This window comes from Curtobacterium sp. VKM Ac-2884 (assembly GCF_015350945.1).
In the GTDB taxonomy this organism is placed as follows: Bacteria; Actinomycetota; Actinomycetes; order Actinomycetales; family Microbacteriaceae; genus Curtobacterium.
This window is the reverse complement of record NZ_JADKSA010000004.1, coordinates 1-56,966: the sequence shown is the minus strand read 5'-3', so window position 1 is coordinate 56,966 and position 56,966 is coordinate 1. Positions and strand designations below refer to the sequence as shown.

54 protein-coding genes, 1 tRNA gene and 1 pseudogene (1 of these 56 running past the window's edge) are annotated in these 56,966 nt (G+C 68.2%); 28 read left to right on the top strand and 28 right to left on the bottom strand.

Translation table 11 applies throughout. The annotated features are described in order from the left end of the window. From ITJ60_RS11805 to ITJ60_RS11795, 3 genes are all read left to right on the top strand, one after another. Nucleotides 1-138 carry the 3' portion of an endonuclease/exonuclease/phosphatase family protein gene (locus tag ITJ60_RS11805; RefSeq protein WP_194648069.1) on the top strand. Its footprint begins 693 nt before the window's first position, so the window shows 138 of its 831 coding nt (coding positions 694-831); its start codon lies off the left edge, out of view; it ends in the stop codon at nt 136-138. Further along, entirely contained in the window at nt 135-716 is a 582-nt protein-coding gene (locus ITJ60_RS11800) for a hypothetical protein (protein ID WP_194648068.1), read from the top strand. Before ITJ60_RS11805 ends, ITJ60_RS11800 begins: the two co-directional genes overlap by 4 nt. Nucleotides 717-891: 175 nt before the next feature. Then, nucleotides 892-965 (top strand) — tRNA-Pro (locus ITJ60_RS11795). A 102-nt stretch (nt 966-1,067) separates the two neighbouring features. Here the strand turns inward: ITJ60_RS11795 and ITJ60_RS11790 are convergent. Genes ITJ60_RS11790 through ITJ60_RS11780 form a run of 3 tightly spaced genes read right to left on the bottom strand, consistent with a single transcriptional unit; the run spans nt 1,068 to nt 5,105 of the window. After that, nucleotides 1,068-3,140 (bottom strand): hypothetical protein, encoded by a 2,073-nt coding sequence (locus ITJ60_RS11790; protein ID WP_194648067.1) that lies wholly within the window; start codon nt 3,138-3,140, stop codon nt 1,068-1,070. Continuing rightward, nucleotides 3,137-4,204 carry a tyrosine-type recombinase/integrase gene (locus ITJ60_RS11785; RefSeq protein ID WP_194648066.1) on the bottom strand — a complete coding sequence of 356 codons (1,068 nt, stop codon included), beginning with the start codon at nt 4,202-4,204 and terminating at the stop codon, nt 3,137-3,139. Before ITJ60_RS11785 ends, ITJ60_RS11790 begins: the two co-directional genes overlap by 4 nt. A gap of 40 nt (nt 4,205-4,244) precedes the next feature. After that, nucleotides 4,245-5,105, bottom strand: a complete 861-nt coding sequence (locus ITJ60_RS11780; protein WP_194648065.1) for a hypothetical protein — start codon at nt 5,103-5,105, stop codon at nt 4,245-4,247. Nucleotides 5,106-6,057: 952 nt separating this feature from the next. Between ITJ60_RS11780 and ITJ60_RS11775 the strand changes: the two genes are divergently transcribed. After that, complete coding sequence (locus ITJ60_RS11775; protein ID WP_194648064.1) at nt 6,058-6,492, top strand: hypothetical protein; 435 nt, start codon at nt 6,058-6,060, stop codon at nt 6,490-6,492. Nucleotides 6,493-7,156: 664 nt separating this feature from the next. Here the strand turns inward: ITJ60_RS11775 and ITJ60_RS11770 are convergent. Beyond that, a protein-coding gene (locus tag ITJ60_RS11770; RefSeq protein WP_194648063.1) for an IS3 family transposase occupies nt 7,157-8,319 on the bottom strand; the annotation gives its coding sequence in 2 pieces (ribosomal slippage) (nt 7,157-8,040 and nt 8,040-8,319; 1,164 coding nt in all). Nucleotides 8,320-8,617: 298 nt separating this feature from the next. Here ITJ60_RS11770 and ITJ60_RS11765 point away from each other — a divergent pair. Beyond that, complete coding sequence (locus ITJ60_RS11765; protein WP_194648062.1) at nt 8,618-11,215, top strand: AAA family ATPase; 2,598 nt, start codon at nt 8,618-8,620, stop codon at nt 11,213-11,215. A gap of 56 nt (nt 11,216-11,271) precedes the next feature. Here ITJ60_RS11765 and ITJ60_RS11760 read toward each other — a convergent pair whose 3' ends face one another. Then, the gene (locus tag ITJ60_RS11760; protein WP_194648061.1) at nt 11,272-11,439 is read right to left on the bottom strand and encodes a hypothetical protein; all 168 of its coding nucleotides are present in this window, start codon (nt 11,437-11,439) and stop codon (nt 11,272-11,274) included. A 280-nt stretch (nt 11,440-11,719) separates the two neighbouring features. Next, nucleotides 11,720-12,289: a TetR/AcrR family transcriptional regulator gene (locus ITJ60_RS11755; RefSeq protein ID WP_194648060.1), complete on the bottom strand. Its 570-nt coding sequence runs from the start codon at nt 12,287-12,289 to the stop codon at nt 11,720-11,722. Between the two features lie 117 nt (nt 12,290-12,406). Between ITJ60_RS11755 and ITJ60_RS11750 the strand changes: the two genes are divergently transcribed. Beyond that, on the top strand, nt 12,407-13,072 hold the full coding sequence (locus ITJ60_RS11750; RefSeq protein WP_194648059.1) for an SDR family NAD(P)-dependent oxidoreductase: 666 nt from the start codon (nt 12,407-12,409) through the stop codon (nt 13,070-13,072). A 72-nt stretch (nt 13,073-13,144) separates the two neighbouring features. Here ITJ60_RS11750 and ITJ60_RS11745 read toward each other — a convergent pair whose 3' ends face one another. Continuing rightward, nucleotides 13,145-13,762, bottom strand: a complete 618-nt coding sequence (locus ITJ60_RS11745) for a TetR/AcrR family transcriptional regulator (protein WP_194648058.1) — start codon at nt 13,760-13,762, stop codon at nt 13,145-13,147. 78 nt (nt 13,763-13,840) lie between these two features. On the opposite strand from ITJ60_RS11745, the gene ITJ60_RS11740 reads away from it, so the two are divergent. Together ITJ60_RS11740 and ITJ60_RS11735 are read left to right on the top strand one after the other, a co-directional pair. Beyond that, nucleotides 13,841-15,031: an ABC transporter permease gene (locus ITJ60_RS11740; RefSeq protein WP_139195345.1), complete on the top strand. Its 1,191-nt coding sequence runs from the start codon at nt 13,841-13,843 to the stop codon at nt 15,029-15,031. A 128-nt stretch (nt 15,032-15,159) separates the two neighbouring features. Next, nucleotides 15,160-16,224: an amidohydrolase family protein gene (locus ITJ60_RS11735; protein ID WP_194648057.1), complete on the top strand. Its 1,065-nt coding sequence runs from the start codon at nt 15,160-15,162 to the stop codon at nt 16,222-16,224. A gap of 46 nt (nt 16,225-16,270) precedes the next feature. On the opposite strand, the gene ITJ60_RS11730 is transcribed toward ITJ60_RS11735, so the two are convergent. Next, nucleotides 16,271-16,693: an ester cyclase gene (locus tag ITJ60_RS11730; RefSeq protein ID WP_194648056.1), complete on the bottom strand. Its 423-nt coding sequence runs from the start codon at nt 16,691-16,693 to the stop codon at nt 16,271-16,273. Between the two features lie 155 nt (nt 16,694-16,848). On the opposite strand from ITJ60_RS11730, the gene ITJ60_RS11725 reads away from it, so the two are divergent. From ITJ60_RS11725 to ITJ60_RS11715, 3 genes are all read left to right on the top strand, one after another. Continuing rightward, nucleotides 16,849-17,232: a MarR family transcriptional regulator gene (locus tag ITJ60_RS11725; protein WP_323749165.1), complete on the top strand. Its 384-nt coding sequence runs from the start codon at nt 16,849-16,851 to the stop codon at nt 17,230-17,232. Then, nucleotides 17,229-18,212 (top strand): zinc-binding alcohol dehydrogenase family protein, encoded by a 984-nt coding sequence (locus ITJ60_RS11720; RefSeq protein WP_194648054.1) that lies wholly within the window; start codon nt 17,229-17,231, stop codon nt 18,210-18,212. The genes ITJ60_RS11725 and ITJ60_RS11720 overlap by 4 nt, the downstream gene beginning before the upstream one ends. Before the next feature lie 918 nt (nt 18,213-19,130). After that, nucleotides 19,131-19,937, top strand: a complete 807-nt coding sequence (locus ITJ60_RS11715) for an isocitrate lyase/PEP mutase family protein (RefSeq protein ID WP_194648053.1) — start codon at nt 19,131-19,133, stop codon at nt 19,935-19,937. 148 nt (nt 19,938-20,085) lie between these two features. On the opposite strand, the gene ITJ60_RS11710 is transcribed toward ITJ60_RS11715, so the two are convergent. From ITJ60_RS11710 to ITJ60_RS11700, 3 genes are all read right to left on the bottom strand, one after another. After that, a complete protein-coding gene (locus ITJ60_RS11710) occupies nt 20,086-20,280 on the bottom strand; it encodes a hypothetical protein (RefSeq protein WP_194648052.1) in 195 nt (64 codons plus the stop codon). A gap of 130 nt (nt 20,281-20,410) precedes the next feature. Next, on the bottom strand, nt 20,411-20,656 hold the full coding sequence (locus ITJ60_RS11705) for a hypothetical protein (RefSeq protein WP_194648051.1): 246 nt from the start codon (nt 20,654-20,656) through the stop codon (nt 20,411-20,413). Nucleotides 20,657-20,766: 110 nt separating this feature from the next. After that, nucleotides 20,767-21,717 carry an alpha/beta fold hydrolase gene (locus tag ITJ60_RS11700; protein ID WP_323749164.1) on the bottom strand — a complete coding sequence of 317 codons (951 nt, stop codon included), beginning with the start codon at nt 21,715-21,717 and terminating at the stop codon, nt 20,767-20,769. Nucleotides 21,718-22,018: 301 nt separating this feature from the next. Between ITJ60_RS11700 and ITJ60_RS11695 the strand changes: the two genes are divergently transcribed. Continuing rightward, a complete protein-coding gene (locus tag ITJ60_RS11695) occupies nt 22,019-22,525 on the top strand; it encodes a hypothetical protein (RefSeq protein ID WP_131881812.1) in 507 nt (168 codons plus the stop codon). 200 nt (nt 22,526-22,725) lie between these two features. Here the strand turns inward: ITJ60_RS11695 and ITJ60_RS11690 are convergent, their stop codons facing one another. The 6 genes from ITJ60_RS11690 to ITJ60_RS11665 form a co-directional block, all read right to left on the bottom strand. After that, a complete protein-coding gene (locus ITJ60_RS11690) occupies nt 22,726-23,268 on the bottom strand; it encodes a VanZ family protein (RefSeq protein WP_131881810.1) in 543 nt (180 codons plus the stop codon). A 381-nt stretch (nt 23,269-23,649) separates the two neighbouring features. Continuing rightward, nucleotides 23,650-24,312 (bottom strand): ABC transporter ATP-binding protein, encoded by a 663-nt coding sequence (locus ITJ60_RS11685; protein ID WP_132100923.1) that lies wholly within the window; start codon nt 24,310-24,312, stop codon nt 23,650-23,652. Further along, entirely contained in the window at nt 24,309-25,601 is a 1,293-nt protein-coding gene (locus tag ITJ60_RS11680) for a hypothetical protein (protein WP_194648049.1), read from the bottom strand. The genes ITJ60_RS11685 and ITJ60_RS11680 overlap by 4 nt, the downstream gene beginning before the upstream one ends. Continuing rightward, nucleotides 25,589-26,494 (bottom strand): hypothetical protein, encoded by a 906-nt coding sequence (locus ITJ60_RS11675; RefSeq protein WP_194648048.1) that lies wholly within the window; start codon nt 26,492-26,494, stop codon nt 25,589-25,591. Before ITJ60_RS11675 ends, ITJ60_RS11680 begins: the two co-directional genes overlap by 13 nt. 57 nt (nt 26,495-26,551) lie before the next feature. Beyond that, nucleotides 26,552-26,989, bottom strand: a complete 438-nt coding sequence (locus ITJ60_RS11670; protein ID WP_228510172.1) for a hypothetical protein — start codon at nt 26,987-26,989, stop codon at nt 26,552-26,554. A gap of 163 nt (nt 26,990-27,152) precedes the next feature. Beyond that, nucleotides 27,153-28,142 (bottom strand): carboxypeptidase-like regulatory domain-containing protein, encoded by a 990-nt coding sequence (locus tag ITJ60_RS11665; protein WP_194648047.1) that lies wholly within the window; start codon nt 28,140-28,142, stop codon nt 27,153-27,155. 203 nt (nt 28,143-28,345) lie between these two features. Here ITJ60_RS11665 and ITJ60_RS11660 point away from each other — a divergent pair, with 203 nt between their 5' ends. Then, nucleotides 28,346-29,383, top strand: a complete 1,038-nt coding sequence (locus ITJ60_RS11660; RefSeq protein ID WP_194648046.1) for an alpha/beta hydrolase — start codon at nt 28,346-28,348, stop codon at nt 29,381-29,383. Nucleotides 29,384-29,482: 99 nt separating this feature from the next. On the opposite strand, the gene ITJ60_RS11655 is transcribed toward ITJ60_RS11660, so the two are convergent. After that, nucleotides 29,483-29,989 (bottom strand): hypothetical protein, encoded by a 507-nt coding sequence (locus tag ITJ60_RS11655; protein WP_194648045.1) that lies wholly within the window; start codon nt 29,987-29,989, stop codon nt 29,483-29,485. 2 nt (nt 29,990-29,991) lie between these two features. Continuing rightward, nucleotides 29,992-31,944, bottom strand: coding sequence for an alpha/beta hydrolase (locus tag ITJ60_RS19325; RefSeq protein WP_194648044.1), 1,953 nt, complete (start codon nt 31,942-31,944; stop codon nt 29,992-29,994). 171 nt (nt 31,945-32,115) lie between these two features. On the opposite strand from ITJ60_RS19325, the gene ITJ60_RS18895 reads away from it, so the two are divergent. The 3 genes from ITJ60_RS18895 (at nt 32,116) to ITJ60_RS11640 (ending at nt 34,193) form a co-directional block, all read left to right on the top strand. Further along, nucleotides 32,116-32,559 (top strand): HAD-IIB family hydrolase, encoded by a 444-nt coding sequence (locus tag ITJ60_RS18895; protein WP_228510171.1) that lies wholly within the window; start codon nt 32,116-32,118, stop codon nt 32,557-32,559. 66 nt (nt 32,560-32,625) lie between these two features. Then, nucleotides 32,626-32,976 (top strand): HAD family hydrolase, encoded by a 351-nt coding sequence (locus ITJ60_RS18890; protein WP_323749163.1) that lies wholly within the window; start codon nt 32,626-32,628, stop codon nt 32,974-32,976. After that, nucleotides 32,973-34,193, top strand: a complete 1,221-nt coding sequence (locus ITJ60_RS11640) for a glycosyl transferase (protein WP_194648043.1) — start codon at nt 32,973-32,975, stop codon at nt 34,191-34,193. Before ITJ60_RS18890 ends, ITJ60_RS11640 begins: the two co-directional genes overlap by 4 nt. Nucleotides 34,194-34,402: 209 nt before the next feature. On the opposite strand, the gene ITJ60_RS11635 is transcribed toward ITJ60_RS11640, so the two are convergent. Further along, nucleotides 34,403-35,470: a CHAP domain-containing protein gene (locus tag ITJ60_RS11635; RefSeq protein ID WP_194648042.1), complete on the bottom strand. Its 1,068-nt coding sequence runs from the start codon at nt 35,468-35,470 to the stop codon at nt 34,403-34,405. Between the two features lie 574 nt (nt 35,471-36,044). Continuing rightward, on the bottom strand, nt 36,045-37,070 hold the full coding sequence (locus ITJ60_RS11630; protein ID WP_194648041.1) for an LLM class flavin-dependent oxidoreductase: 1,026 nt from the start codon (nt 37,068-37,070) through the stop codon (nt 36,045-36,047). A 57-nt stretch (nt 37,071-37,127) separates the two neighbouring features. Between ITJ60_RS11630 and ITJ60_RS11625 the strand changes: the two genes are divergently transcribed. From ITJ60_RS11625 to ITJ60_RS11615, 3 genes are all read left to right on the top strand, one after another. After that, nucleotides 37,128-37,991: an SMP-30/gluconolactonase/LRE family protein gene (locus tag ITJ60_RS11625; protein ID WP_194648040.1), complete on the top strand. Its 864-nt coding sequence runs from the start codon at nt 37,128-37,130 to the stop codon at nt 37,989-37,991. A gap of 135 nt (nt 37,992-38,126) precedes the next feature. Next, nucleotides 38,127-38,558: a bleomycin resistance protein gene (locus ITJ60_RS11620; RefSeq protein WP_228510169.1), complete on the top strand. Its 432-nt coding sequence runs from the start codon at nt 38,127-38,129 to the stop codon at nt 38,556-38,558. 16 nt (nt 38,559-38,574) lie between these two features. After that, a complete protein-coding gene (locus tag ITJ60_RS11615) occupies nt 38,575-39,027 on the top strand; it encodes a GNAT family N-acetyltransferase (protein WP_194648039.1) in 453 nt (150 codons plus the stop codon). Between the two features lie 8 nt (nt 39,028-39,035). Here ITJ60_RS11615 and ITJ60_RS11610 read toward each other — a convergent pair whose 3' ends face one another. Beyond that, nucleotides 39,036-40,850 carry a BCCT family transporter gene (locus ITJ60_RS11610; RefSeq protein ID WP_228510167.1) on the bottom strand — a complete coding sequence of 605 codons (1,815 nt, stop codon included), beginning with the start codon at nt 40,848-40,850 and terminating at the stop codon, nt 39,036-39,038. A 340-nt stretch (nt 40,851-41,190) separates the two neighbouring features. Between ITJ60_RS11610 and ITJ60_RS11605 the strand changes: the two genes are divergently transcribed. Genes ITJ60_RS11605 through ITJ60_RS11590 form a run of 4 tightly spaced genes read left to right on the top strand, consistent with a single transcriptional unit; the run spans nt 41,191 to nt 46,784 of the window. Further along, complete coding sequence (locus tag ITJ60_RS11605; RefSeq protein ID WP_228510165.1) at nt 41,191-42,498, top strand: ABC transporter substrate-binding protein; 1,308 nt, start codon at nt 41,191-41,193, stop codon at nt 42,496-42,498. Nucleotides 42,499-42,524: 26 nt separating this feature from the next. After that, nucleotides 42,525-43,496 (top strand): carbohydrate ABC transporter permease, encoded by a 972-nt coding sequence (locus tag ITJ60_RS11600; protein ID WP_194648038.1) that lies wholly within the window; start codon nt 42,525-42,527, stop codon nt 43,494-43,496. Next, nucleotides 43,493-44,404: a carbohydrate ABC transporter permease gene (locus tag ITJ60_RS11595; RefSeq protein ID WP_111086707.1), complete on the top strand. Its 912-nt coding sequence runs from the start codon at nt 43,493-43,495 to the stop codon at nt 44,402-44,404. The genes ITJ60_RS11600 and ITJ60_RS11595 overlap by 4 nt, the downstream gene beginning before the upstream one ends. Before the next feature lie 16 nt (nt 44,405-44,420). Beyond that, nucleotides 44,421-46,784 (top strand): glycoside hydrolase family 31 protein, encoded by a 2,364-nt coding sequence (locus tag ITJ60_RS11590; RefSeq protein WP_194648037.1) that lies wholly within the window; start codon nt 44,421-44,423, stop codon nt 46,782-46,784. Nucleotides 46,785-46,866: 82 nt separating this feature from the next. Here the strand turns inward: ITJ60_RS11590 and ITJ60_RS11585 are convergent, their stop codons facing one another. Further along, nucleotides 46,867-47,928, bottom strand: a complete 1,062-nt coding sequence (locus tag ITJ60_RS11585; protein ID WP_194648036.1) for a LacI family DNA-binding transcriptional regulator — start codon at nt 47,926-47,928, stop codon at nt 46,867-46,869. A 132-nt stretch (nt 47,929-48,060) separates the two neighbouring features. On the opposite strand from ITJ60_RS11585, the gene ITJ60_RS11580 reads away from it, so the two are divergent. Both ITJ60_RS11580 and ITJ60_RS11575 read left to right on the top strand, forming a co-directional pair. Then, nucleotides 48,061-49,170, top strand: a complete 1,110-nt coding sequence (locus ITJ60_RS11580; protein ID WP_123313590.1) for a fatty acid desaturase family protein — start codon at nt 48,061-48,063, stop codon at nt 49,168-49,170. Nucleotides 49,171-49,186: 16 nt separating this feature from the next. Further along, nucleotides 49,187-49,396 carry a cold-shock protein gene (locus ITJ60_RS11575; protein WP_111086735.1) on the top strand — a complete coding sequence of 70 codons (210 nt, stop codon included), beginning with the start codon at nt 49,187-49,189 and terminating at the stop codon, nt 49,394-49,396. A 181-nt stretch (nt 49,397-49,577) separates the two neighbouring features. On the opposite strand, the gene ITJ60_RS11570 is transcribed toward ITJ60_RS11575, so the two are convergent. The 4 genes from ITJ60_RS11570 to melA form a co-directional block, all read right to left on the bottom strand. Further along, nucleotides 49,578-50,453, bottom strand: a complete 876-nt coding sequence (locus tag ITJ60_RS11570; protein ID WP_228510162.1) for a carbohydrate ABC transporter permease — start codon at nt 50,451-50,453, stop codon at nt 49,578-49,580. Further along, entirely contained in the window at nt 50,453-51,412 is a 960-nt protein-coding gene (locus ITJ60_RS11565) for a carbohydrate ABC transporter permease (protein WP_194648035.1), read from the bottom strand. Before ITJ60_RS11565 ends, ITJ60_RS11570 begins: the two co-directional genes overlap by 1 nt. Further along, a complete protein-coding gene (locus ITJ60_RS11560) occupies nt 51,396-52,700 on the bottom strand; it encodes an ABC transporter substrate-binding protein (RefSeq protein WP_228510160.1) in 1,305 nt (434 codons plus the stop codon). The genes ITJ60_RS11565 and ITJ60_RS11560 overlap by 17 nt, the downstream gene beginning before the upstream one ends. Before the next feature lie 125 nt (nt 52,701-52,825). After that, nucleotides 52,826-54,250 (bottom strand): alpha-galactosidase, encoded by a 1,425-nt coding sequence (gene melA, locus ITJ60_RS11555; protein ID WP_194648034.1) that lies wholly within the window; start codon nt 54,248-54,250, stop codon nt 52,826-52,828. Between the two features lie 119 nt (nt 54,251-54,369). Here melA and ITJ60_RS11550 point away from each other — a divergent pair, with 119 nt between their 5' ends. The 3 genes from ITJ60_RS11550 to ITJ60_RS11540 are packed head-to-tail and all read left to right on the top strand — an operon-like array spanning nt 54,370 to nt 56,609. Next, nucleotides 54,370-54,648: a hypothetical protein gene (locus ITJ60_RS11550; RefSeq protein WP_194648033.1), complete on the top strand. Its 279-nt coding sequence runs from the start codon at nt 54,370-54,372 to the stop codon at nt 54,646-54,648. A gap of 32 nt (nt 54,649-54,680) precedes the next feature. Then, nucleotides 54,681-55,769: a GrpB family protein gene (locus ITJ60_RS11545; protein ID WP_194648032.1), complete on the top strand. Its 1,089-nt coding sequence runs from the start codon at nt 54,681-54,683 to the stop codon at nt 55,767-55,769. Between the two features lie 15 nt (nt 55,770-55,784). Next, entirely contained in the window at nt 55,785-56,609 is an 825-nt protein-coding gene (locus ITJ60_RS11540) for a helix-turn-helix domain-containing protein (protein WP_194648031.1), read from the top strand. 92 nt (nt 56,610-56,701) lie between these two features. Here the strand turns inward: ITJ60_RS11540 and ITJ60_RS11535 are convergent. Next, nucleotides 56,702-56,966: pseudogene (locus ITJ60_RS11535) on the bottom strand (hypothetical protein); the annotation flags it as partial.

Below are 56,966 nucleotides of genomic sequence, written 5' to 3'. Positions count from 1 at the left end.
GGTGGCCGGCGCATCGACGGCGTGCTGGTGACGCCGGACGCGACCGTCGACCGGGTGGCCGTGTCGAACCGGCGGCCGGGCGGCGTGTGGCCCTCTGACCACGCGGCCGTGCACGCGGTCGTGCGGTGGGCGTCGTGATCCGGGCGCTCGGGCCGACGTTCCTGCGGCCGAAGTTCCTGGTGGCCGACGTCGTTCGTGCCCTGACGCTCGTGAGCCTGGTCGTCGCGAGCATCGGGTGGGGCGGGACCGCGCTGCCGGTGATGGCACTGTCGTTGCTCGGGGTCGTGGTGCCGCGGATGCTCGGACTGCGGCCCGCCTTCGACCTGGCGGTGTGCGTGCTCGTGCTCCTCGCGGGGTGGTCGAGCGTGCTCGAGTGGTACACGAGCGTGTTCCTGTGGGACAAGTTCATGCACGTCGTGCTCACCGGGCTGCTCGCGGCGGTGCTGTACGTCATCGGTGCCGACCTGCGCGCGGTGCCGGCGCCGGACGGGGAGCGCCGGGTGGTCGTCGCGATCCTCGGGTTGTGCGCGGGGCTCGCGATCGGGGCGGCGTGGGAGATGGGGGAGTGGCTCGGGCACAACTTCGTCGACTCGGCGATCTACGTCGGGTACGACGACACCATCGGTGACCTGGCGGCGGACGGGGCCGGCGGGTTGCTCGTCGGGCTCGGGTTGCCGTGGTTGGCGGCGCGGCGTGAGGTGGTGCGGGCGGGGTGAGGTCTCGCCCGGGGTGATCGTGTCGTTCGGGTTGTTCGGGCGGCTCTGGTTGCTTGCTCGGTCCGACTCGCCGTGGCGCGGAGGGGGTCTGGCGTCCGCTATGCTGGACCGGTCGCTCGCGCTCCGGTCGGACGTGGGCGAGGGTCCTCCGGGATCCTGAGTTCTCCGGAACTCGCGGGCTGTGGCGCAGCTTGGTAGCGCACTTGACTGGGGGTCAAGGGGTCGCAGGTTCAAATCCTGTCAGCCCGACCGAAGGGGTGTCTTAAGAACTGTCTTAAGAACCCAACAATGAGGAGAGGCCCGCAGCCGGTTGGCTGCGGGCCTATCCTCGTTGTTCTGGGTCTTGTGGGCTCAGCCCTGCTTTGTAGCTCCCTCCCGAGCTCGCGGCGATCGACTGGTGTTGGCCGCGGCTGCCTTGGCTTCCTTCTCTCGCCGCTCCTTGGCTCGCGCCTGACGGACCTCGAGGTCCGGAACACCACCAGGACGCGTGCCGGTGTACTCGTTGAAGAACTCGCGGTCTCGACGTCGCTGAATCTGCGGCCTCCTCGGCGGTCGGCTTTCAGCCGCTCGGCGGTCTGCGATCTCCTTCGCCTTGAGGAAGTCACAGATCTGCTTGATGTTGAGTGCGACCAGCAGGAACGTCAGGAACACGTACCCGGACGCGAACCCCCGTGACTGCCGGTTGAGGTGGACGTGCAGGGATCCGTACTTCGGTGCTTTGAGCATCGAGTTGCTGTTCTCGACCATGTTCCGGGCGTAGCCGTGGAAGTCGGACCATTCGCGGGACTTGTAGCGCAATGCCTGCGAGAGCGGTGGCAGGTTCTCCTTCGGGAACTTGACGGAGTCCTGGCAGCAGATGAGGGGCAGGTCATCGCCGACGGGGTAGCCGGGCTCGCTCGGGTCCACTTCGTCCATCGTCAGCAGCTTGGCCTCTGAGACGCGCGCTCGGGCCTTCTTCAGCGGGCACTTGACGCGGGGGCTGTCGCCGGATGCTGGGCACATCATGGTGACGCTGCCGTCCGGGTTGGGGCGTGCCTTCGGGCGCACCTCCCAATTCTCCCGCTCATCAATGCGTGCACGGTAGGTGACCTCGTCGATGCCTCCGTCCTTGACGTGCCGGCTGGCCATCTGGAGCGAAATGGGCATGGCGGGGCAGTAGGCGGCGCTCTCAATGAAGATCGCTCCGGCGAACCCGCCGCGCGGACCGAGACGGTCGTCCCGCCATTCGGTACTGGCCTCCCAGCCGATCTCTCGGATCGGGTCGTAGAGCCGTTCGGGCTTGGCATTGGCGAAGTACTCCATGTCGGCATCTGCGATGCCCGGGAGGTGCCCGGCCCGCACGATCTGCTGGAGGACGAACGCGGCAGCCTCGACGTTCCCGCTGCCGGGAATGCTCAGGGTCGCGCCGAGGATGAGCTGCGGAGCCTTGCACCGGTCGTCGGGCTTGAGGAACACGCGACGGGCGAGGGTGGCGTTCCATCCCCAGAGGTACGCCGTCTCGGTTTCGTACTGCGCCATCTGGCCCGGAGGTGCGTCGATGCGCTTGGGCGTCTCGACGACCTTCCATGCGGCGTAGGGCGAGACCGGGCCGGAGCGTGGCTTTCCGGCTGCAGACAAGACCTTGTCTTTCTTGATGCGCGCCGCGATCTTCTCCTTGTTGTGCGACATCCCGGTCGTCAGCGGAGACGACATGTGGGTCCCGTCGAAGCTGACATCGACCTCCTTGCGTTCCGGGGCGTTCCGGATGGCGCGAGGCTGGAGGAAGAACGACATGTTGAGGAACCGGGCCATGAACTCGGCAAGACGCGCCATGCCGATTGCTTCCCGCTCCTTGTCGAGGTTCTCCATAGTCGCGGCGTTCTCCTCGACCGTCTTTGCCGTGTAGCGGTCTTCTCCGAGGTGCGGGTCGACGATCGCGATGAAGCGTCGGTGGGCGTTGCCGACGTTCTGCTGCCAGTTCTCGACCTTCATGAGGGACTTCTTGCTGCTCGGCTTGGGGAGACCGAGTTCTTCGCGGGCCCCGTTGGTCAGCATGCCGAAGAAGACGGACCCGAGCTGAAGGAGCAGCTGGGGCTGACCTGCAGTCGTGACGAGCATCCACCCGATCAGCAGGTTCTCGATGGAGATCAGTGCTGGCGCGCCTCCGTTCGACTCCCGGAAACCTTCTTCGTGTCGCCAGATGGCGTACGCGTCGACGACGCCGGTCGCCTTAAGCCGGGCTTTGGCGAGCCGGATTGCTTTGCGGTTGAAGACCGCGAACCCTGAACGGGTGTCGGCGATCTCGTGCTCGCGCAGGCGGATCTTCCGGAAAGCCTTCTCCTTCGCGATGTCGTACAGGGAGCTCTCGTCGACCGTGGACTTCTTGCGGCCGTCGGTCTCGAAGAACCGCATCGCGTCGCCGTTGGTGATGCCGTGGCCGCTCATCGGGTCGCTCCCGCGGGACCGGCGATCGCGTCGAGCCAGCCGTCGATGTTCGCTGAGGTGGCGTGGGCGAAGTAGTCGGTGATCGAGGTGAGCGAGGAGAAGCCAGCGATCTCCGCGACGACATCGAGTGGGACGTGTGCGTTGAGGAGACTGACGATCCAGCCGGAACGAAGACGGATCGGGGTCAGTCGAACCGGCCCGGGGTTGGCGGTGAGGAACGATTGGATAGGTCGCGGCGCGTACTCCTCGAACTCGTAGCCGTGGAACAGGAGATCCTCGTCGGTGGTGAGCGCCTGGTCGAGCGTACGAACCCACTGGTCCTTCACCGGCACGTTGCGTTCGGCTGCGCCGCGGACTGTCACCCACCGGCGGTCGCTGTCAGTCGTGATGTCGCTCCTTCGGACAGCGATGATCTCGGCCGGGGTCAGACCGGCGCCGGCACCGAGCGCGAGCAAAGCGGCGCCGTTCCGTCGTGCCTGTGCAGTCGGCAGCGCGACCTGCCACGAGTGCAGCTGAGCCATCTCCGCGCTCGTGTACGGCGCCAGGCGCACCGATGCCGGCGGGGCGAGGCGGCTGGTGCGTTCTCCGGTGAGCCGGGTAGTGACTGCGCCGAGGTGCCGTGTCGTGTCGAAGCGGTACGCGTGGGAGTGGTTGGCGAGGACGGTGTTGACGTAGAGGGAGATGGTGGAGTCGCGGAAGATGCGCTCGGGGGTGAGGTCGCAGCCGGTTCGCGTCCACCGCCATGACGTCAGACCGGACACCATGGACAGCAGGCGACGCGCGTTGTCGTAGGTGGTCGGGGACATGGCGCGGACGACGTCGCGGACGAAGGGTCCGACGTGGTCGTAGGTGCCGCGGTTGATGATGGGCCTGTACTTCTCGATGGCGTCGTCGATCTTCTGAGCGAGGACGGGCTGGACAGTTTCGTTGCGCTCTTGGCGCTTGCCGTTGTTGATCACGCACTGGCTATGCGGGCTGCATCCGGCCAGCCGGGCGAAATCCTCCCGATCCGCACCGTTCCGCGGATCGATCGGCGTGTCGCGGCACCGCACGATCTCAGGCAACGCGACGACGGGGCCGCGTTTGGGTCCCGTTCCGGGGTCGTTAGGGGAGCGGAAGGAAGACGCGGTAACGGTCGAGCGACGCGTAGGTGTGAAGCCCGGATTCGGCGAGCAGCGTGTCGACGGGAGTGTTGCGTTCGAGCCGCCAGCACAGCCAGGTCGAGCGCATCCTCGCCGGGCGGATGTCGAGGTCGGTGGCGGTACGGCGAACGAAATCGGCAACCTGACCGGAGCTCGTGCCGGTGCGGCCGGGGCGGAACGCACAATCATCTGGTGCCAGGTCGGCGAGTTGTTGCCGGAGCACTGGTCGCCATCCTTCTTCGACCGGTACGGAGCGACGACGTGCGTCACGGACGCGAACGGAAGTGCCGTCCACACTGACATCTCTGCGGTGCACGTCGAGGAGCTCACGTGTCGCAAGGCCAGCACCGAGCCCGAGCGCAAGCAACACCGCAGCGTCTCGTCGCGCAGCGTACGTTCCGCGGGTGCGTGACCACGAGTACAGCTCTGCGCGCTGCTTGGAGTCGTACGGCGGAGTCGGCGTTGACCGGCCTATTCCGTTGAGCGGTGCCGGCTCGATAACAGGTGCGACGACTTCGCTGACTCGTAAGAGCTTCCCGCGGAGTGTGTTCTTCGTTCCCCGGCTCATGCCGGTCATGCCGTTGAGGACATAGCTCTCGATCCTGCTTCGCCGGAACATCTTCGCCCGGTCGAGGTCCAGTCCTTTTGTTTGCCAGCACCAGAGGACGAAGGGCGTGACGAACGGGTACAGGCTGCGCGGGTTCACGTCGAGAGCGGCCGCGACGTCGTCGACGAGCGCGGTGAGGAACGGACCGATCGTGTCCCACCAAGGCAACGCGAGCAGCGGCGTGTACGGGGCGGCGGGACGTGAGGGGGAGGGCACGAGCGAACCTCTCAAAGGGGCGGGGACGTCGAAACGCTAGTGATCCGCTAGCTCGAAGTCGTCCCGTTTTTGGCCTCGACCCGCTCGACGCACAGCGCGGCTCCCAACACGTCGCTGATCCGCGCATAGCAGTCCCGAGACCGACCTGCGGTCTCGGAAAGGACCGCCGTGCCGACCCGGAACCCCCAACTGTCCCGACTTCACGAGCACTGGGCCACAATCGCTAACACCCCAGCAAGCCAGCTCACCCCGGACCAACGCCGGAGCCTTGACTTCTACCTCGCTGACGTCGGCAAGGACCCGATACCCACACCATCCGTCGAGCGCTGGGTCACGATGGTCCACCAACTTGACGCCTTCGTGACCCAGAACAGTCGGCTGCCTCTCGCGAGCGCAGTTCGTCCCCGACCAAGAACCGCAGAACAGCGGCTGGTCGACCGGCTCGCGTACCAGCGCCGAGCTTCTACGCGAGCAGGAATGACGGAGTACCAACGCTCCCGCCTGGAAGTGCTGCCCGGGTTCCTCTGGCGCCCACAAGCCGGTACCTGGCAGTCGTGGCTCGAAGCCCACCAACGGTTCTGGGAAGACGAACAACGGCCGCCGCGTCGCCGCTCATCTGATCCCGCCGAAGCCTCCATCGCACGTTGGGTTGCTCACCAACGTGCCCTCGCGAAGGCCGGCACCCTTCCAAGACCTCGAGAACAAGCACTCCGCAGCGCCGCGTACAGAATTCTGTAGCGCCGGAAGTAGCGTGGCAGCGAACGCGAAATGCTCCCCACGCCAACACGCAACCGCACTCAGGGAACTACGTCGTCAACCGCACCGGGCTAGCTTGCTACCGGCGGCTCAGATGCCAAGGCGGATAGAGAAGGCGCACCCGACTCGAACTGCGCCCGACAAAGCCGCGCGAACGAGCAAACCGACTCGACGGCCGGTCCCGTAGGATGATCGTGTGCAAGAAGACCCTGATCTGAGCAATTCCGTACCCTCCTCGCCTGAGGTTACTCAATTGGAGCCCGCGGCTTCTGTGACGGGGCAAAGGATGCTCGGCAAGTTTGAGAACGGATCCCTCGCTGACCTCAGTCGGGTCGTCATCGATCGACTCAACGTCCTCAACGCTCGCCTCAACATCGGCCTTCCAACAATCAGCACCGACGGCGAGTACACCATCCTGCTGTGGGAGCCAAACGGGTACGACTTCGATCCGGACTCCATCCGGTTGTTCGTTCGCAACTCCGATGCTGCAATCCTCGACGCAGGCGCTGGCGAGGACTGCTGGGAGAGCACGCACGAAGATCCGCGCGTGAAGGATCTGCTCACGGAGTTCGGCCGGCCGGCCGAAGAACCTGTTCCGGATTTCTACACGAATCCCGAACTGTACAAGTGACTTGGCGCCTAACAATCCGCGCTCGCTCGACTGTTTGAGCCTGGCGCTCCGACGCCCGGCGATGACCGTTGGTGCTGCGTAGAGCCTCCTGACACCCGTCTGTGTGACGGTGCAGCTGAATCGCTGCCGTTGAGACTGCTGCGTTCGGCTTGGGGTGAACACCACCACGGTGGCGTTCCACGGCATGTTCTCGCGGTCCGCAAGGGCGCTTCGAAGGCTGCTTTTGTTGTCATCCGCCAGCTAACTTGTCCGACTGCTACTTAGCGTGTCTGAAATACGGAGATGGACACGTTGTTTGGCAGCGCGAACGGGTTGAGCCGACCGCAGGGCGACTGAGCCTTCGTTGGTCCCGAGGCGTCCGTAAGGCGGGGGTGATTTGCGAAGGTTCGCGGACCACCCATGTGAGACAGAGTTGGTCTGGACGCAGGGGGTAGGATTCGGCGTCGTCTGCGGGCAACCGTCAGCCGACTGGAGGACCGTCTACTGAACCAGCTCTAGGGCGACTGGATGCAGCACAAGCGGCTGGGCACGTGCACTACGACGATGTGGGCATCCGTGGCGCCGTGCTGTTGGCGACCGAAAGCGGACGCGCTCAATGTGGCGCCGTGATTAAAGGGGAACGGTGGTCGGTCGGGACTGCTGCAGGATTGGTTGACTCGTTCGTTTAGGCCGCGAGTGCGACCTGTGGGTTGATGATGGTCTCGTACTCGATCGGCGTCAACTTCCCCAGACCTCGCTGGCGTCGTTTCCGGTGGTAGGTCGCTTCGATCCAGGTGATGATCGCGAGCCGGAGCTCTTCCCGGGTCGCCCAACGTTTCCGGTTCAGCACGTTCTTCTGCAGCAGCGCGAAGAACGACTCCATCGCCGCGTTATCCGCGCACGCACCGACTCTCCCCATCGATCCGAGCAGGCCAGCACCATTCAGCGCGCGGACGAATTTCTTCGACCGGAATTGGCTCCCTCGATCTGAGTGGACAACCGTCCCGGCTGGGCTCCGGCGCTGCACTGCCATCTGCAGGGCCGCGACGGCGAGCGAGGACCGCATCCGATCACTGATCGAGTAGCCGACGATGCGCCGGGAGCAGGCGTCCTTGACCGCGCAGAGGTAGAGCTTGCCCTCACCAGTCGGATGCTCCGTGATGTCCGTCAACCAGAGCCGATCCAGATCCGGCGCCGTGAACGCACGTCGGACCCGATCGTCGTGCACCGGCGGCCCGGCCTTGCGGTGCAGGCCCCGCTTCTTCGCGTGCAGCGACCACAGCCGCTGCTGCGAGCACAACCGCCACACTCGCCGCTCGGACACCCGGTGGCCGGCAGCATGAAGGTCGTCGGCGATGAACCGGTACCCGAAGGTCGGGTCGTCGCGGTGCGCGTCGAAGGCTGCGTTGGTCAGGTGCGCGTCCTCCCAGTCCCGCTGAGAAACCGGGTCGGCGCGCCACCGATAGAAGGCCTGCTTCGAGAAACCCAGCACCCGGCAGGTCACCGCGACGGGGACACCATCGGCGGCGAGTTCGAGGACCAGCGGGTAAATCATTTTGGGAGTTGCGACTGGGCGAAGTACGCCGCTGCCCGGCGGAGGATCTCGTTCTCCTGCTCGAGCAGCCGGATCCGTTTCTGCGCGTCCCGCAGCTCGGCCTGCTCAATCGCCTTCACGGATGGCGACGCAGCAGCAGGGGCGCCGTCATCACGGTCCGCGAGACGCAACCAGCGGGCCAGGCAGGACTCGGACACACCGATGTCCTTCGCGACCTGCCGCACCGACGTCTCGCCCTTCCGGGCGACCGCGATCACGTCACGGCGGAACTCTTCCGGATACGCCTTCACCATGGCGCACATCCTTCCAGCAGGAGCCGATGCCCCTACCCGTCAGGAGTCAACCGAACCTGCAGCAGTCCCGAGCGACAGCGTCGCCGCCGAGGCGCACCTGATGGTGCGGTCGGAGTCTGGTGTGTAACCGCATTGGGCGCGGCATCGTCGACCGTGTCGGACCACATGGCTAGCGTTGGGACAACGGATGAGCGCCCGCTGCGGCGCAGAGGAGATCGTGAGCAGGTCATGAGGGACACGATCGGCGCGGGCCGTCAAGACCGATCACTGCTGATACGCCGCGGGAGGGCTGCGCCTGATGACTACACCGACTGAAGCCGAAGTGGCGGAGTCGACTGAGCCAGCCGAGTTCATTGATCCGCGGGCACAACTCGCCGAGTGGGCGAACGCCAACGACGAGTGGGTGCGCTTGCTTGTCGCCGAAGTGATCGCCACCGGACGCCCGGTCGGAGCCTCCGTGGTCGACAAGGCCTACCTGCTGTTCCGACAGGAGAAAGCGCTCGACAAGCGGGAGCTTCCGGTCGTTCCACTGCTCAACATCGAGGCTCGCCAGGACGAGTCGGCACCGCCGCTGTCGCTGACCCGGCTCTCCGAGGTACGTGGTGTCAACGCGCTGGTGGCGGGTGTAGCGATCGAGCCCCACGAGGGCCTGACGATCCTCTATGGGGAGAACGGAACTGGCAAGACGGGCTACTCCCGCATCTTCAAGGCTCTGGCCAACAGCCGTACCGCGGACACGATCCTCGGCAACATCGATGCCGACACCTCGGAAGCACAGTCCGCCAAACTTGAATTCAAGCTCGGCGACGACGCTCAGACTCTGATTTGGACGGGCGAACTTGGGGTGTCGCCTTTCACGCGCATGTCGATCTTCGACAGCCCCGCCGTGCGCACCCACGTCGACGAGGACCTTGACTACGTCTACACCCCGGCCTCGCTGGCCCTGTTCAAGGACGTCGCGACTGCGATCCAGGCAGTAGCAGCTCAGATTGATGCGGCGATTTCTGAGCTTGGTTCGAGCGGCTCGGCACTGCTCTCCAGGTTCCAGCGCGGATCGACCATCTATCCGCTGATCGAGACCCTCGGTGCTTCCACCGAGCTTGCCGACCTCAAGGCCAAGGCCAAGAGCGGGGATGACGTCGATCAAGAGCTCGATGCTTTGACCCAGGGCGTTGCGGCCCTGCGCGCCAACACCATGGGTGCCCAGATAACCGGCTTCAAGAGCGAGCAGCGAGTTCTGTCAGAGGCAGCGACCGCGGCCGAAGCTCTACTGGGCTTCGAGCAGGCCAAGTACAACGACGCACTGGCGACGCGCGCGCAGCTCACGACCGATCTCGAGACGTTCCGCCGCGAGCTTTTCGCGGCCGCGGACCTGCCTGCTGAGCCCGACGACACCTGGAACGACTTCATCGAGGCCGGCGAGACGTACCGCCAGCATCTCGTCGAGGTTGAGGCGCACGATGCAGACCGCTGCCTCTATTGCCGCCAGCCTCTGCTCGATCCGGCGCGTGATCTGCTCACTCGCTACTCGACGTACCTTGAGGACAAGATCTCTGCCGACATCCGTATCACCGACACCACGCTCGATGGCTACAGGCGGCAAGCTGCCGCGCTCCAAGGCAACGAGATGGCGTCGTTCATCCAGCAATACAAGGACGCCGATCCAAGCGAGCGCCCGACCTACTTCACTCAGGTTCAAGCGATCGAAGGCGCACGAAGCGCCGCCGCCACGGCAGTGGCCGCCAGCCAACCAGCCAGCATCGAGATCGCCGATCTCGTGGCCAAGCCTCGCGCCGAGGTCGACACTGCGCTGACCACCGTGGGCAACAGCATCACGGACCTAGAGACCTTGCAGAAGGGCCGAACCGAGGCGCTGGCTGAAAGGCAATCAGAGCTGCTCGAACTCAAGGACGCCATCGAGTTGGGTAAGTCCTGGGCGGTGGTCGAGACGCAGGTCAAAAGCGCCAAGGAGGCCGATCGCCGCAAGACGCTCAAGCGCCCGCTGCCTGGCCTCGGCCGCTCCGTGACCGCGCTCGCCAAGACCGCCAGCGACCAGCTGATCAACCAGAGCTTTGATGCGCTGTTCCTCGAGGAGTGCGAAGCCCTCCGTACCCCGTCCCTCAAGGTCCAGTTCGTCGGGCGAGAGGGCAAGGCGCAGCGCCGCAAGGTGCTGAGCGGTAAGCACAAGCCGTCCAAGGTGCTGTCCGAGGGCGAACAGAAAGTCTTAGCGCTCGCAGATTTCCTCGCCGAGGCTCGCCTCGCAGGCATCACGGCGCCTGTCATCTTCGACGACCCGGTATCCAGCCTCGACCACCGTCGGATCAAGGAAGTTGCCCAGCGCATCGCCCGCCTGGCCGACGACAACCAGGTCATCGTCTTCACCCACGACATCCTGTTCGCCACGACGCTCCTCGCCCTGTTCGAGAAGTCCAAGCGGTGCGCCTACTTCCAGATCACTGACGAGAGCGGCAAGGGCAAGGTGTCCCGCGCCACAGGACCGCGCATCGACTCCTTGAACGCGATCAAGGGTCGGATTAACAGCACCATCCAAGCCGCCAAGCAGTTGGACGGTGAAGCCCGGGATGCGCTGGTCCACACCGGCTACAGCCATCTTCGTTCCTGGTGCGAGGTCTTCACGGAGGACGAGCTGCTCAAGGGCGTGACCCGCCGGTATCAGGCCAACGTCCAGATGACGACGCTCGGCAACATCAACGTCGACAAGCTCGGCGAGATCATCCCGAAGGTCAGCGAGATCTTCGAGGAAGCCTGCCGGTACATCGACGCCCACTCCCAAGCCCTCATCACTCAGGGCGTCAGCCCTACTCTCGCCGGACTCGAACAACACTGGGCCGAGCTTCAGGAGCTCAAGAAGCTGAACGAAGGCAAGGCGGCGTGAGCCTGTTGATATTCATATAGCGGGAGGGCCGCTCTGATTCCCGGAAGGTGCGCTTGCTACAGATACGCCGCCGCACGACGTCGCACCTTGAATTCCTGCTCGAGGAGACGGTTGCGCTGACGCAACTCGCGGATCTCAGCATCTCGACCACCCAGCAGCGGCGCACCGGTGTCAACGGCTGTCTTCTCGGCGCCCGAGCGGGCGAGCCACTTCGTGAGTGTCATCGGGTGGACCCGAAGTCGCCAGCAATGCACTTGATCGACACGCCGGGCTCGCGGTTCTCCGCGACACGCACCACGTCATTGCGGAACTCCTTCAGATATGGCTTGGGCACGATCGCAACCTTCCGGGCCCACCGTCCCGGGAAAGCCAGATCAGATGTCACCTATCCGTGCAGCAGACCCGACTCCTAGTTTTCCCTCTGTGAGGCACTCGGTTTCGCCATTGCGCTAGCGATACGGAGGCGGCTTTGCCGGTGGTGCGGACGCGAGGCTCGTCGCGGAGTCAGCCCTGGACGGTCCAGGCAGCGGAGATGCTCCGGTCGACGACACGGCGCCACCCGTCCGGAGCGGCAGGGTCATGGCTGGCCATCCCGGCCATCCACAAGACGGTCATCAGGTCCTCGGTGGTGAAGTCCGCAGTGAGTACGCCGGCGGCGTGTGCGTTGGCGACGAGTTCCGCTCCGAGCGCCATCGATCGTTCGCATGCGTTGATGAGGAGCACGGCGTCGGGGTAGCGCCGCAGCATCGCGTCGTTCATCGCCGGGTCGCTTCGTTGGAGGTCGATCATCTCGGCGATGAAGGTCTCCAACTGCGCGCGCGGAGTGTCCTGGGCTAGTGTCCGTTCCCGCAGGGTTCGGAGCTTCGCCCCCGCGATGTCGGGCACGACTGCGTCGATGAGGTCCTCGCGCGATCCGATGCGGTTGTAGAGCGTCCCGATGCTCACCCCGGCCTCGCGCGCGATGTCCTCCAGTGGCGCAGAGAGCCCTCGCTTTGAGAAGACGGCGATGGCGGCAGCGCGGAGCTTCTCGACGTTCGCCTGCGCGTCTCGACGCAGACGGGGTGGGGTGCTCACAGCGACTCCGAAGGATCTTGAGGGCGGTCTCAACATATGCTGCAGTGGATTTGAGGACGTTCTCAACTTACCGCACCAGCTTGCAGGGCCCGGCGGTGGGCCACGAAAGGACACATCATGCCCCTCATCACCATCATCGGCGCGGGACCCGGACTGGGTCTCGAGATCGCTCGCGCCTTCGGGAAGAAGGGCTTCGACGTCGCGCTCGTTGCCCGCAGCCAGGCGAAGGTGGATGCCCTGGCGAGTGCGCTCGTCGCGGAGGGCATCCAGGCTCGCGGGTTCACCGCCGACGTCAGCGAGCCCGACACGATCCGAGGCGCACTCCGGTCGATCCGGGAGTCGCTCGGTCCGATCGACGTCCTCGAGTACTCGCCGGCGGATCGGGCACTGGAGTCGGTCGATGCCGTGGATGTGACGATGGACAACCTGCAGCCACAGATCGACTTCTACCTCGGTGGCGCCATCGCGGCCGTCGGTGCGGTGCTGCCCGACATGATCGCCGCCGGCACAGGCACGGTCCTCGTGACGACCGGTGGTGGTGCGCTCGCCCGGACTCCGGTCCGCGGGAACGTCAACATCGCAGCCGCAGGGCTCCGGAACTGGATCCTCAACCTCGGTGCCGCCGTCGCGGAGAAGGGTGTCTACGTCGGTTTCGTCGCGATCACCGCCCTGATCGGAGGTGGGCGACCGGATGCGGAGCCCGCGGTCATCGCGCAGGCGTACGTGAAGCTCCATGACGAGCGGCGGGACGCCGAACTGCACTACGTCGCCTACGACGGCTGACGACACACCCGTCCGGGCCGGCCGGCCCGGACGGGTGGCTGCCGCGAACTCTGCATGGTGGCGCTCTGCGCGTCAGTCGGTGCGGGCACCGGCTGCCGCGGCTGCGAACGTGCGGAGCGTGGCGACCTGCTGGGCGGTGCTCGGCGGTGCGTCGGCCATCTGCCACGTCGACACCAGCGCGATCATGCCGCCGATCGTGAAGGTGCGGGCGTCCCCGCTGAGTGCGACCACCGGTCGGGGGCCATCGCGATCGGACTCCGTCAGCCACGTCGTCATCGCCGAAGCCAGCACCTCGGTGACCCGCTCGCCGCGCGGGATGGCACGGAGCTTGTCGAAGAACTCCCGATCCGATCGTCCTGCGGTGAGCAGCGGTTCGATCCCGCGTTCGCGAACGGCGTCGGTGAGGGCCTGCGCGAGGTTCGCCGCGCCCTCGTCGAGGGGAAGATGGTCTTCGAGGAGTCGACTGATCCAGACATCTGTCGCGAGGTCACCGACGTTGCTGTAGTGGTTGTGGAGCGCCTGCCTGCTCAAGCCAGCTCGCTGCGCCACTGCACTCATCGAGATCGTCTCGCCCTTCGGCGACTCGGACACGAGTGCGGTCAACGCCCGGATCAGGGCGGCGCGGGTGCGGGTGATGCGCGGGTCCACCCGCTGGCTCGCGAGTGCCGCCGTGGGTGTTCCCTCCGTCATGCGTCCATCTTGCCAGACTGAGAGCTCTGATGTACGTTCGTCATCTACTGGACAACTGTAAAGGACACCATGACGCACGTGACCGAACCCGCACCGGACCGGCGAGACGGCCCGCAGCACCCGGCCTTCGAAGCGGCGGTCGCGGGCGGAACGCTGAACTCCGAAGGGCCGGGATCGGCTCATCGCTACCGGAACGTGATCCTCGGCGGGATCGCGATCCTGCTCCTCGCGATGGCGATGCTGACGAGCTACTCGAGCGCGTTCGGCGACCCGACGCCGAACAACGTGCATCTCGCGGTCACCGGCGACGCTGACGCGATCGTCGCGCTCGAGCAGCAAGGATCGCTGGACCTCACCGTCGTGGCCTCTGACCAGCAGGCGCGGACCGCGGTGCTCGACCGCGACGTCGACGGCGCTGTGGTGTTACCTGCTCCGGGGAAGGGCGCCGGCGTCACCACCTACATCGCCAGCGGCGGCGGCCGTGGCCTCGGACAGGCGATCTCCGGTATCGGTGACTCGATCGCAGCGAAACTGCGGACCACCAACACGGCCGCAGACCTCGCACCCCTGCCGAAGCAGGACCCGGTCGGATCGATCGAGTTCTATGCGATCCTCTTCGCCGGCCTGGGGGCCGCCCTCGGTGCGACGGTGTTCGGACGCATCCTCGGCACTGTCGACACGGCGGCGAAGTTCATCGAGCGCAGCATCGTCCTCGTGCTCTACACCGGTCTCCTCGCCGGTCTGATCACCCTGTGGATCGACTCCGCACTCGGAGCGGTGACCGTCGGCCCCTGGGCCGTGTTCGGGATCCTCTGGCTGACCGGGCTCGCCATCGGGGGAGCGGTCACGGGCGTCGCAGCACTGGGCGGAACCATCGCGGCTCTGGTGATGACGCTCGCCCTGGTGATCCTCGGGAACACGTCGTCCGGTGGTCCCCTCGGGATCCACGTCCTCAACGACTTCTTCCAGACGCTCTACTACGTCTTCCCACAGGGCGACGCGCTCGACCTGCTGCGGTCCGTCCAGTACTTCGACGGCGCCGCGGTCGCCGCCCCGATCATCCGGCTGAGCATCTGGGCCGTGGCAGGCATCCTGCTCACGCTGACGGCGATGCTCATCCGGAACCGACGCGAAGCCGCGGCTCGACCGAAGGGCGGCCTCCGCTCCGAGCAGGATCCCCGCCCGGCAGCCGGCCCATCGGGCTCCCACCTCGAGTCCGCCGCAGGCTCGCCTAACGCGGCCTTGCTGCCGTTGACCCCGACGCCCTGAACACGACAGGCGTGCTCGACGCCCGTGAACGGTCGAACCACTCCCGGTTCGACCGGCGGGAACCATCACGACAACCACTTCTGCACACAACCAGCCCTCATTGCTGAGGACGATCGGAGGACCGCTCCATGCCAGGAAAGATCGATGTCCACCAGCACCTGCTCCCGCCCCGCTACTTCGAGGCGCTGGCAGCGGCAGGATCGCAAGCCATGGGGGCCGGCGCCCAGGGGGATGCGCCGGCTGCGACGGGAGGGTCCGCGCAGTGGGACCCGTGGGGTGGAAGCGGCGGGACAACGCCGCGACGAGGGCCTCGGGCCATCGGCGGCTGGCTGATGCCGGAGTGGAGCCCCCGAGCGGCGATCGAGATGATGGACGAGGCGGGGATCGAGACCGGAATGCTCTCGATCAGCGCACCCGGCGTGCACTTCGGTGACGACGCCGCGGCGCGGGAACTCGCCCGCGAACTGAACGACTACCAGGCCGAGCTGGTCCGTGAGGCGCCGAACCGGTTCGGGCACTTCGCGGTGCTGCCGCTGCCGGACTTCGATGGTGCCGTCGCCGAGGCTGTGCGAGCACTCGACGAACTCCACGCCGACGGGGTGCTCCTGCTGTCGAACGCGCACGGACGGTACCTCGGCGACCCGGCGTACGAGCCGCTCTGGTTAGAACTCGCCGCGCGCTCGGCCGTGGTCTTCGTGCACCCCACCGCACCACCGATCACCCAGCTGCCAGGGATGCCGACTGCATTGCTGGACTTCCCGTTCGACACCACCCGCACCGCCGTGGACCTCGTCGCGCACGGCGTGTTCGACCGGTACCCGAACCTCCGCGTCATCCTCTCCCACGCCGGCGGGTTCCTGCCCTACGCAGCCAGTCGATTCAGCGCCGCCGCGATGTTCAACCCCGACACCACGCCGGAGAGCATCCAAGCGGGCCTCCGGAAGTTCTACTTCGACACCGCACTGTCCGCATCCCCCACCTCGCTGCCGTCACTGCTGGCCTTCGCGGAGCCCGGCCATGTCCTCTACGGCAGCGACTTCCCCTACGCGCACCCCGATTGGAGTGCCCGCTTCGACCACGACCTGGACACCTACAACGGCCCCGGCGCAGAACGACTGGGCGAGGTGCACCGAACAGCCGCCGAGCAGCTCTTCCCCCGCTTGGCCGCCGACAGCATTCCGGGGAGCGAGTGAGGGTCGAAGCAGTCCGTGAGCCACCAGGGTGCGCCAGCCTGACCGTTCAGCCGAGTGTTGGCGGGAGCGCCCCGATCTGCCCGAGGATGCTGAGCACGTCCGGCTGGCCGACCTCGTCGACGATCAGTCCCTCGTCGAAACGGTAGAAGTTGCTCGCGTTCGCGACCACCGTCCTCCCCGTAGCGGGGGCACCGAGGAACTCGCCGTCGTGCGTGCCGCGGAGTTCGAAACGTGCTGCGACTGTGTCGCCCTCGACGACGATCCGGTCGATGCCCCACTGGATGTCAGAGAACGCGCTCCGCATGATCGTCAGGATCTGCAGGTACCCCGCCAGCCCGCGCAGCGGCTCGGGCGAGAACGGCGTCAAGAACGCCGCTTCCGGTGCGATGACCGTCTCGCCGATGGACGGGTCGGCGCTGTTGATGAAGTCGACGAATCGCAGGAAGGAGAGGCGTGTGTCTGTGGTCACGGGCAACTACTTTACATAGCAAGTAGATGCCGTAGAGTCGAAGCATGAGCACGAACCTTGCACCCCTCCATGGAACCGACGCCCCGGATGACCGGACTGGGCGAGCGGCGCGTCTGCGGGAGTACTTCGCCGCGCTGGTGTGGCACGAGACCGACGTGTGGAACGCGGTCGAGAAGCGGATGCGGGTCGAGGGCGTGCTGAGCCTGGCCCGACTGGAGGTGTTGCGGATCGTCCAGGCAGCCCCATCGGGCGCCCGGGTGCAGGACGTCGCGACCGGCGTCGGGACGTCGATCGCTGCAGCCAGTCGCTTGCTCGATCGGCTCGCCGCGGATGGTTTCCTCGAGCGTTCGACGGACCCGAACGATCGGCGCAGTGTCCGCAGTGTGCTCTCACCCCAGGGGAGAGACGCCTTCGCCCTCGCGGACGAGCGGTTCGACCAAGCGCTGGACGCTGTGCTCTCGGATGCCGATGCCGCGGCGATCGCAGACTGCATCGCGGCACTCGAGCGCCTGCAGTCTACGTTGGAGGCAAGGCGATGACGGCGACCATGCGGGCCGTCGTGATCGACGCACCCGGTGGCCCCGACGTGTTGCACCTCCGTGAGCTGCCGGTCCCGATCCCAGGCCCGGGCCAGGTGCTGATCCGTGTGGAAGCGTTCGGACTCAACCGGTCCGAGCTGCACTTCCGCCGCGGCATGGGCCATTTCGGGACCTTCCCACGGGTGCCCGGGATCGAAGCCGTCGGGATCGTGGAGGCAGCCCCAGGTGGAGAGTTTCCCGCCGGTACCCAAGTAGCCGGACTGATGGGCGGGATGGGTCGCGACTTCGACGGGGGCTACGCCGAGTACACCGTCGTTCCGGCCAGCAGCGTCGTGCCGTTCCGGAGCAGCCTCGACTGGTCCGTGCTCGGCGCCGTCCCCGAGATGCTGCAGACCGCACACGGGTCGCTCACCGTGGGCGTCGGTGCCCGCCGGGGCGACACGATCCTGATCCGCGGTGGCACGTCGTCGATCGGCCTGGCGTGCATCGTGCTGGCGAAGCAGCAGGGCATGACCGTCATCGCCACCACTCGCAACCCGGACCGCACTGAGCGACTCCACGCCACTGGTGCGGACCACGTCGTGGTGGACTCGGGCAGGATCGCCGACACGGTCCGTCGAATCGTGCCGGACGGCGTCAACGGAGCGGTCGAGTTGATCGGCACCGGCACGCTGCCCGACACGCTCCGGGCGACAGCCGTCCACGGCACCGTGTCGTTCAGCGGGATGCTTTCCGATGTCTGGACCATCCCCGACTTCTACCCGATGGCGGTGATCCCCAACGGGGTGCGCCTCACCGCGTACTCCGGCGAAGCGAGCGACCTGCCGGCATCGGTGCTGCAGGCGTTCCTCGACACCGTCGCAGCCGGCACCGTGCAGGTCCCGATCGCGAAGGTGTACGAGCTCGAGGAGATCGTGCAGGCCCACCGCGACACGGAGGACGGGACCCGGTCAGGCAAGCTCGTCGTCACCATCCACTGAGCCCGCCTGCATCCCCATGGCAATCGCCGGTCGAGACGACCCAGCCTCGGCATGTGTCGGCCGTGTACGTGACGTGGTGCAGTTCTGCTGCCTGCCGTTCGCCGTGCAGCCGCACGCATGCGTTTGCGATGACCTCGGGGTAGCACCAGTCGGTGCAGCTGTTGCGGGCAGTACTCGCTCCGCCTTCAAGGGAGAGGAGCTGTACAGCCGCTGCTTGTAGCCCGGTCCTGAGCCGGTCTTCATGAGATGGGACTGCTGTCGATTCAGTCGACTCGCTGGTCTAGTCAGCGCGTGCGACTGTCCGATCGCTCGCTGAGACGGTGGACTAAGTCAAATGGGCGGCTTGAGCGCCGAGGGCAGGTGGCACGTCGGTTCAATGAGGACCGCTTGGCCTGCGAGCTGGTCGGCTGCGCGGACGCTGTCTGGAGTCATCGGCCGGCGGCTGGGGCTCCTACGGCACGTCGGCATCGACGTCGCGGCAGTCTGGCACCTCCCGCACTGCTCCGCAAAATGCCCGGTCAGAGTACCGTTCTCGGGTGCGCCGCCCGTGCCAGAGGATACGGCCGGGGTCGTCAGAGGATACGGGCTCGTCCGACGCCTCCGTCCGCCGCACCACCTCAAGGATCTAGCGGTTCTTAAGACAGCCCACCGAAGCGTGTGAGAGACCACGACGAAGCCCACCGATGATCTCGGTGGGCTTCGTCGTTTCGGTGGCTGGCATGGGTCGTACGCATAGGGCTCCCTCACTGCGACGATGAGCGGACCATCTATGTGAGACACGACTCGGGTCGAGGCTGCGTCCGGTTCGAGTCAGGTACGGGAGACCGCGGGGGGACCGGCTATCGAAACCGCTGTAACGCTGACCGCGTCGTCCGATATCCGCCAGAAACTGAAGCGCGGCTCGGCTGAACTGAGCAGGTGAACAACAGAACCACGCAGGCCGCCGCCTTCCACACGCTCCACCAGGACTTCGCACAGCCGCTCCTTCTCGCCAACGCCTGGGACGTAGCAAGCGCCCGACTCGTCGAGATTGCGGGTGCGCCAGCCATCGCTACCACCAGCGCAGGTGTCGCATGGTCGCTCGGTCATGCGGACGGTAACGCGCTCGGGCGCGAGGAGGCCGTCGCGGCAGTCTCTCGGATCGCTGGCGCGGTGACTGTGCCGGTCACCGCTGACATCGAGGCCGGCTACGCCGACGACGCAGACGGGGTGGAACACACGGTCGACGCAGTTCTCGAAGCCGGTGCAGTCGGCATCAACATCGAAGACGGCGCACTGCCCGCAGCTGAGCTCATGGACCGTATCGGCGCGGCTCGACGTGCAGCGGGTCGTGCCGGGGTACCGATGTTCATCAACGCGCGGACGGACGTGTACCTCGCCGGCCTGGTCTCGCCGGAGCAGCGGTTCGCTGAGACCCTCCATCGGGCACACCGGTACCTCGAAGCAGGAGCAGATGGTGTCTTCGTACCCGGAGTTGGCGACGCCGACACGATCAGAGCGCTGGCTGAGGCAATCGACGGCCCGCTGAACGTGATGGTCGGCCCCGGCTCCCTGACTGCCGCGCAGCTCTCAGAACTCGGAGTGGCCCGCGTGAGCGTCGGTTCGGGCATGGCGCAGGCCGCGTACGAGATTGCTCGATCGGCCGCTATGGAACTGCTGACTGCCGGCACATACGGGTCCTTGACGCCGGCCGTCGACTACGGCGAGCTGAACTCGCTGTTCTAGCGAGGTCCGCGACGAAGGAAGAGGACCAACGTCGAATGACGTTGGTCCTCTTCGCTCCTTGCATGTCTGCCTCGGCTAATCCAAGGGTTGATGGTGAAGGTCTCGGCGACCGATCGGCTTCCGGACACGCACCTGGTCTTCTGCTAACTCAGTGCTTGTCCTGGTTGCGGAGGCTCCAGACGCCGAGGTACAGAGACCAAGGCGTGAGAACGATCAGGGGCAGCCAAGAACCGATCATCCCGGTGTTGATGACCAAGTTCAAAAGCCCCAGGGCAAGCATTAGCACAGCAGCGATGGCAACGAACCAGGCAAAGGCCCGAGGCCAGGGCTTCATTGATCTCACGCCGGGATGCTACCGGAGCCCCGTCGGGCGACCGATAGCCGATCGTCTATCGGACGCGCAAGGAGGGTTCGTCCCGAGCTGTCCGCCCCTTGCCGTACGGAGGCGATCCGGGTGCAGTGTGAACTCAGCTTCACCGGAAACGACGGAGACGGATCGTCGCCCAGATCGCGAAGCCGCACATCGCCAGCCCCAGCATCACGAACAACAGGTTCCACGCCCATCCGGGTAGAACCAGCCCCCGACCTGACGAGAGCGCGGCTAGCTCCGCAGGACTTTGCATCGTCCATCGAGCGACACCGAAGATCAGCGCGGCCGTACCGCCGACGTAAAAGCTTGCAATCGCCCAGACCTTCGGCTTCTCAGGAGTCGCGGACACAACACGAACCCTAGACGCCGGCGAGGGTCGACCCCACGGTCTAATCGCGCTGCTCGCCGGACTTCGTGCGGACCCGGTAGGCGATCGGCTAACGGGGAACGCCCTTCCCCTCAGACGCCCACTGCGATTCGGTCTAGTGCTCGTGCCAGTTCGGCGCTTTGCTGGGGTCCGCCGTGCCCCTCATCCTCCGCGATGGTGAGTGCGCTCTGCGGAAGACCCTGGTGAAGCCGCCAGGGTGTCACTGCCGGGCCGCTGATGTCTTTTCGGCCGTGCACGAGGGTGGTGGGGACGTGTTGAATGCGGTCGAGCCGAGCCAAGATCGCGTCGTCGCCAGGCATGAAGGCGTCGTTGCTCCAGTAGTGCGTCACGAGCCGGGCGAACTCCTCGCGGCGATCGGGACCGATGTGGCCTTCGTTCCGGAGCTCCGGGTGGTCTAGGGAGACGTGGACGTTTTCCCACCGGTCCCAGGCCGCGGCTGCGGCTTCGCGGGTTGATGCGTCCGAGGACGTCAGGAGATGGGCATACGCGTCGACGATCCGTTCGCCGGAGCGTCGCTGGCTCGCACGGTCGAACTCGTCCCATTCCGCCGGGAACAACCGACCGACGCCCTCCATGATCCAATCGACCTCGCTGCGGCTGGTGGTTGTGACAGCCATGAGCGCGAGTGCGCGTACCCGTTTTGGGTGCTGTTGTGCGTAGGCCAACGCGAGCGTGGTTCCCCAGGAGATCCCGGAGACCACCCAGGTGTCGACGCCGAGGCGTCGGCGGACGGTTTCGATGTCGTCGATGAGTTGCTGAGTGTTCTGTCGATCCATCCCACCGCTCGCTTCGCCTGCTGAGCGGCTTTTGCCGGTGCCGCGTTGGTCGATACCAATCAGTCGGTAGCGTGCCGGGTCGAAGTGAGTGCGGTACCAGCCGCTGCCGAGTGATCCTCCGGGCCCACCATGAAGCCAGAGGGCAGCCACGCCGTCTGGATTGCCCGACTCTTCACAGTAGATCGAGGTATCTCCGTCCACGTCGACGGCGCTCGTCCGATAGGGCTCGTACCGGTCGTAAGTCACCACTCCACGCTATCGACGACCGCACTCAGTGTCTTCTCGTTAGCCGATCGGCCATCGAGACGGCCAGGGACCGCTGCAGCGGTCGGATCTCATATGCTCCGTGCATGGGGATGAACAAGGACCAGCAGCTCACGGTCATCGGCGGAGCCCTTGTGGCAGTGTTCGCCGGCGTGGGCGTGATCGTCGCGTGGGCGACGGGGTTCATCACCCTCTAGTCGCTCGCTGAGCGATCGGCTGTAGGCGATCGAGACGACACGGTGGTCTGTGCCTCTGGTCTCCGGGCACGACCTAGGGTGAATGGATGTCTTGGGTCTCTGAGGATTCCGGTTCCCTGGCGGTGACTGAGTCCGGCGGGACGCCCGGGCGTCGGACGTTGCTGTCCGTCTTGCCGTTGACGACGGCGTGGGTGGGAGCCGCAGCTGTTGTTGCCGTCCCGATCGCAGGCGTTGTCGTCGGTTCCGTTGTCGAGCGTTCGCCCAGTGGGTTGTCCTTCATCCTGATCATGGTCCCGGTGCTCGTAGGAGCGGCGGCGGCGACATTCGTGTTCGGGCTCGCTGCTGGAGCGTTGGCGGGTCTACCGGATTGGTTCCTGCGTCGACGTCCACTCGGCACGGTCGGCGTCGTCGCGGCCGTTGTAATCCTGACTGTGCTCGTGGCGGGCGCATCGGGCGCCGCGTTTCTGGTGGCGCCGTACTTGGTCCCATGGCCGGTACTGACGCAGGTTTGCGTTGTGGCAGCCGCGACAGCGATCGCGACGCTGGTGGTTGTCGCATTGCACCGCCGACGCGAACGTCGACGACACCAGTAGACGAGCGGCCTCGCTGCTGCCCCTGGTGGGCGGAACGGCGTCCGGAGGCGGATCGGCTACTGGATTTCTCCTTCCGCCCCTGAATTGAAAGTTTGCCCTATCCACTTCTGCGGGCGGGGGCAAGACCTTGCCCCGGGTGGATCCGCGAGTGCCCGGCGCTCCGCAGTTCATGCGGTGCGTGCTGCCCCGGCGGTCGAGCGTCAGCGGAACCGGTTCACGAGCGCGGCGACGATCGGGACACGTGTCAGCAACACGATGATCGCGTAGCCGATGACTCCACCGAGGGTGTTCCAGATGAAGTCGTTGACGTCAGCGACGTGACCACCGGAGAACAGCTTCTGCGCGGCGAGTTGCAGGAGCTCGATCGTCAGGCTGACGGCCGCGGAGGTGAGCAGCGCCTTCCACCACCGCGGACGCCGCATGAGGAGCTGCAGGAGGACGCCCAGTGGCACGAACACCGCCACGTTGGTGAGCGCGTCCGCGAGCTCGTAGTCGTGGAACGGGATCAGCGCCAGCGCCGGTGCCCACGGCTCGTCGCTCGAGGTCGGGTAAAGGAAGATTGGGAAGACCGTGTTCGCGAGGATCCCCGCGGCGTATACGGCGATCGCGGCGGCGACGGCAACACGCGGCCACGTGAAGCGCCGTCCCCTGAGCAGGAGCGCCAGCTGGACGACGAACACGACGACACCGAAGGGAACGGCAACCGGCAGGACGGGGACTTCGCCGAACGGGTTGGAAGACATCCGGAGAAGCCTAGTGACGCTGAGCTGCTGCGGAGGACCAACGAGCGTCGACCGCCGCAGGTGCTCGCGTTCCGCGATCCGTCAGGACGCACGCGACCGCACGGCGGACGCGTGATCGGGGCTCTGCAGCGCAACCCCTGACGGACGGGAGGCCCGGTGCCAGCTGGCACCGTCCCTCCCGGCACGGCCGTCACCCCGCTGGCGCGGTGCGCCGGTACCGGCGGGTGGGGCCCACCTCCCGGCACGGCCGTCACCCCGCTGGCGCGGTGCGCCGGTACCGGCGGGTGGGGCCCACCTCCCGGCACGGCCGTCACCCCGCTGGCGCGGTGCGCCGGCACCGGCGGGTGGGGCCCACCTCCCTCCCTTTCGCTTCTGGTTCCGTCAAGTACTGCACTCGATGAGTTGTTCATGTTGCAGGTGGAATCGACGTCCGCATCTCTGTGCGACGCGCTCACTGTGGGTGACGATCACGAACGTGGTTCCTGCTTGCTGCAGCTGGTCGAAGAGGGCGAGCACGTCGTCTTCGGTCGTCTCGTCCAGTGCGCCGGTGGGCTCATCGGCGAGAACGACGGCTGGGCGCTTCGCGATGGCTCGGGCGATCGCGACGCGCTGCGCTTCTCCTCCCGACAGTCGTCGTGGGCGCCTGCCGGCGAGGTGACTGATGCCGACCGCCTCCAGGGCGTCACGCGCTCGGCCCGCCGAGTCCGCACGAGCAGGGACTCCGAGCCGGACGTTGTCGAGCACGCTGCGGTCGCCGAGCAGGCTGTGGTCCTGGGTGACGATGCCGATGTGTCGGAGCCGGTAGGCCGCCATCCTGGACGCGGTGCGCTCAAGGATGTGCCCATCATGGACGTAGGTCCCCTCGAAGTCGGTGTCGAGGCCGGCGAGGACCCGGAGCAGCGTGCTCTTGCCCGATCCGCTGCGTCCCGTGATGGCTACGGAGCGATCGTCTTCGCGAAGGTCGAAGTGCAGTCGGTCGAACAGCGTTCTGGTCGATCCGTCGGGCTCGGTGACCGTCTTCGAGACGTCGCGCAGTGTGATCATCGTGGGGCACCTCTTCTGCGTCCGGTGGTCAGTTCGATGCGGACGGCTCGTCGGCCGAGTGCCCCGTCCGCCACGCACCAGAGCAGGAGGGCGGTACCGGCGCCGAATCGGGCCGTCGCACTGTCGTTGGGGAGCACCGCGCTCGTCGCGAGGAACAGCCCGAACGCGGCGATGTACTCGGTGAGGCGGCTTGGGCGGAACAGTCGGCTCGTGTGGTCCGGGCTCTTCCCGAGGAGATGGTGCACGTGCGCGACCGGCGCTCGACGGTGGTGCAGGAGTCGGTTGAGGAACACCGTGATGAGGCCCACGCCCGCGGTGAGGACGACGAGCAGCGCGGTGACGAGCACCAGGTTGTCCTGGATGAGCTGGCGGACGAGGGAGAGCTGCACGAGGTAGGTCGGTACTCCGAGCAACGTGTACGACCTGAAGCCGGTCTCGTCTCCGATCCCGTCGAGTCGTGCGACCACTCCACCGAAATCGAGGCTGCGATCGACGGCGAGGTCGGCGTTCAGTACCTGGAACACCAGGCGTCCGAACAGCTCGGGATCCAGCCGGTCGAGCGCTGCTCGGTCGAGTCCGGTGAGTACCGGTGGGTAGGGGACGATGACCGTGTCATCGAGGTAGTGGTTGGCCTCACCGCGGAAGTACATGGCGCTGTCCGCTTCGAGGAAACCGACGACTTCGAGCTCCTGCGCCTGCAGGATGACCGCTCCGGTGAGGTGTTGTCCGAGCTCGTACACGCCGCGGTACTCGTTGCCGAGCAGCACCGGAATTCGACCGGAACCCCAGTCGACGGCATCCCACTCGATCGGCGCGCCGTCCTGCACGGAGAGCCCCGCGAACTCGTACGCGGTCTCGTTGAGCTGGATGGACTTGATGTCCTGAACACTCCGTCCGGACTCGTCCTGATACTTCCCGTTGAGCGTGTACTCCGTGCCGTAACCGACGTCGAAGCGGTCGTCGCCACGGAAGTCCTGGACAGTGACGGGTTGGTCGTACGAGGAGATGAACCTGAATTCGGGCTCGTCATCGATGCGGTCGACGAATGCGGCGACGCCGTCGAGTGCGCGCTCGTCTCGCCGGATCGCTTCGAATGCCTCCGGCGCAAGATCGTCGATCACCGTGTAGAGGTCGGCATCGGCATCAGCGGACAGGCCCTGGGCCACGGCCTGCGACGTTGACTGGGTGAACGATGCCACGTTGTACCAGCAGAGTGCGAGCAGCACGATCAGGACGATCTTGGCGACGATGATCGTCCAGTTGGACCGGAGGTCGTTCAGCAGTTCCATCGTCGGCTTCCGTGCCAGAAGGAAACGACCGTGACGGCGAGCGTGATCGTCCCGACCGCCACGACTGCGGCGGTGACGTCGAGGTCGAGGTTGGTGGTGTGCCGTGCAGCCGCCGTACCGACCAGTGCGCTTGTGCAGGCGGCCGTGCTGATCACACCAACCCTGGCGGTAGCGCTGCGACGGGTGGTCAGTGGTCGAACCCCCGTGGTGAAGCGGACGGCGGCCGTGCGGAGTTCCCATCGTCCGGCTTGCAGACCAGCGATCAGGGCGATGAGCGTGACGACGAGCGTGCCGAGCGCGATCAGGACCGGCGACACGGCGTCGACGTTCGTCCTGCGGTTCGTGCTGTCGTCGATGATCTCGACGCTTCGGCCAGGGAACTGTGCGCTGTAGTGGCGGACACTGCTCGGGCCGTCCAGGAGCAGCCGCTGTGGTGACGCCGAGAACTGCGACGGATCGGCGACGACCACGTCATCGGACAGGAGACTGTCGGCCCGCACGCCAAGTCGCCCCACCACGGTGTACGGCTTGCCACCGACGGCGATGTCGTCACCGTGGACCCCGACGTCAGCCCCAGCGAGGGCTTCGCCGGGGCGCCCGGTCAGTGCGTGCCCGTCGTGCAGTGGGACGTCTGTCCACCGTCCGGACAGGATCGCAACGGCGCGGACCTGATCCTCGAGGTTCACGAACACCTTCGTTCCCGGTTCGAACGCGCTCCTGGCACGCCGGAGTTCGTCGAGCGTCGCGGTCACCCACGCGCTCTGGCCAGCGCGGAGGTCGTTGCCTTCCACGGCGACGACACGTCGACGAGCGTCGAACACCCCGATCAGCACGGTCAGGAGCATGGCCAGCAGGAGCAGGCCGGCTGTCGCCGTGAGCTGTCGCTTCGTCACGTCTTCTCCTCACGCCGCAGTGGGTGCGAGCGACTGGCTCGCACCCACTGCGATGTGTCACTTGCCGTAGTAGGTCTTCGCAGAGCCGACACCGCTGCCGGGCTGGTTCGGCCGGTACGGCTTCCACGCGGCCACTGCTTCAGTGCCGGACTTGCCCCACTTCCGGCCAGAGTCAGCGATGATGCTGCTGCCGTGCTCGAGCCGCGCTCGCGTGTAGTGCTGCACGCCTGCCCAGGTCGTCCAACCGTGCGAGCGCTTGTGTGTCGTCCCGCTGATCGTCTTCTTCTCGGCTGCACCACGGTGGTTCACCGCGAACACCGACATCCCGGTTCCTCCGCCGTCGATGGTCTCGGCGCTCTCCGACCATCCGCCGACGACCCCCTCGCCCTCACCCTGCGCATGCGCAGGGATCGCGCCGAGGAACACCGTCCCGCCGACGGCTACTGCGGCGAAGCCTGCAGCAACTCGACGAGCCTGCTGACCGATCTTGCTCATTGCATGCTCCCTTCCTGAACGGTGAAGTGCAAACGTTCAGTCCTTAACATGTCAGAAGAGGGAGGCTCTGTCGAGGTCTGCAATCACGACCGCGTCGCGGACGCGTGATCGGGGATCTGGAGCGTAATCACGGACGGACGACAGCGCAACGAAGCCGCGGTACTCAGCGCGACGCCGCCTCCGGCACCGCGCCGCCCCAGCCGTTGAACCCTCCGAACACGACCTTCACCGGGACAGCCTGCGCTCGGTCGGCCACGTACTGGTAGACGCCGCCCGGACGTCCGAGCCACAGCACACCTGCCGGCGATGTGGTCGTCGCCACTGTCCGGAGCTCCACCAGGTACTGCCCCGAGGGGATCTGGAACTGCGCCGTCTGTTCGCTGTCGAGCAGCGTCGAGAACCTGGTCGAGAACGTCGTGCCGGTCGTCGCGTTCGTCACCGTGACGCTCGCGCCGCTCAGATGCGCCGACGGGGCGCGGGACGCCGAAGCCGCGAAGACGGCCAGGTCGTAGTCACTGTGTGCGTAGTGCCTCGACAACGTCACCTGCGAAGCAGGAAGGGTCCCGCGCTGCTGGTACACCCGGGTCTTCCACACGGCGGGCGACGCCGTTCCGCTGGCGTACGCCTCGATGCGGTACTTCCCGGTGCTCAACCCGACGAACCGGTACTGGCCCGCGCTGTCCGAGGTCGTCCGGAACACCTGCGAGGTGTCCTCGTTCCAGGCGTACATCAGGCGCCCGGCGGCGGGTCCCGTCGGACCGACCACACCGCCCTGCACGGTGGCACCGATCACGAGCGGCACGGTGACCGCGACGGTCGAACCGCCGCGGACGGCGATGTCCGAGCGGAGTCCGGGTGCGTAGGTCTCCGCTCCGTGTGGCGGGAGTTGCCGCGTCGTCACCATGACGGTGTCCGGGGCGGGGATGCCGGTGAACGTCGCGGTACCGTCGGCATCGGTGGTGGCGTTCCCGACGACGGCGTCGGTGCCGATCGCCGCGAGTTCGACGTCCGCCAGCCGGATCGCGGTGCCGTCCGGCGCTGCGAGCTGCACGGCGATCGTTCCCGACCCGGCCGCGGCCGCTGGCGACGCCAGGCCGACCATCGTGGCTGCGGCAAGCGCAACGACCAGTGTCGTCCCCGTGATCAGTCGCATCGCGTTCCCCGTCCACCAGCCGTACCGTGCAGGGGACTGTACGCGTCGGGCGGGCGGTGGGGAAGGACTGTCCTGTGCGCGAGGCGCAGCGTCGCATGCGCTACTGTCAGAGGCAGAGGGAAAAAATCCCGCGCTGCTCCGGCAGGCTGGACCGCACACGCGTCTCACGGGAGTCGCCACTTCTTCATCGAAGGAGTGCGCCCGTGTCCGACCCCATCGCCCGCCCGCCGTTCGACCCCGAACTCGCGACCTTCCTGGCGGCGCTCGAGGCCCGCGGTCCGTTCACCCTCACCGCGGAGATGCTGCCCCGCATGCGGCAGCTCGACGTGCCCGAGGACTTCGTCGACGAACGCCTGCGGTCCCGCGGGTACCAGCGGCGGACCGTCACCGTGCCGGGGCACCGCGGTGACCCCATCGACCTCGCGATCATCGACCGCGCCGAGCGCACCGGCGCGACCGGTGCGACCGCAGCCGTCTACTCGATCCACGGCGGGGGCATGATGTTCGGCCACCACCTCGGGAACCTCGACTCGTTCGACGACTGGCTGCTCGACCACGACGTGGTCCTGGTCAGCGTCGACTACCGCCTCGCACCCGAGTACCCCGATCCGTACCCGGTGGAGGACTGCTACGCCGGTCTCGTCTGGGTCGCAGAGCACGCCGACGAGCTCGGCATCGACCCGGCACGGATCGTCGTCGCGGGGCAGAGCGCCGGCGGCGGACTCGCGGTGGGGACAGCCCTGCTCGCCCGTGACCGGCAGGGTCCCGACCTCATGGCGCAGATCCTCGTGTCACCGATGCTCGACGACCGCGACGAGACCGTCTCGACCCGGCAGATCGACGGTGTCGGCGTCGCGGACCGCCAGATGAACCGCTTCGCGTGGGACGCGTACCTCGGACCACGCCGTGCGACGCCGGTTGTCTCCGAGTACGCCGCTCCGGCTCGTGCGGCAGACCTGTCCGCGCTACCGAAGACCTACATCGACTGCGGCAGCGCCGAGGTCTTCCGCGACGAGGACGTCGCCTTCGCGAGCCGCCTCTGGGCAGCGGGGGTCGACGCGGAGCTCCACGTCTGGCCCGGTGCCTTCCACGGGTTCACGAGCATGATGCCCGATGCCGCGATCTCGAGGACCGCGACCGCGGCTCTTGCGGACTGGACCCGCCGACTGCTCGGTGATCCTTTGCCGATCGAGCGCGCAGACGGGTGCCAGGACGGATCTCTGGACGGCGTGTCTCGGTAGACATCCCCACGAGCGGGACGGGAGGCCCGGTGCCAGCTGGCACCGGGCCTCCCGTCAGGGCGGGTGTCACGGCGCGATAAGCGGACCATGTCGCCCGCCTCACTCGGCGCTGCGCAGGTCCTTCACGTCGCCGTCCGAGCACTTCGAGACCCCGGTGATGCTGTACCGCTGCGGGTACGCGTTGAATCCGATGGAGGTGACCGGCCCGTCCGCGCCCCGGATGCCGGTGAGCGGGTCCGAACCGCCGCTCTCGAACCGCTCCGTCGTGATCCCCTTCGACTTCCAGAGCTCCTCGACCGTCCGGATGTCGGCGGCGGGGTCGGTGCCGTCGGTGTCGCTCCGCTCCAGGATGTACACGAAACGGGCGCCATCCCCACCGCCCGACTGGGTGCAGACCTCGGCAGCCGGGCCGCGGTACACGGTCCACTCGCCGCCGACCGCGTCGGTGGACTCCTTGACGGCGTCGACGATCGACTTCTTCGCTTCGGACGGGTCCACTGTCTTGCCTCCGGGGGTGTTGCTGCAGCCGGCCACGGTCAGTGCCGCCGTCAGGATGAGGGCGACGCCGACGCTGGTGCGGGCGGTGCCACGGATTCGTTGGTTCACGTTCACAGTGTCCACTGCGGGTTCTCCAGGAGCGACTTCTGGAAGTCGGTCAGCCCCTTCGGCTGGGGATCGGTCATGAGCTCGGGGTGCCCGGTGGTGGCGAACCCGATGTTGGTGAGGGACTCGGTGTTGGGGTCGAGGTAGCCGCGTTCGTCCTCGGTGTGGGTCGCGTGGTCCTCGACGGGGTTGAGCGGGCCGGACCCGTCTGCGCCGAAGGCCGTGGCGCCGAAGTCGGGTGCCGTGGGGTCCTGTCCGTGTTCGGGGCTGAGGCGCCCGGTCCACGCCCACTGGTCGCCCTTCGCCGGGTCGATCGCCCACACGTCCCGCGCCTGGCCGGCGTAGACGTGGTCGGCGTTGAGGTCACCGGCGTCGTCGACCGAGTTCGGGAGTCCGGCGGAGCCGATGGTCGTGAACGTGTCGACCTGGACGTCGTCCTGCGTCAGGGCGTAGGCCGAGGTCGTCGATCCGTACGAGTGGGCGACGATGTTCGTGGTGGGTGCATCCCCGTTGCGGACCGCGTCCAACCCGCGGACGGACGCAGCGAGGTTGTCCCCACCGGCCTCGGCGTAGTCGCTGCCGAGGACCCCGAAGTCGAGCTTGCCGGAGATGACGGGCTGCGGTGGCGTCTTGTAGCCCATCCAGGAGATCACCGCCCGGTCCTCGGGCCCGGTGTCCGCCTGCTGGTCGTACACGTGCTGGGCGGAGTCGGTCCAGCCGATCATGCCGGTCGTGTCCGAGCCCATGCCGGGAACGGCCCAGGTGACGTTGTCGGCGGTGTCGAGGTCGCCGATGGACACCGCTGCCAGCGGCGGGACGTCGTCGGTCAACGAGAGGATGAACCGCTCGCCGGCCTTGCTGCCCTGCTCGAACTGGCTGGCGGTGTCGATCTGCTGCAGCGCTTCGAGGTTCTCCGAGGCACGCGCCCACCCCGCCCCGTTGTCGTAGGGGATGGTGGACTCCAGGTCTTCGACTTCCTGCTTCGCGGCCCGGATGCGGGCATCGAGGACGGTCCGGTTGGCGGTGTCCCGTGCCCAGTAGTCGACGCCCTCGAGGTTGCCGAGCGCGCTGAGGACCGGCAACGGCAGTGCCTGCAGGTCGTTCGCGTCGGCCTTCGAGTAGCCGAGCGTTGCCCAGAGCGCGGCGACCTGGTCGGCGGAGAGGTCCGGGTTCAGCATCTCCTGGAACGTCGGCGGCAGTTCCGCGGCGGCGGACACGTCGAGCGTCGCGTTCGAGATCGCTCCGCCGCCGCCGGCGCGCTCGAAGGCGTCCGCGATGCGGTCCACCCAGGCTGCGTCCTCGCCGTTCTCCTCGAGCAGGCGGTCGAAGCCGTGCAGGCACGTCGAGCTGTCGATCGTCGCCCACCCGCAGCTGCTCGTGAAGCCGGACCAGGCGTTCTGCAGGGTCGTCCGGTCCGCCCCCGCCGAGCGGTCGAAGGCGCGAGCGGTGCTCGTGAAGGACCGGAGGTGCTCGGGATCGGCCGAGCTCTTCCCGCCCGACGTGCCGCCGCCGGTCCGGGTCCGGGTCCGTGCGGAGAACGCGGCGGAGATGCTCGGCGGCGCGATCGGGATCTCCGAGGGCTTGAAGTCGAAGGTCTGGACGCCCGGGAGTCGGAGGAGGTCGGTCGGAGCATCTGCGGCTGCCCGGTCGCGTTCGTCCTGGCGTACCTGCCACGCGGCGAGGGCGTCCTGTCGCGCCCGTTCGTCCGCGGCGGCGGCCGTCGTCGCGTTCACCTGCGTGCTGAGGTCGTCGAGCACGGTGGCGAGCTTCGGTCGGTCGTCCGCCTCGATCTGCGCCGATTCCTCGAACCGCTTCGCGTAGGCGCCGTCGAAGCCGTCGAGCGCGCTCTCGGCGGCGGTGCGCCGTCCGGCTCCCTGGCCGCGCAGTGTCTCGGCGGCGTTGGACGCTGCCTGCGCGAGCAGATCGGCTGCCGCGTCGTCGTACTGGACTTCCCCCACGGTGTTCCCCCTTGCGCCTGGTCCCCGGCGCCCCACCACGACTGTAGCGACCGGGCGCGCAGTGCGCACCACGGAACCGAGCTGCCCCTGTTCACCAACCGGACTCCCACGCATGGCAGGGTGGTCCGGGGCACCGTCGCCCGCAGCCCACCCAGCCGCGAGCGGAGCACGATGCCACCACAGGACCTGATGGTCGTCACGGACCTCGACGGGACGTTCCTCGACCATCACGACTACTCCTTCGACGCTGCCCTGCCGATGCTCGAGCGCCTACGCGCCGACGGCGTGCCGGTGGTGTTCTGCAGCAGCAAGACCCGGGCCGAGATCACCGCCCTGCAGCGGCGGACCGGTCTCGATGGCCAGGCGTTCGTCGCGGAGAACGGCGCGATCGTCGTCGGACCGGACGGCAAGGTGACCACCGGCGCTGGCGCGGGCCCCGCGGATGCCGACCTCGCGCGTCTCCGCACGGCCCTCGACCACACCCGATCGGACCTGGACCTGCACTTCGCGACCTTCAGCGGCGAGACCGACGAGGTCGTCGCCGCCTGGACCGGACTCGACCTCGAAGCAGCCGGAGCCGCACGGCAGCGCGAAGCCTCCGAGGTCCTGCTCTAGCACGCCGAGGACGACGACCGCGCCGACCCGTTCCGCGCGGCGCTCGCCGCGGCCGGCCTCGAACTCGTGCGCGGCGGCCGCTTCTGGCACGTCCTGCCCGCCGGGCGCGACAAGGGCACCGCGGTCCGCCTGCTCGTCGCCGACCACGAACGCCGCACCGGCAACGCTCCGCGCACGATCGGGCTCGGCGACGGCCCGAACGACACGGCGCTGCTCGACGCCGTCGACCTGGCGGTCGTCGTCCGCGGCCACGGCCCGGCACCCGGTCCGCTCGTCGACGACCGACCCGAGCGCGTGTACCGCTCGATGCAGCCCGGCCCGCTCGGCTGGAGCGAAGGCCTCGAGCACCACCGCGATCACCACCGCGATCACCACCGCGAACAGCACCGCGAACAGCACCTCAGGAGCCATCGATGAGCGACTTCCACCAGAACGGCGTCATCACGACGTTCCACGACCTCGGCCGCCGCAGCACCGCGAGCATCGAGGACGACCTGCGCGGGTTCGCCGAGAAGCGGCCGATGAGCCTGATCTTGCCGGCGCTGTACTCGGAGCTCGAACGCCCGGCGCTGTCGCGGATCGTCGACGAGCTGGCCGAGGCCGACTGGCTCAGCGAGATCGTGATCGGGCTGGACCGGGCCGACCGCGCGCAGTTCGAGCACGCGCGGGAGTTCTTCTCGCGGCTGCCGCAGCGGCACCGCATCCTGTGGAACGACGGCCCGCGCCTGCGGGAACTCGACGCCGAGCTGGAGCGTGAGGGGCTGGCTCCCGGCGAGCCCGGCAAGGGCCGGAACGTCTGGTACTGCACGGGCTACGCGCTCGCGTCGGAGCGCGCGGAGTGCATCGCCCTGCACGACTGCGACATCACCACGTACGAGCGGGGCATGCTCGCGCGGCTGTTCTACCCGGTCGCGAACCCGGCGTTCGACTACGAGTTCTCGAAGGGCTACTACGCCCGCGTCGCCGACGGCCGGATCAACGGCCGCGTCGGACGGCTGCTCGTCGGCCCGCTGCTCCGGTCGCTCCGCCAGGTCTACGGCGAGTCCGAGTACCTCGAGTACCTCAGCAGCTTCCGGTACCCGCTGTGCGGCGAGTTCGCGATGCGCGCGCACGTGCTGAACGGGTTGAAGATCCCGGGGGACTGGGGCCTCGAGATCGGCATGCTGTCCGAGGTGTACCGCGACTACGCGACCCGGCAGGTGTGCCAGGTGGAGATCGCCGACGCCTACGACCACAAGCACCAGCCCCTCGCCGAGGCCGACGGCACCGGCGGACTCGCCCGCATGGGGAACGACATCGTGCAGTCGCTGCTGCGGAAGCTCGCGACGATGGGCGTCCCGCTCACCTCGGACTCGTTCCGGGTGCTCAAGGCGACGTACTACCGGAACGCCCTCGACATCGTCGAGGTCTACCGGCACGAAGCGGAGATGAGCGGGCTCGGCTTCGACCAGCACGCCGAAGAAGCCGCGGTCGAGCTCTTCACCAAGGCGATCCTCGACGCCGGCGGCGCCTTCAGCGCGCGCCCGGACGACAAGCCGTTCATCCCGAGCTGGAGCCGGGTGCGGTCGGCGGTGCCGGACGTGCTCGACCGGTTGCGGGATGCGGTGGAGGCGGACCAGCAGGCCACTGGCTGAACGGTGCGACGTTCGCGTCGCCCTCCTCGATGCTGGAGAGGCGCGGATCGATGCTGGACGACTTGACGTCTTCCCGCGCGCAGAGCTCGGACCCACGCCCCGCCGGGTCCACGAGAGCCTGACTCTCCGGCGACTCGCAGTCTCGGGTTCGCTCTCGCGAACACGCTGACGGCCCGGAGGTGCTTCCCTCCGGGCCGTCTTGTACTTCCTCAGTAGTTGATGCGGATGAAGTCGTGCGCCTGGCTCCAGATCGGGCGCTCGGCGACCTTCGTGGTCGTCCAATCGCCGCTGGTTCCCGTGCTCAGGCCGTTGCCGTCGACCACGTACCAGATGCCGTTCACGTTCTGGGACACGATGCCCACGTGCTGGTCGTTGCCGAAGATGACGACGTCACCGACGCGCGGGCTGCTCACCTCAGTGCCGAGCTTCCGCATGTCAGCGACCCAGGTGTACTCCTTGCCACCGGTCGCGTTCCGCATCGCCCAGGTCGCGAACCACGCACACCAGTCGCCACGGTAGCCGTGCCACGGAGCGGCCGTGGTCTCGTCCACCTGGTAGACCGTCTGCCCCTTGTACGACCTGGCGTAGTCGACGACCTGCTGCGCCGTCGGAGACGTCGGAAGCCCCGTCGAGGGCGGCGGGGGTGCGACCTTCCCGTCCCAGTCGCCACTCACCGGCACGATTGCACTGTTCCCGGTCGGTCCGAACGAGTACGCGATGTCGGACGTGCCGGTGTTGCCGTTCGTGTTCGTCAGGTGGAACGAGGCGTTCGACGGCTTGTACCAGCCGACTGAATCTCCGCCGTTGCCGTCCCAGTCACCGGCGATGGCTTCGACGCTGGTGTCGCCGACCGGTCCGTTCGTGAAGGCGAGCGAACTCGCCGACGGCGAGTTCGCTGAGGCGAGGTGCCAGGATGCGTTCGACTGGAGGTACCAGCCGACCGTGTCCTTGCCGTCCGCGTTCCAGTCGCCGGCAACCGCGCGGACGTTCGAGTTCGCGGGCGTGCCCCAGACGAATGCCGTCGACGTGGCGCTCTGGCTGTTCGAGGACGCGAGGTGCCACGACGCGTTGGACGGCACGTAGAAACCGACCGTGTCCTTGCCATCGCCATCCCAGTCCCCGACGACGGGCTGGACACTGGTGTCCCCCACGGGACCGAAGCTGAACGTGATGTCGGACGCCGCTCCGCCGAGCTGGTTCATCAGGTGCCACGAAGCGTCGCTGTAGCGGTAGAAGCCGACCGAAGTCGCGCCGTTCCCATCCCAGTCTCCCGACACCGGGACTGTTCCCGAGCCCGCTTGCCCGGCAGTGAAGGCGACGTCACTCTCGTCGGTCGGCTCGGCATCGTAGTTCAGGTGCCAGGAAGCGTTTGACGGATTGTAGAAGCCGACGCTCGAGGCGGCGTTGCTGCTCGAGGCCTGTGCCCGTGTCGCTGGCAGGGCTCCGACGGCCAACAGGGTGCTACCGAGCCCCACAGCAGCCACGCCACCCACGACCGACAGGATTGTTCTGCGCACCGAGCGCGTATTTGGTTTCCCCATGAAACGGATCATGGCAGTCAGATCGGTCTAGTACCTCCCCCCGATCAGGGGTCCGACAGGCGGCTTTCCAGCCGTGTTGATGGCCCGTTCAGTTCTGGTAGAGCTCGTCCGCCGACCGCGTCGGCACCCCGCTCGTCTGTGACAGGACTGATCTGGTGCCTGACCGCGCGCCCTCGGCACGAGTCAACGGCGGACTGGAGGCACGGTGGCAGCTGGCACCGTGCCTCCAGGCTCGGCCGTCACTCCGCTGGCGCGGTGCGCCGGTACCGGCTGGCGGGGCCCACGCCCGTCCGTCGGTCTGGCGCCGTTCTCAGGCCGCCGGTCGCGGCGCCCAGCCGAGTTGCGGACCCAGGTGCTCCGCGATGTCCGTGGTGATCTGCGCGTAGTCGTCCGGCTCGAACGAGAACGGCAGCGCGAAGGCGACCTCGGTCACCGCCTGGTAGCCGGCGTCGGCGCGCAGCCGGTCTGCGATCTCCGCCGAGGTCCCCACGAGGTCGGCGGCGAAGAGCATCCCCGCGGGCCCCATGGGCACGCCCACGCGGCCCGAGCGGCTCTCGACGTAGGCGCGGTAGCGCGCTTCCTGCTCGCGGGTCGCCGTGTCGGTCGGGATGACGACCAGGCCCTGGGAGACCCGAGCGTTGCTGGGATCGGGGTGGACGTCGAGGTAGGCCTCGATCTGCGCGCGCTGGTTGGTGGCGAAGTCCGTGCCGACCTCGCTGCGCGTGACGCTCGAGGTGAGCAGGTGGAAGCCGTTCTCGCCGGCCCAGACCGCCGACTTCGTGCTGCCGGTGCCGTACCAGATGCGGTCGGCGAGGCCGGGGCTGTGGGGTTGGACGGTGTTCGCGAACTCCTCGATCCCTCGGCGTTCGACGGTGCCGGTCACCGCGTCTCCGCGCACGAGTGCACGGAAGCGCAGGAGTCGGTCGTTGCCGAGGTCCTCGTGCTCGGCGGTGTCGGGGTAGATCGCGTCCTTGTAGAGGTCGAAGTTCATCGGGGTGCCGACCGAGAAGCCGGGGTTCAGGCGTCCGCCCAGCAGCACGTCGACGGTGCCGAGGTCCTCGGCGAGCCGGAAGGGGTTCTCGGCGCCGATCGGCGTGACGGCGGTGCCAAGCTCGATCCGCGAGGTCCGCTGTGACGCCGCGGCCATCACCGCGACGGGGGAGGAGATGCCGTGTTGCAGGTGCCGGTGGCGCAGCCACGCGCTGTCGAAGCCGAGCGCTTCCGCGCGCTCGATGACCCGGAGTGTGTCCTCGTGGCCCTGAGACGGCCGGGCGGGGTCGAACGACCCGATCGTCAGGAAGCCGAGCCGTTCCAGGGGAGTTCCGTCGAGGGGCATGCCTCGATCGTGCCAGACCACCGGGTGGCGCGGGGGTCCGGCTGGCAGGGTGGATCGGTGCACATCACTCTGGACTCCGCGACCGACGTCGTCACCGACATCCGCTTCCCCGAGGGCAACCGCTGGCACGACGGGCGGCTCTGGTACTCGGACATGCACACCGGCGAGGTCTTCTCGATGGACCCGACCTCGACCGCGGCTCCGCGTCTCGAGGCCACGGTCGAGGGCCAGTCGTCGGGGCTTGGCTGGCTCGCCGACGGGCGACTGATCGTCAGCTCGATGGAGTCCCGCACGGTCGTCGCCGTCGACGATCGTGGCCAGACGTCGGTGTTCGCCGACCTGTCTGGCGAGGAGTCGTCGCTCGTGAACGACCTCGTCGTCGACGAGACGACCGGCCGGACCTACATCGGGGCCTTCGGCTACGACCTGTACGGCGGCGAGGAGCTCCGCCCCGGCCCGCTCTGGGTGATCGAGCCGGACGGCTCGTTCCGCCTCGCCGCCGAGGGCCTGGTGTTCCCGAACAGCGCGAACGTCCTGCCCGGCACGCGCACCCTCGTGGTGAGCGAGACGTGGGGCGGCCGGCTCACCGCGTTCGACATCGAGCCCGACGGGTCGCTGACCGGCCGACGCGAGTGGGCAGCGCTGCCCGGTGGCGTCACGCCGGACGGCAGCACGGTCGACCGCGACGGCGCCGTCTGGGTCTGCTCCGTCGACACGGGGGAATTCCTCCGGGTCCTCGAGGGCGGCGAGGTCACGGACCGGATCGATGCGCCGGGGCTGTGCGCGATCGACTGCGCGCTCGGCGGCGAGGACGGCCGCACGCTCTACCTGGCGACGGCGGACAGCTACGACCCGGCGACGACGGCGCAGACGCGTGCGGGGCGGATCAGCGCGGTGCGGGTGGCCGTGCCGGGTTGGTGAGCGCGCTGTTGGTGGGAGCCCGCTCGGTGCGAGGTTGTCCGCATGGTGCGAGGCATCAGGGTCGCACCGTGCGTACAACCTCGCACCAGGCTGTTCGGGCGTCGCAGCGCTCCGTCGCGATGCGACGATGGGGTCGTGACCGAGATACCTCAGCCCGCACTCGTCCCCGAACTCCTCGTCGCCGACCTGGACCGGAGCCTCGCGTTCTGGTGCGGCCTGTGCGGCTTCGAGATCCGGTACGCGCGGCCCGAGGAGCGCTTTGCGTACGTCGCGTTCGGCAGTGCACACCTGATGCTCGAACAGGCCGGGGTCGGTCGGAACTGGATCACCGGCGCGCTCGATCGCCCGCTCGGCCGAGGCGTGAACTTCCAGATCACCGTGCCCGACAGCCGCGCGCTGGCCGCCACCCTGATCCGTGCCGGCACCGAACTCTTCATGCAGCCCGAGACGAAGTGGTACGCCGTCGGGAGCGAGCAGGCGGGCGTCGACCAGTTCCTCGTGCAGGACCCGGACGGGTACCTGGTGCGGTTCCAGTCCTCGGCGGGACGACGCCCAGTGGCCGACTGAACTCGTACAATCGGCCGTGCCTTCCATCCAGATCGAGAGCCCTCGCAGCGACGACGTCCTCAGCCTGCTCCGCCAGGGAGATGCCTTCGCCCTCGCCCTGTACCCGGCCGAGAACTACTACGGCCTCGACGTCGACGCCCTGGAAGCCGACGGGGTCTCGCTGTTCGTCGCTCGCGAGGGTGACGTGGCCGTCGGCACCGCGGCACTGGTTGATCGGCGCGACGGATCCGGCGAGGTCAAGCGGATGTTCGTCACCGACGACGCTCGAGGACTCGGGGTCGGCCGAGCCCTGCTCCAGGCGCTCGAAGCGCATGCGCTGGCCGGGGGCATCTCGACGATGCAACTGGAGACGGGCTTGCCACAGGTCGCGGCGATCGCCCTGTACGAGAAGCTCGGGTACCGCCAGATCCCGCGGTTCGGGCCGTACACCGACGACCCGACGAGCTACTGCATGGAGAAGCACCTCTGAGCCGGTTGTCATCCGTCCGTCGGGCGCGGCGCGCTCTTGGTATCCGGCCCGTCGTCCAGGCTCGCATCGACCGCCGGGTCGGGTGAAACCTCCTGCGCGCGGACGGGGAAGTCGTCCAGAGCGGCGGCGCCGACGGGCGCCTGCCCGCCGCGCACCCGCTTCTTGACGGCTGCCCACGGCCGACCGAACGCAGACCGCGGCGCGCGCTCTGACGGCCCCTCGACCTCGAGCCCGTAGTACGCGCCGACGTGTTCGAGCAGGACCTCGCGCTCGGCCCTGTCGTACGCCCGCCGCTCGCGGGTGAAGGCGATGATCGTCGACCAACAGGTGAGCAGGAGCACGAGGCTGAAGGGCAACGCCGTCGTGATGGCAGCGGTCTTCAGGGCGTCCAGTCCGCCGCTCAGCAGCAGTGCGACCGCGAGCAGGGCGGAGACGAAGGCGAAGAACACCCGCAGCCAGTTCTTCGGCTCGATGTCACCGCCGGACGCGATCATCGCCATGACCAGGGCGCCGGAGTCCGACGAGGTCACGAAGAACACGCCGATGAGCAGGATCGCGCCGAACACCAGGACGGTGCCGGCGGGCAGATCGCCGAGCAACGTGAAGAGCGAGCCCTCGACGTCGACGGAACCATCGGCGCCGACCAGGCCGCCGGAGCCGTCGGTCTCGCGGTGGATCGCCGCACCGCCGAGGACCGCGAACCACAGGAACGTGAGCACGGTCGGCACGAGCAGGACGCCGAAGACGAACTGGCGGACCGTGCGGCCCTTCGAGATGCGCGCGATGAACACGCCGACGAACGGCGCCCACGACATCCACCAGCCCCAGTAGAAGGTGGTCCACGCGCCCTGCCAGGCCTCGCCCTCGGCGCCCTGCTGCGCGGTGACGTTGAAGGACAGCCCGACGACGTTCTGCAGGTAGGAGCCGATCGACTGCACGAAGTCGCGCAGCAGGAACTGGGTCGGCCCGACGATGAGCACGAACAGCAGCAGCGCTGCGGCGAGCAACAGGTTGAAGTTCGACAGGATCTTCATGCCCTTCGCCACCCCGGTGACGAGCGAGACGATGGTGACGGCGGTGATCGCGGCGATGATGACGATCTGGCTGACGATGCCGCTGTCGGCGATGCCCGCCTTCTCGAGCCCGGCGCCGATCTGGATCACCCCGAGGCCGAGCGAGGTCGCGACGCCGAACACGGTGCCGACCAGGGCGAGGACGTCGATGAGGTTGCCCCAGCCGCCGCGGACACGGTTGCCGAGCAGCGGCTCGAGGGCCCAGCGGATCGAGACGGGGCGGCCCCGGCGGTGGATGGCGTACGCGAGCGCGAGGCCGAGCACCACGTAGATCGCCCACGCGTGGAGACCCCAGTGCAGGAACGTCTGGGTGAGGGCCTGCTGCGCGAGCTCGCTCTCCGAACCGGTGACGCCGGGGCGCGGCGAGGCGAAGTGGCTGAGGGGTTCCGAGACGCCGTAGAAGACGAGGCCGATGCCCATGCCGGCGGCGAAGAGCAGCGAGAACCATGATCCCGTCGTGAACTCCGGTTCGTCCTGGTCCTTGCCGAGCTTGATGTCGCCGAACTTGCTGAAGCCGACGAACACCGAGAAGCCGACGAAGAACGCCGCGATGAGCACGTAGTACCAGCTGAAGTTCCGGACGATGCCGTCCTGCAGGCCGACGAACATCGCCTCGGCACTCGACGGCGACACCAGCGTGAACGCCACGAACCCGAGCACGAGGACGGCGGCGGGCCAGAACACCCACCGCCGGACCTCCGAGGTCGTCGTGCGGGGGCCGGGCGGGGGAGCGGAGGTGGTGCTTGGCATGCACTCCATGGTGCCTGGCGGCGGCTCTGTGCGTTCGCTCAGGCGTGTCGTTCGGGTGAACGCCGTGCAGCCTCGGCCGTTCCGTGCCGGGTTGCGAGCTCGGTGCGGCGCCGGAGGCGCGCACGGAGCGACCAACGGCGCACCGGATGGCGACGTGCGCACGGTGCGCGGAGCGGTCGGGCCAGCGAGTGGCGGACGGGAGGCGCGGGGCGGGAGCGACCCGCGCCTCCCGTCCGCTCGTGGGCGCGCATACCCCGTCGGGTGCGATTACAACGTTGACTTCCATTTTACAGCGCTGTAAACAGGACCTGCGCGACGACGCGCACGAGGGAGTTGCCCGATGGTGGGAAGCAGGACCGGAACGATCAGCGCGGCCGTGAGCCGGCGGGGGTTCCTCGCCGGAGCAGCCGGCGGGATCGCGCTCGGCACGATGGCGCTCGCGGGGTGCGCGGCACCGCGTGCAGCGGCAGGGGGTGCGACGACGCTGCGCTTCTACGAGCAGAAGCAGGAGGTCATCGCGTACTTCGACACGCTGTTGCGGCGGTTCGAGCAGGGGCACTCCGGGCTGTCCGTGGTGCACGACAGCACGACGGCGATCGCGCCGCAGTTCGTCCGCGGCGAGCCGGCCGACGTCGGCTGCTTCAACGACAACCTCGAACTCGCGCGCTACATCTCCCGCGGCGTGCTGAGCGACCTCGGAGACCTGCCGTCGGCGGCACGGGTCCGACCGGACATCGCCACCCTGACGAACCAGTACGCGACGTTCGAGGACCGCACGAGCGTGCTGCCGTACTCGCTCGCCGCCGCCGGGGTCATCTACAACAAGCGGATCTTCGCCGACCACGACCTGCCCGTGCCGACGACGTGGGACGAGTTCGTCGAGGTGTGCCGGACGCTCCAGAAGGCCGACATCACCCCGATCTACGCGACGGACCGCGACACCTGGACGCTGTGGCAGGGGCTGTTCGACTACTCGGTGGGCAGCCTGGTCGACACCGGGTCGTTCTTCACGAAGATGAAGGCACTCGGCACCGACGTCGGCCCGGACTCCGCGGTCTCGTTCGAGAAGGACTTCGCGGTGCCGATGGAGCGTGCGAAGACCATCTCGACGTTCTTCAACCCCGACCACGCCACGCGTGCCTACGCCGACGGCAACCTGGCGTTCGGCAAGGGCGAGGCCGCGATGTACCTGCAGGGGCCGTGGGCGCTCGGACAGATCGCGCTGGTCGACAAGGACCTCGAGGTCGGCACGTTCGCACTGCCGGTCTCGAACGACCCCGGCGACCGACAGGCGCGGGTGAACATCGACCTCGGCCTGTGGATCCCGACCGCGTCGCAGCACCCGGACGAAGCGAAGGAGCTCGTCGAGTTCCTCATGCAGCCCGAGGTCGTCGAGGCCTACAACCGCGACAACCTGGCGTACTCGCCGACGAAGGACGCGCCGCCGCAGCAGGACGAGCGACTCGCCGGCCTGCAGCAGTACGTCGACGACGCCGCGTTCTACCAGGGCGCCGGCACCTTCATCCCCACCTCGATCCCGCTCGGCAACTACCTGCAGTCGGCGATCCGGAGCGGGGACTTCACCTCGATGCTGCAGCGGCTCGACTCGGACTGGCGGCGTCTCGCCGGCCGTTCGGCGACGGTCTGAGCCGGACCAGGACTCCAGGAGCCACCATGACCATGCAGACCCCGCTCTCCCGCGACACCGACCCGGCGACGTCCGGGCCGGCCACCGCGGCCGCCCGCACGCACCGCGCCGCCGGTTCGCGTCGCCCGGGCTCCCTCCGCCGGACGGAGGGCATGTACTACCTGTTCCTCGTGCCCGCCCTCATCGCGTTCACCGCCTTCGTCGTCGCACCCGCCTGCGTCGGCATCTTCTACAGCTTCACCGACTACCTCGGCTTCGGGCAATGGAACTTCCTCGGGCTCGAGAACTACCGGGCGCTCGTGTCCGACCCGGCGATCCTCGCGTCGTACGGCTTCACCCTCGGGTTCGCCGTCGTCACCGTGATCGTCACGCAGGTCATCGCGCTGGCACTGGCGATCGCACTGGCGAAGAAGATCCGGTTCGCCGCGGGCCTCCGGTCGATCTTCGTGATCCCGATGGTGATCTCCGGGATCATCGTCGCCTACGTGTTCAACTTCCTGTTCTCGAACACCGTGCCGGCCCTGGCCACGAGCGTCGGGTTCGGACCGCTGGAGCAGAGCATCCTCGGCGACCCGAACCTGGCCTGGGTCGCGATCGTGATCGTGTCCGCCTGGCAGACCGTGCCCGGTGCCCTCCTCATCTACACCGCCGGGCTCACCTCGATCCCCGAGGAGTTGTACGAAGCGAGCTCACTGGACGGCGCGACCGGCTGGAAGCAGCTGCGCGCGATCACGCTCCCGCTGCTCGGCGGCTTCATCGTCATCAACACCGTGCTCGGCGTGAAGGGCTACCTCGGCGCGTACGACGTCATCGTCGGCCTGACGAACGGCGGCCCGGGCAGCGCGACGAGCAGTGTCGCGATGACCATCTTCGGCGGCTTCACCGGCGGCGACTACGCCTACCAGATGGCGAACGCGACCGTGTTCTTCATCATCACCGTCCTCATCTCCGTGCTGCAGCTCGCGGCGACCCGCGGAAGGAACCTGCGACTCGCATGACCGCCATCGACACCCGCCCACCCACCGACACCCGCGCGGTGACCACCGGCGACGCACGACGACCTGGCCGCGGGCACCGGCGACGCCTCGGCGGCACGAACTGGACCCTGACCGTCGTGCTCGGACTCGCGGCGCTGACGGTCCTCATCCCGCTGTACGTCACCGTCGCCATGGCGTTCAAGACGAGCGAACAGTCCGTCGACGGCAACGCCCTGTCGCTGCCGTTCCCGTTCAACCCCGGCTCGTTCGCGTCGGCCTGGGAGCTCACGCGCTTCCCCGTCTCGTTCTCGGTGTCGCTCGGCGTCGCAGCGCTCACCGTCGTCGCGACCCTGCTGCTCAGCTCGTTCGCCTCGTACGCGATCGTCCGGAACTGGCACAAGCGGTTCTTCCGGTGGTCGTTCGTCTACCTGCTGGCGGCGATGTTCCTGCCGTTCCCGGTCGTCGCACTGCCGCAGATCAAGCTCACCGCCCAGATGGGCCTCGACAACCCGATCGGCGTCGGCATCCTGCACGCCATGTTCCAACTGTCGTTCAGCGTGCTGCTCTACTCGGCGTACCTGCGGTCGATCCCGGTCGAGCTCGAGGAGAGCGCCCGCATCGACGGCGCCTCGACGTGGCAGATCTTCTGGCGGATCATCCTGCCGCTGCTCGGACCGATGAACGCCACCGTCGGGATCTTCGCGTTCCTGGCATCGTGGAACGACTTCATGATGCCGTCGCTCATCACCGCCGACCCGACCCTGCAGACCCTGCCCGTGGTGCAGAACATCTTCCAGAGCCAGTTCGGCACGAACTACAACGTCGCCTTCGCCTCGTACCTGATGGCCATGGCGCCGACGATCATCGTCTACCTGTTCGCGCAGCGCTGGGTCATCAGCGGCGTGACACAGGGCGCGGTCAAGAGCTGAGGGGTACGACGTGACCATGACCACCACCGCACTCCCGACGATCCGCCCCTTCCCCGGATCCGACCCGATCGCCGACCCCGCGGCCGCCGTCACGGGCGAGCACTGGCGGATCACCGTGCTGGACGCCGGCACGTTCCGCATCGAGTGGAGCGACGACGGCGGGTTCGAGGACCGCGCCTCGACGTTCGCGATCCGACGGCGGTTGCCGGTGCCGGCGTTCACCGTGGAGCGCGTCGGCGACGGTGGCGTCGTCGTCACGACCGACCGTGCCCGGCTCCGCTACGACGGCCGTCCGTTCAGCCCGAGCGGTCTGGTCGTCGAGACCATCGGCCCGGACGCGAACCGCTGGCGCTGGGGGCAGGAACCCCGTGACCTCGGCGGCACCGGCCGCACCCTCGACGACGTTGATGGCCGGATGCCGCTCGAACCCGGCATCCTGGCCCGCGACGGCATCACCGCGCTGGACGACAGCGAGTCGTTCCTGTTCGAGGACGACGGCTGGATCGGCACGCGCGTGCCCGGTCGCCGGGACGTCACGGTGTTCGCGTTCGGTCGCGACTTCGACGGCGCCCTCCGGGCCTTCCACCAGGTGTCCGGCGCCCCCACGCGCCTGCCCCGGTGGGCGCTCGGCAACTGGTGGAGCCGCTACCACCCGTACAGCGACACCTCGTACCTGGAGCTCGTGGACCGGTTCGCCGAGGAACGCCTGCCGTTCTCGGTCGCGGTCATCGACATGGACTGGCACCGCGTCGACTCCGTACCGCCGCAGTTCGGTGACGGCTGGACCGGCTACTCGTGGGAGCCGTCGCTCTTCCCCGACCCGCAGGCCTTCCTGGCGGAACTGCACCGGCGGGGGATGCGCACGACGCTCAACCTGCACCCCGCAGACGGCGTCCGGGCGTTCGAGGACGCCTACCCCGCGATGGCCGAGGCGATGGGGATCGACCCGGCGACCGAGCAGCCGATCCCGTTCGACCCGACCGATCGGCGGTTCCTGCAGGCGTACTTCGACCAGCTGCACCGACCGCTCGAGGCGCAGGGCGTCGACTTCTGGTGGATCGACTGGCAGCAGGGCAGTGAGAGCGGTCTGCCCGGCGTCGACCCGCTCTGGCTGCTCAACCACTTCCATCTACTCGACTCGGCGCGCTCGGCGGACCAGGGGATGACCTTCTCGCGCTACGCCGGCCCCGGCAGCCAGCGGTACGCCGTCGGGTTCTCCGGCGACGACGTCGTGTCCTGGGCGTCGCTGGCGTTCCAACCCGAGTTCACCGCCACGGCCGCGAACATCGGCTACCCCTGGTGGAGTCACGACATCGGCGGCCACACCCGCGGGGTCCGCGACGACGAGCTCGCCACGCGCTGGGTGCAGTTCGGGGTGTTCTCACCGATCATGCGCCTGCACTCCGCCGACAACCCGTTCATCCGCAAGGAACCGTGGGTGTTCCCGGCCGAGGCACGCGCCGCGATGGGGGAGGCCCTGCGCTTCCGTCACCGCCTGGTGCCGTACCTGCACACCATGAACCACCGGACCGCCGAGGGCACCGCGCTCGTCCGCCCGCTGTACCACCTGGAACCACGGCGCGACGAGGCGTACCGGGTGCCGAACACGTACGCCTTCGGGTCCGAACTGCTCGTCGCCCCGATCGTCGAACCGCGTGACCCCGTCACCCTGCACGGAACCGCACGGGCCTGGTTGCCGCCGGGGACCTGGACCGACGTGTTCACCGGCACCGTGTACGCCGGCGACCGGTTCGTCGACCTGCACCGCACCCTCGACAGCGTGCCGGTGCTGCTGCGCGCGGGCGGGTTGCTGCCCCTCGCCGCCGAGGACCAACTCGACGCCACCGCGAACCCGACCGCCTTCGAGGTCCTCGTCGCCCCCGGTGCCTCCGGATCGTTCACCCTGGTCGAGGACCAGGAGGACCCCGCCGGCGACACCGGCCGCAGTGCCGAGACCCGTCTGACGTGGGACGCGGCGCTCGCCGAGTTCCGCGTGCACGCCACCACGGGCGCGGTCGACGTCGTCCCGGCCCGTCGCGACTGGCGGATCACGTTCCTCGCCGCCCCCGCGGACGGGCAGGTCGTGTCCGCTCGTGGCGAGGACCGGTTCTCGGTCGACCTGACCGTGGAGTCGACTGCGGGCGGAGCGGTCACGTTGACCGGGTCGCCGGTGGTCGGCGTTGACGCCCGCGAAGCGGTCCGGCGCGCCCTCGAACGCGCACAGGCCGGCAACGCCGAGAAGCTCGCCGCGTGGGAGATCGTGTCGAAAGACCTGCCGCGCGCCGACCGGATCGTCGAACTCGGCACCGTCGACCTGCCCGAGGCGCTGCGTGCCGTCGTCGTCGAGCTGCTGGGGAGCGTGCACCCGGGCGAGCGCTGATGCTGCGCCGAGTCTCGGAGGAGCGGCCCCGAGACTCGCGCTGGGCGACACTCCTCGGGCGGATCGCCACGAGGAGTGTCGCTCAGGCCGAGACTCGGCCCTGGCCCTGCGCCTGCCCGCGGTCGACCGAGCCGTCGGGGAACGGCGCGCTCTCGCCCACCAGCAGCCGGTGCCCGACCGTGACCAGCCGGCCCGGTACCTCCGAGCCGTCCATCCGCTCGAGCAGCAGGTCGAGGGCGGTGTCCGCCAGCGCGACGGTGTCCGGCGCGACCGACGTCAGGCTCGGCACCAGGCTCGACCCGAGTCCCATCGCGTCCCACCCGACCACCGCGATGTCCCGCGGAGCGTCGAGCCCACGCAACCGCATCGCGCGCAGGACCCCGAGGGCAGCGAGGTCGTCGCGGCAGAGCAGTGCGTCGACCCGGAGCCCGGCATCGAGCGCCCGACCGAACGCGGTCTCGGCACCTGCGGCGTCACCGACCTCGCGGGGGACCAGGAGCGCGTCGTGGACCGGCAGACCGGCGGCTGCCAGCCCGGCCCGGTAGCCGTGGAGCCGCACGCCAGAGGTGCTGGACTCCGGGCCGGTCTCGTGCCCGAAGAAGCCGATGCGTCGGCGACCGAGCGCGACGAGGTGCGCGACGGCCTGCGCCGCCGCGGCCGCGTTGTCGATGACCACCTGGTCGGAGTACTGGGGGCGGACGTCCTCGCCGAGGAACACCACGGCGGTGTCCCCGCGGATCCGGTCGATCGCCTCAGGAGTCAGGACCTGGGGGTGGATGACGACGCCGTCGACCACCCCGGCCTCGCGACCGCGCACAGCGGAGCGCTCGCCGTCGGCCTCGCCGAGGGTCTCCTCGAGCAGCAGTTGGTACCCGCGTTGCGCGCAGACGCGGGAGAACACGTGCGCGAGCTCGGCGAAGTACGGCCGCCGGAGGTCGGGGAACGCGAACGCGAGCATGTTCGACCGGCCGGTGGCGAGCGACCGTCCGGAGACGTTCGGGCGGTACCCGAGCTCGTCGATCGCGGCCTGCACCCGGTCGCGCATCGGCGGACTGACGTGCTGGTAGCCGCGCACGACGTTGGACACGGTCTTCATCGAGACGCCGGCGTGCACGGCGACGTCCTGCAGCGTGACCTTGCCCATCCGATCACCGTAGTGGGCAGGCTGATTGTCAGGTGGAATCGCACCTTCAGGCCCTAGGGTCGCACCAAGCGCAATCGCGTGAACTTCCACGAACCGGTCGAAGGGCCGGTCCGCACCGGAAGGTTGGTCCACTTGACCACCACTCCGCTCGCTCCGGGCTACACACGTACTCGTCCAGGAACAGGAAGCCCCAAGGGCACCTCGACCTACTCCGCTCTGCTCGCGCAGGTCAAGGAGAACGGACTCCTCCGCCGCCGCACCGGGTTCTACTGGTCGCTGTTCGGCACACTCATCGTCACCTTCGCGCTCGCATGGGTCGCGTTCGCGTTCCTCGGTGACTCCTGGTTCCAGCTGATCGTCGCCGGCGCACTCGGCGTGATCTTCACGCAGTTCGCGTTCCTGTCGCACGAGGCCGCGCACCGCCAGGTCTTCGCCTCGCAGAAGTGGAACGACCACGCCGGCCGCTGGCTCGGCACCTTCCTGGTCGGCCTCAGCTACTCGTGGTGGATGAACAAGCACACCCGCCACCACGGCAACCCGAACACCGTCGGCAAGGACCCCGACATCGCACCCGACGGCATCCGGTTCCTGCCGGAGGACGCCGCGGCGGTCAAGGGTCCGCTCATGACGACGTTCATGCGGTTCCAGGGCTGGCTGTTCTTCCCGCTGCTGACGCTCGAGGGCCTGAACCTGCACCGGTACGCGGTGCAGAGCATCGTCACCGGCAACGGCACCAAGGCCGACGTCAAGCACCGCTGGCTCGAGGCCGCCCTGCTCGTCGCGCGCTTCGGCATCTACCTGACGGTCGTGTTCTGGTTCCTGCCGTTCGGCATGGCCTGCGCGTTCCTCGGTGTGCAGCTCGCCGTGTTCGGCGTGATGATGGGCGCATCGTTCGCCCCGAACCACAAGGGCATGCCGACCATCGCGCACGACGCCAAGGTCGACTTCTTCTCGCGCCAGGTCCGCACGTCGCGCAACATCCGCGGCGGCTGGTGGGTCTCGTTCCTGATGGGCGGCCTGAACTACCAGGTCGAGCACCACCTGTTCCCGTCGATGCCCCGCCCGGCGCTGAAGCAGGCTCGCCTGCTCGTCCGCGACCACTGCGACACGCTCGACGTGCCCTACACCGAGACCACCCTGCTGCGTTCCTACGGCATCGTCGTCCGGTACCTGAACCGGGTCGGGCTCGCTGCCCGCGACCCGTTCGCCTGCCCGATGGTCGCGCAACTGCGCATCCACTGACGCCGTGCTGTCGACCATGCCGACCGGCACCGTGAAGTGGTTCGACCACGCCAAGGGGTACGGCTTCATCCACCCCGACGACGGGTCCGAGGACCTGTTCGCCCACTTCTCCAGCATCATCGCGACGACCGGCTACCGGTCGCTCGAGGAGAACGACCACGTGCAGTACGACGTGGGCCCCGGCAAGAAGGGCCCGCAGGCGGACAACATCTCGATCATCCGCTGACGCGGACGACGGACGGGAGGCACGGTGCCAGCTGGCACCGTGCCTCCCGTCGTTTCTTTCCCATGTCCACTGCGCTGGTATGCGGAATCGGGCGTACCTGGTCGAAAGAAACGGCCAGGTACGCCCGATTCCGCCAGGTACGCCGCCCGCCGCGCCGCGCCGCGCCGCGGCGCGCGGCGGGCTACTTGATGCCGGTCGAGGCGATGCCCTGCACGAACTGGCGCTGGAACGCCAGGAACACCACGAGCAGCGGCAGCACGGTCACGGTCGCGATGGCCATCACGGCACCCCACGGTGAACTGAACGCCGGGTTGTTCGTCAGCGTCGACAGGGCCACCGGCACGGTCAGGTTCTCGTTGCCCTGCAGCACGACGAGCGGCCAGAGGAAGTCGTTCCACCGGGTCATGAAGCCGAGGATCACGAGCACCCCGACCAGGGGACCGCACGAGGGCAGCACCACCCGGAAGAACGTCTGGAACTCGCCGGCGCCGTCGAGCCGAGCGGCCTCCATCAGGGCGTCCGGCACCCCGAGCATGAACTGCCGGGCGATGAAGATCCCGACGACGTCGAACACGGTCGGCAGGATCACCGCCCAGGGGGAGTCGACCAGGCCGATCTTCGCGACGACCAGGAAGCTCGGCACCAGGGTGACCTGGATCGGGATCATGATCGTGACGAGGAACGCCGAGTACAGCAGCCCCCGGCCCGTGAACCGGAACTTGGCGAGGGCGTACCCGGCCATCAACGACACGACGACGCTCAACGCGGTGCCGACACTGGTGATGAGCGCCGAGTTGCCGAGCCACCGCCAGACCGGCTGCGTGCTGAACACCTGCGTGTAGTTCTCGAACGTCGGCCGCGTCGGGAACAGCGAGAACGTGCCGCTCTGCGACTGCCCGCCGGGGGTGAGCGCCGAGACGACCATCCAGTACAGCGGGAACACCATCAGGATCGCCAGGGCGGTGAGCCCCGCGACGAGCACCCAGCGACCAGGCCGGCGCCGGGAGCGGGCTCCAGCCGGACGGCGGCGGGGACCGCGGACATCGAGTACGGCCATCAGAGCATCTCCTCCGCCTTGCGGTTGGCGCGCTGCCGGAGCAGCGTGAACACGAGCAGGATCGCGACGAGCACCAGTCCGAGCGCCGCGGCGTAGCCCATCCGGGCATCGATGAACGCGGACCGGAACACGTACTGGATCAGCACGGTCGTCGAGAACCCGGGGCCACCGCCGGTCATCACGTAGATGACGTCGAAGGCCTGCAACGAGAACACGACGTTCAGGATGAGCAGGATCGACGTCGTCGGGCGGAGCAGCGGCCACGTGATGGTCCGGAACCGCACCCAGCGCGAGGCGCCGTCGATCGCGGCGGCCTCCTTGAGCTCGGCGGGCACGGACTGCAGCGCGCCGAGGTAGATCACCATGCAGAAGCCGATCCGGGTCCAGACCACGACGACCACCAGGGTCGCCATCGCCCAGCCCGGAGCGGTCAGCCAGGGCACGCGCCCCACCCCGAGCGCTTCGAGCAGGTTGTTCACGACGCCGTAGTCGCCGTTGAAGATCCACGACATGATGACGCCCACCACGACGCCGGCCGCGACCATCGGCACGAAGAACAGGGCACGGAACACCGAGCGCCCGGGCAGCGGCCGGTTCAGGGCGACCGCCAGGGCGAGCCCGATCGCCATCGAGGTCGGCACGGTGCCGAGCGTGAACACGAGCGTGTTCCGCAGCGCCGTCCCGATGAGCGGGTCGGAGCCCATGTCGACGAAGTTCTTCCCGCCGACCCAGGTGCCGTCGCCGAGCGAGGTGCTGGAGTCCTGGAAGCTCAGCGCGATCGCCGTGATGATCGGGATGAGCGAGAAGCCGAGGAACAGCAGCGCCGCGGGGCCGATGAACACGTACGGGACGAAGCGGCCCCGGCTCCGGCGGGCGCCGCCGCCAGCGGGGAGCCCACCGGTCGGTGGGGCGGTGGACGCCGTCGTTCGGACCGGCGCGGTCTCAGTTCGCAGTGACACTGCGCATCGCCTCCATCATCTGGTTCGAGGCCTCTTTCGGGCTCAGCTGCCCGAGCAGGCAGAGGTCGAGGTAGTCGGCGAACACCGCGTTGAGCGAGCTGAAGTACTCGCCGCTCTCGGCCTTCACCATCGAGAGCGGGATCGTCGTCCCCTGGTCGATGAACCGCTGCATCGTGTCGGTGTTCGCGGCGTACCCGATGTCCTTCGCGTCGAGGGACTTCCGGGCGGGCAGCCAGTTGCCGTCGTGGCAGAACTGCTGCATCTTCGACCGCGACGTGATCATCGCCACGAGCTCGGCCGCGAGCTCCGGGTGCTTGCTCGACTTCGTGACGGCCAGGGCGTTGCCGCCCAGGTCGCTCGCCTCGCCGACGTTCCGGATCATCGGGGCCGTACCCCAGTTGTCCGGCATGTCGGTGTCGAGCTGCGCGATCGACTCCGGGTTGTTGAGCATCATGCCGATCTGCCCCGTCAGGAACAGGTTCCGCGAGACGTCGCCGCCGCCGCTCTTGCTGAGGTTGCCCGTGGTCGCGAGTCCGTCGGCGTACCACTTCCGGCCGAAGGCCAGGGCGTCGATCGCCTCCGGGGTGTCCATCGACGGGGTGGCACCGTCCTCGCCGAGGAACGCGCCGCCGTTCTGGTGGACCAGCGGCAGCCACCGGTACGCCGTCTCGGGCGACGACCACCCGTACCCGAACGCGTACTTGCCGGTGACCTGCTTGACCTCCTGCGCGACGTCGAGGAACTCGTCCCACGTCCACGCGTCGGCCAGTGCCTGCGGTGGCGTGACGCCGATCTGCTCCATGACGTCGCGGTTGTAGTAGGTGATGAAGTTGTCGGTGTGCTGGAAGACGCCGTACACGCCGTCGTCCCGCGCGCCGATCGCCCAGAACGGGTCGCTGTAGTCCTGCCGGTAGTCCGCCGGGACGGACCCCGAGATGTCGACCAAGCTGCCGTTCGCGGCGTACCGACCGATCTGCTGCGGGGTGATCCGGATGACGTCCGGCGCCAGGTCGGCGGCGAGCCGGGTGATGAACCACTGGTGGAACTGCCCGGTGGTCACCTCGACGGCGACGCTCGTGCCAGGGTGCGCCGCGACGAACTCGTCGGCGATCGCCTGGTAGCTCGTGATGTCCGTCGGGATGTTCCAGGTGGACAGGCGGATGTGCTTCGTCCCGCCGCGGCCGGTCGTGCCGCCACCGGCGCACGCTGCCAGTGCGCCGGTCAGCGAGATGCCGGCGAGGGCGAGGAACCCCCGTCTGGCGAGCTGGGGGGATGGTCGGGTCGGCATGGTCCTCTCCTTTGAGGTCGTGGTGCCGTTCAGGTCGGCCGGGAGGCGCGGGGTGCGCACACGGGGCGCCGCGCGTCCGACGTGGGGTCGCGTCCTGGACCCGACCCCACGTCGGGCGCGACGGTTCAGACGAGCGCGGGGCGGGCCTCCCGGCCGGCCACCGGTGCCGCGGTGACCGCGTCCGCCGGACGCAACGACTCGGGGAGCAGCGCCGCGTGGGCGTGCAGGAGCTCGTCGGTCATCTCGGCGATGCGGTCGAGCGTCAGGTGCGCCGCCGTCAGCGGGTCCAGAGCCACCGCGTGGTGGACGTGCTCGACGTTGCCCGTCAGCGCAGCGCGCACCGCCAGGGTCTGCACGTTCGTGTTCGTGCGGTTGACCGCGGCGAGCTGCGGCGGGAGCTCACCGAACGACGTCGGCTGCACCCCCTTGCCGTCGACCAGGCACGCGACCTCGACGCAGGCGTCGGACGGCAGGTTCTGGATGACGCCCGTGGCGTTCGGGACGTTGCCGTAGACCACCGCGGGGACGCCCGTCACGATCGCGTTCACGATGCTCGCGCCGTACTCGACGCTCGGCGTCAGGTCGGCCTTGAGCTTCTCGAGCTGCGTGTCCACGTCGCCCTGCTCGTCGTGCGCCAGGCAGATCTCGTAGTAGTCCCAGCGCTCCGGGATGTACTCGAGCACCGTCTCCGGGTCCTTGCGGAAGTACGGCACGTACTCGCTGGCGTGGTGGCTCGACTCGGTCTCGAAGTACCCGAACGAGCGCATCAGCTGGGTGCGGACCTGCTCGTTGCCGCCCTCGTAGTTGCTCGCCGCGGCAGCCGCCTCGCTGTGGTCGCCGTCGTCGTCGTGCAGGTCGGACGCCGCGACGCCGCGCTGGTGCTTCGCCGTCATCACCTCGCGCAGACGCGGGTACAGGTCCTCGCCGTTGCGACGCGTGAACTCGAGGATCCACGCCTGGTGGTTGATGCCGGCGCTGACGAACTCGACCTCGTCGTACGGCACGCCGAGCGTGCGCGCCAGCATGCGGGTCGTGCCCTGCACGCTGTGGCAGAGCCCCACCGTCCGGAGCCCCTTCGCGTTGAGGAACGCCGTGGCCATCGCCATCGGGTTCGCGTAGTTGATGAACTGGGCGTCCGGGCAGAGCTCGAGGGCGTCGCGGGCGATGTCCTCGTACGCGCGCACCGACCGCAGGAACCGGAAGACGCCACCCGGGCCGACGGTGTCGCCGACCGCCTGGTCGATGCCGTACTTGCGCGGGATCTCGACGTCCCACTTGTACGACTCGACGCCGCCGACCTGGAACGTGATGATGACGACGTCCGCACCCGCCAGGGCCGCACGCCGGTCCGTGGTTTCGAGGACCTCGACGCCGAGGCCGTGGTGGGCGACGAGCGCGCGGGCGGCCGTCGCGGTGCGGGCGACCCGGCCCGCGTCGAGGTCCATGAGGTGCAACGTCGCGTCCTGCAGGGCGGGGAAGGAGACGAGGTCGCCGATGAGCCGGAAGGGGAAGACGAAGCCGCCGGCGCCGATGATGGTGATCTTGGTCATGTGTCGACGGTAGGAAGCGCGGGGGTGTGCGGTCCTCCGGCTTCGGACGGTGGGGTTCCAGGATCCTCGGATCGGTCCGTGGTCCGCTGTGCGAGTGTTGTCCGGTGCGCTACCGACTGATGAACGAGTACAGCGTCGACTGGCCGCTCTGGGACGAGGACGGCCTGTGCCCCGAGGGGACACCGGCGTTGTCGGAGACGGTCCGCGACGAAGTACTGCGGTGGGCCGCCGAGTTCAACGAGGGCTACTCGGTGGAGGCGGGATGGCCGACCGAGGCCGCGGCGCGCTCGTCCGAGCGCCAGGCGCGGCGACTCTTCCGGCTCGTCGAACGCGAACTGCCGGCGGGCGACGAGCTGGTGCTGGGCTACTGGGAGACGAACAGACGCACGGGGCTCTGACGGGTCGCGACGGTCGTCGTACGCTGGCGGTCGTGGACGAGTGGTGGGACGTGGTCGATGCGGGCGGTGGAGCGACGGGCACGACGTTCCGGCGAGGCGACAGCGGTTGGCCCGCCGGGTCCTTCCACCTCGTGGTCACGGTCTGCGTCCACCGCGCCGACGGGACCGTCCTCGTCACGCAACGAGCTCCGACGAAGGAGTTCGCGTACGGGTGGGAGTTCCCCGGAGGGAGCGCGCTCGCTGGCGAGTCGGGGACAGCGGCGGCCTGCCGTGAACTGCGCGAGGAGACCGCCCTCGAGGTCGCACCCGAGGCGCTGCAGTGGGTCGGTCGCTTCACTGAGGACTCTGCGCTGGTGGACCTCTTCACCGTTGGGGAACCTGCCGGCTCGACCGTGCGGCCAGCTCCGGCCGAGGTGATGGCCTGGAAGTGGCTCCCCGCGTCCGAGGTGGTCGAACTCCGTCAGAGCGGCGTGATGGCGGATCCGTGGGGACCACGGTTGGACGCGCTGTGGCCAGCGGCGATGGCCACGATCCGGTCCGCCGGAGAGCCTCCCGCGGTGCAGCTGGAAGCACACCGCGACTCCTGGGAGACGGACTACCAGCGTGAGGCGTCGCGGCTCGTCGCCGCGCTCGGAGACCGCGTGCTCGCGATCGAACACATCGGCAGCACGGCCATCCCGGGCCTCGAAGCGAAGCCGGTCATCGACATCGCGGTCCGGGTCGCAGTCGACACGGATCCGTCGGCGCTCGGCCCGTTGCTCGTGGCGACGGGCTACACGCAGCACCGTTCCGGTCCGAAGAACCACGGGGTGTACACCCGAGAGCGAGACGGGGCGAGGACCCACATCCTCCACGCCTTCGCCTCGGACCAGTGGGACGAATGCAACCAACGGCTCTTCCGGGACAAACTGCTCAGCGACCCGACCGCCGTTGCGCGGTACCGGGAGGTCAAGACCCGAGCAGCGCGATCGTCGGACGGTCGTGCCTACACGGCCGCGAAGAGCCAGGTGGTGCAACAGCTCCTCGATGAGGAACGTGCCGCCCGAGGTCTCGCGTCCGTGACGGCGTGGGACAAGGAGGCGCTGGGCTCGCATCGCCGCCCGAGTACCGAGGGGCTCTGACGTAGTCTCGACATCGTGCTCGACGTGGAGACGATGGAAGCGGCGTACTGGAGCCACCGCGGCCCGGCCCCGCTCATGGCGTCGTCCCACCGGCACGACGACCTCGAGATGAACCTGGTGCTCGACGGGCACCTGGACTACCGGTTCGGCGGAGCCCCGGTCAGCGTGCACGCGGGTGAGATCGCACTGTTCTGGGGTTGGACCCCGCACCAGCTCGTGGGTGACGGCACCGGCACGGGCGAGTTCCGCTGGGTGCACATCCCGCTGGCCGAGGTGCTCGCGTGGGGACTGCCCGACCACGACCTCGGAGCGATGCTCCTGAACCGCCCGGTCGTCGTACCGACCGCAGCTGCCGGGCGTGACGTCGAGTCGATGCTCGGGTCGTGGCAGCGGGACTTCGCGGACGACGGTGCGGAGATCATCGCCAACCTCGAGGCGCAGGCGCTCGTGCGTCGCCTGCTCCGGCACCACCGCGACGCCGTTGACCTGCGGCCTGGCGGCGGGCACGGCACCGCGGATGCCATGCACCGGGTGATCGACATGGTGCGGTTCGTGGTCGACCGGTTCCGGGAACCGATCGAGGTCGCTGACGTCGCAGCGGCCGCGCACCTGCACCCGCACTACGCGATGTCGGTGTTCCGACAGGACGTCGGCACCACGATCGTCGAGTACCTGACACGGTGCCGGGTGGCCGAGGCGCAGCGGTTGCTCGCGACGACGTCCATGACGACGTCGGAGATCGCGCACGCCGCAGGATTCGGGTCGCAGTCGAGTTTCTACGTGCACTTCACCCGCGCCTGTGGAACTGCGCCAGGTGCGTACCGAGCGCGGGCTCGCTGACCCGGCGCCTCCACGCACGAGCAACGCCCCGTCGCGAGCGACGGGGCGTTGGCCGTTCCGGTCTGCCATGCACAGCCGGAGTACGTGGGGTGTTACTTGATCTGTGCGGTGATGGTGGCGGTGCCGACGAGGAGGCCGCGCTTGACGGCGTCGGTGCCGAAGGTCTTGTTCAGCAGGCCGGCGGCGTCTTCGGAGACGTGGACGGTGGTGCCGGTCAGGATGGCGTTGTCGCCCTCGAGCTGGAGGGGCTTGAGGGAACCGCCCCAGAGCTCGAACAGGAACGCGTTGGACGCGGCGACCTTGCCGTTGACCAGGACGTCACCGTAGAGCTTGGAGGAGCCCGGGTTCACGACGAAG

Bases quoted from the DNA above. Each gene is read 5' to 3' on its own strand.
- ITJ60_RS11790 (WP_194648067.1), bottom strand. From the start codon at position 3,140: ATGAGCGGCCACGGCATCACCAACGGCGACGCGATGCGGTTCTTCGAG.
- ITJ60_RS11765 (WP_194648062.1), top strand. From the start codon at position 8,618: ATGACTACACCGACTGAAGCCGAAGTGGCGGAGTCGACTGAGCCAGCC.
- ITJ60_RS11760 (WP_194648061.1), bottom strand. From the start codon at position 11,439: ATGACACTCACGAAGTGGCTCGCCCGCTCGGGCGCCGAGAAGACAGCC.
- ITJ60_RS11750 (WP_194648059.1), top strand. From the start codon at position 12,407: ATGCCCCTCATCACCATCATCGGCGCGGGACCCGGACTGGGTCTCGAG.
- ITJ60_RS11745 (WP_194648058.1), bottom strand. From the start codon at position 13,762: ATGACGGAGGGAACACCCACGGCGGCACTCGCGAGCCAGCGGGTGGAC.
- ITJ60_RS11735 (WP_194648057.1), top strand. From the start codon at position 15,160: ATGCCAGGAAAGATCGATGTCCACCAGCACCTGCTCCCGCCCCGCTAC.
- ITJ60_RS11720 (WP_194648054.1), top strand. From the start codon at position 17,229: ATGACGGCGACCATGCGGGCCGTCGTGATCGACGCACCCGGTGGCCCC.
- ITJ60_RS11695 (WP_131881812.1), top strand. From the start codon at position 22,019: ATGTCTTGGGTCTCTGAGGATTCCGGTTCCCTGGCGGTGACTGAGTCC.
- ITJ60_RS11690 (WP_131881810.1), bottom strand. From the start codon at position 23,268: ATGTCTTCCAACCCGTTCGGCGAAGTCCCCGTCCTGCCGGTTGCCGTT.
- ITJ60_RS11685 (WP_132100923.1), bottom strand. From the start codon at position 24,312: ATGATCACACTGCGCGACGTCTCGAAGACGGTCACCGAGCCCGACGGA.
- ITJ60_RS11680 (WP_194648049.1), bottom strand. From the start codon at position 25,601: ATGGAACTGCTGAACGACCTCCGGTCCAACTGGACGATCATCGTCGCC.
- ITJ60_RS11670 (WP_228510172.1), bottom strand. From the start codon at position 26,989: ATGAGCAAGATCGGTCAGCAGGCTCGTCGAGTTGCTGCAGGCTTCGCC.
- ITJ60_RS11665 (WP_194648047.1), bottom strand. From the start codon at position 28,142: ATGCGACTGATCACGGGGACGACACTGGTCGTTGCGCTTGCCGCAGCC.
- ITJ60_RS18895 (WP_228510171.1), top strand. From the start codon at position 32,116: ATGCCACCACAGGACCTGATGGTCGTCACGGACCTCGACGGGACGTTC.
- ITJ60_RS11640 (WP_194648043.1), top strand. From the start codon at position 32,973: ATGAGCGACTTCCACCAGAACGGCGTCATCACGACGTTCCACGACCTC.
- ITJ60_RS11630 (WP_194648041.1), bottom strand. From the start codon at position 37,070: ATGCCCCTCGACGGAACTCCCCTGGAACGGCTCGGCTTCCTGACGATC.
- ITJ60_RS11610 (WP_228510167.1), bottom strand. From the start codon at position 40,850: ATGCCAAGCACCACCTCCGCTCCCCCGCCCGGCCCCCGCACGACGACC.
- ITJ60_RS11605 (WP_228510165.1), top strand. From the start codon at position 41,191: ATGGTGGGAAGCAGGACCGGAACGATCAGCGCGGCCGTGAGCCGGCGG.
- ITJ60_RS11600 (WP_194648038.1), top strand. From the start codon at position 42,525: ATGACCATGCAGACCCCGCTCTCCCGCGACACCGACCCGGCGACGTCC.
- ITJ60_RS11595 (WP_111086707.1), top strand. From the start codon at position 43,493: ATGACCGCCATCGACACCCGCCCACCCACCGACACCCGCGCGGTGACC.
- ITJ60_RS11590 (WP_194648037.1), top strand. From the start codon at position 44,421: ATGACCACCACCGCACTCCCGACGATCCGCCCCTTCCCCGGATCCGAC.
- ITJ60_RS11585 (WP_194648036.1), bottom strand. From the start codon at position 47,928: ATGGGCAAGGTCACGCTGCAGGACGTCGCCGTGCACGCCGGCGTCTCG.
- ITJ60_RS11575 (WP_111086735.1), top strand. From the start codon at position 49,187: ATGCCGACCGGCACCGTGAAGTGGTTCGACCACGCCAAGGGGTACGGC.
- ITJ60_RS11570 (WP_228510162.1), bottom strand. From the start codon at position 50,453: ATGGCCGTACTCGATGTCCGCGGTCCCCGCCGCCGTCCGGCTGGAGCC.
- ITJ60_RS11560 (WP_228510160.1), bottom strand. From the start codon at position 52,700: ATGCCGACCCGACCATCCCCCCAGCTCGCCAGACGGGGGTTCCTCGCC.
- melA (WP_194648034.1), bottom strand. From the start codon at position 54,250: ATGACCAAGATCACCATCATCGGCGCCGGCGGCTTCGTCTTCCCCTTC.
- ITJ60_RS11550 (WP_194648033.1), top strand. From the start codon at position 54,370: ATGAACGAGTACAGCGTCGACTGGCCGCTCTGGGACGAGGACGGCCTG.